The sequence below is a fragment of the Stenotrophomonas sp. YJH_SMC_37 genome (genome assembly GCF_059370035.1).
This window is the reverse complement of sequence record NZ_JCAFTG010000004.1, coordinates 55,072-112,742: the sequence shown is the minus strand read 5'-3', so window position 1 is coordinate 112,742 and position 57,671 is coordinate 55,072. Positions and strand designations below refer to the sequence as shown.

The window sequence follows — 57,671 nt, the reverse complement described above, 5'->3', positions numbered from 1 at the left end:
GCTAACTGCTAGCATCTCAGGACACAACATAGGACACATGTCCGGTTTGCGATCTGTTGCAGGGTCAAGGGGTTAGGTTCGAGTCGATCCGATCCCCCTCTCTCCGCCAGACAAACGCAAAAGGGCCGCCCACAGGGTGGCCCTTTTGCGTTTGTCTGGCGGATGGGATGGGTGGTGAGAAGCCCCACCGGGGTTCGACGGTTCTGCAGGAGCAGAACCGGACAGTCGCAGGCTGGTCCCGGGGCGCAACGCGCATCGGGATCGGGTGCAGGGATGCACCCGACAATCCCCCTCTCTCCGCCAGATAAATGAAGAAGCCGCCCAGTGGGCGGCCTTTTTTATTTTGGCTGGCGGCAATCGCCGCAGGCACTACCGGACTGAACAGGCGCTGCCGCCGTGGCCGGTCCAACGGCCCGCCCGCCGACGGCGCGCGATCGGCCGCGAGTCATCTGCGCCGGAGCAGTCCTCGCACGCAGGCGCCGACGAACGCCAGCCCCAGCAGCACCCACACGACCGTCATTCCCCACAACGCACCGAACGTATCCAGGACCGGCTCCAGCCGCAGTCGCGCCGGGTCGTACAGCACGCGTACCGGCTGCCCAGGCTCATAGCCGAAAATCATGCCGCCCTGCGGGTACGAGATGCGTTGGCCGGTCGCGGTGGTGAACGCGACCTGCGGATGCGATCCGCCGGCGTTCAGGCGCTCGACCTGGCCATCAACGGCCTGCGCGACCTCCAGGAACTCAAGACGATGCGTCACCTCGAGGGCGGCCCCGGCAAGGCTCAACAGGCCCACCGCGCCAAACAGCAGACCACGCATGAGCTGGACAGTCCGGGAAAGAGAAGGGTCGGGCGTCACTGGGCAGCTCCGTTGCAGGCAGGAAGACGAATGCGGCCGGCGGATCCTGCCGCGCGGTCAGTCCCATGTGTCGAAAGCATAGCCCGGAAGCCGCCGCGCCCCGCTGCACGCCATCGCGGCCGCATGCGCCTCGCCATTGCCCGCGAACGACGCACCCGCCTGGTACAGGCGCCTGCGTCCCGAGCACGGTCATTCGAGTGGGGAAAAGTCACCTGGAAAAGGATCGGCATCGCTCCATGTACCCTGGAACGCTTCGCCCCCTCCCAACGTCTGGACGGTTGAAATGCAGCCGGGCAACTCCATGGCATTTCCCATGAACCTCCGCCTCTACCGCCCCGCCGACGCCAGCGCCTGCCTGTCGATGTTCGACAGCAACGTGCCCACCTATTTCGCGCCCGAAGAGCGCAGCGACTTTGAACGCTTCCTGCGCGAGCAGGCCATGGACTGTGCATTCCAGGTGATCAAGCGCGATGGCAGCATCGTGGCCTGTGGCGGCCTGTCGCGACGCGGCGACGGCAGTGCCGGCTTCTGCTGGGGCATGGTGCAGCGCGCGCTGCACCGGCAGGGACTGGGCCGCGAACTGGCGCTGGCACGCCTGCGCCAGGCCGAAGCGGATCCGTCGATCAAGCGCATCACGCTCAGTACCAGCCAGCACACCCAGGGCTTCTATGCCGGGCTGGGCTTCCAGGTGACGCGGATCGTGTCCAATGGCCACGGCGCCGGGATCGACGCCGTGGAGATGGAGCGGGGGGTCTAGCCCTCCGCCCCGCCCCGGATCCACGCAAGCCTGGATCCAACATCGCCGCACTTCCCTCAGAAGCCCACGCGCAGGTTGATCTGCCCACCCACGTCGCGGCGGCCATCGCCATGCTGGCCCTGCACGAACATCGACAGCTGGCTGTTGCGGCCGAGGCCGACCGCCACGCCCAGCTGGCTGACCAGCGCATTGCGCGCCATCACCGCACTGTAGACATCGAAGGCATTGCCGCCCACCGCGAAGCGATTGCGGCTGGCCACATCGGTGTCACCCGAGGCGTGCTGCCAGCCGAGGCCGACCGTCAGCTGTGCCGGGAAGCGCTCGCCGCTGCCCACGTCCCAGCGCCCACGCACGCCCACGGTGCTGACATTGAGCGTGTCCTTGCCGCCTTCCAGCGCCAGCGCAGCAGTGCCGCCCTGCTCCACTGCGCGATCGCTGTCGACCCAGTGCTTGGTGAACTGCACGTACGGCTGCAGCTGGGTCCTGCCATGGGACCAGGTCCAGCTGCCCTCCACCTGCGCGATGGTCACATCCGAGTCCTGGCGGCTGTACAGGGTCTGGCCCAGCAGCGGCACCTCACGCGTGGTGCGCGTGCGGTAGTCGCCGCGCGATACGCTGCCACCGACCGCGAAACCGTTGTTCCACTGGCCCTGTGCATACAGGCCGAACGTGTGGCCACGCAGGCGGGCCCGCGAACTGCGATCGTACAGGCGCGTATCCAGCCGCTCGTTGCCTGCGGCCGCACCCAGCACCACGTGCTCGCCCAGCTGCCAGTCCACGCCCGCCATCAGCGCATTGCGGTTGGAGCGGATGTCATCGCCGTTGCCGTCACCGTCCTGGCGGAACACCTTGCCACTCCCGGCCAGCCAGGCCGAGGCTCGCTCACCACGCACGGTCGGCAGCTCACTGCCCAGGCGCTGGCGGATACCCTCCTCCAGGTAGTTGTCGTACAGCAGCACCGCGCGGCTGGCCGCATGCACTTCACCCGAAAGCTGGTCGAACGCCGCGCGCGCAGTGCCCGCGTCATACATCAGCAGGGTGTTGTACAGGCCCAGCGCCGGGCCGCTCTGCGGCAGGCTGTCCAGCGCTGCGGCAGTGTTGTACTGGTTGCGCGTCGTCGCTGCGGTGGTGAATGCTGCGGTCTGCGCCACGTCTATCTGCAGGTTGGCGGTGTTGGCGGTATAGACCGGCGTAATCGTCAGGAAGGCCGACGGCGAGGTTGCCGAAGCGAACTGCCCGCTCACGCCACCACCTGCATTGACCACCGTGTACTGCTGGCCCTGCTGGTAGCTGGTGCTCGGCGAAATGGTGTTCACCCGCACCGTGCTGCCACTCACGTTTGCACTACCGCCCACCTGCACCGTGTCGCTGCCGGTGGCACCCAGGTCGATGCCCAGCGTGCTGCCCGGCGACAGGGTCAGATTGCCGCCCACCGTAATGGTGCCGGCGCCATTGCCCGCACCGCCGCTGTTGCCTGGACCATTGCCCGGCGACAGCACGCCGCCGCTGGACACCGTCACGCCGCCACCCGTGCCACCGATGGTCCCGGTACCGGACAGCGTGGTACCGCTGCCGATGGTCCACTGGCCACCGATGTTGCCGGTGACATTCAGGCCACCGCCGGTGACCTGGCCGGTGCCGCTGAAGCCGCCGCTGTTGCCGCCCAGGTTCAGGCCGCCCGGGCCTGCCTGCACGATGCTGCCACCACCGCTGATGGTGCCGCCCAGCGTGGTGGTGCCGCCGGTGTTGATGACCAGGCCACCATTGTTGGTGATATTGCCGGTGATCGAGCCGCTGGCGCCGCCATTGCCGACCTGCACGGTGCCGCCGGCATTGATGGTGGTGCCGCCGGTGTAGGTGTTGTTGCCGGTCAGGACCACGGTGCCGGTGCCGGCCTGGGTCAGGCCACCGTTGCCGCTGATGGTGCCGCCCACCGTGGTGTTGCCGCCGACGTTGAACACCAGGCTGCCGTTGTTGGCAACGTTGCCGGTGATCGCACCGCTCGCGCCACCGTTGCCGACCTGCAGCGTGCCGCCGGTGTTGATGGTGGTCCCGCCGGTATAGGTGTTGTTACCGGTCAGGACCACGGTGCCGGTGCCGGCCTGGGTCAGGCCGCCGCTGCCGCTGATGGCACCGCCGACGGTGGTGTTGCCACCCACGTTGAACACCAGGCTGCCGTTGTTGACGACGCTGCCGCCGATGGCACCGGTCGCCCCGCCATTGCCGACCTGCAGGGTGCCACCGGCATTGATGGTGGTCTGGCCGGTATAGGTGTTGTTGCCGTTCAGGGTCAGCGTGCCGCTGCCGGCCTGGGTCAGGCCGCCACTGCCACTGATGGTGCCATTCAGCGTGGTATTGCCCGCCACATTGGAGAGCAGCGTGCCATTGTTGGTGACGTCGCCGACGATCGAGCCCGTCGCACCGCCGTTGCCCAGCTGCAGCGTACCGCCGGCGTTGATGGTGGTACCGCCGGTATAGGTGTTGGTACCGGTCAGCAGCAACGTCCCGCTGCCGGCCTGGGTCAGGCCGCCGCTGCCGCTGATGGTGCCACCCAGCGCGGTGTTGCCGCCCACGTTGGAGATCAACGCGCCATCGTTGGTGATGTCGCCAGCGATGGAGCCGGTTGCCCCGCCGTTGCCGACCTGCAGCGTGCCACCGGCATTGATGGTGGTGCCGCCGGTGTAGGTGTTGTTGCCAACCAGGGTCAACACGCCAGCGCCGGCCTGGATCAGCGTGCCACTGCCACTGATCGCGCCATCGACTGTGGTGTTGCCACCGACGTTGAACACCAGGCTGCCGTTGTTGGCAACGTTGCCGGTGATCGCGCCGGTCGCACCGCCATTGCCCACCTGCAGCGTGCCACCGGCATTGATGGTGGTGCCGCCGGTATAGGTGTTGTTGCCGGTCAGGGTCAGCGTGCCGCTGCCGGCCTGGGTCAGGCCACCGGCGCCGCTGATGGTGCCGCCCAGCGTGGTGTTGCCGGCCACGTTGGATACCAGCGCACCGTTGTTGGTGATGTCACCCACGATCGCGCCGGTTGCACCGCCGTTGCCCACCTGCAATGTGCCACCGGCATTGATGGTGGTACCGCCTGTGTAGGTGTTGTTGCCGGTCAGCACCAGCGTACCGCTGCCGGCCTGGGTCAGGCTGCCACTGCCGCTGACCACACCGCCCACGGTTGCCGTGGTGCCGAGGTTGTAGACCAGGCTGCCGTCGTTGGTGATGTCGCCCAGCACCGAGCCGGTGCTGCCACCGTTGCCGATCTGCAGCGTGCTGCCACCGTTGATGGTGGTGCCACCGGTGTAGGTGTTGTCACCGCTCAGGGTCAGCGTGCCGGTACCACTCTGCACCAGGCCACCGGTGCCGCCGATCACGCCGGCGAACGTGGTGCTGGCGTTGTTGCCGCCAGTGGTCAGCGTTGCACCGCCCAGCGCCACCGTACTGCCGGTAACACCGGCCAGGCCACCGATGCTCTGGTTGCCACCGGCACTGATGTCCAGCGTACCGGTGCCGGCCAGGTTCACCGTGCTGGCGTCGGACAGGCTGCCGCCCGCGCCCACCGCCAGCGTGCCGCTGTTGATGGTGGTGGTGCCGGTGTAGCTGCTGGCGCCGGCCAGGGTCAGCGTGGCCGCACCGTCCTTGGTCAGGCCGCCTGCACCGGAGACCGCACCGGCCAGCGTCAGGTCGTTGTTGCCCAGCACATCAAGCGTGGCACCGGCGCCGAGTGCAACGTTGTTGGCCAGGGTCACCGCCGCGTTGGCATCCAGCGAACCGTTCCCGGCCACGTTCAACGCACCCGTACCGAGCGCGGCATTGTTGCCGACCACCAGCCCGCCGGCATTGAGGGTGACGCCGCCGCTGAAGGTGTTCGCACCGCCCAGCGTCTGCACGCCAGCGCCGTCCTTGATCAGCGCTCCCGTGCCGCCGATGGTGCCGTCGAACGTGGTGTTGCCGACGCCGCCGAGAGTCAGCGTGTTGCCACCCAGCGCCACACTCGAACCCGCCACGCCCGCCAGCGAGCCGATGCTCTGGTTGCCGCCTGCCGAGATATCGAACGCGGTACCCGCATTGGCGAGGGTGACCGCACCGGTCGCCGCCAGGCTGCCACCGGCACCGATCGCCAGCGTGCCGGCATTGATGGTGGTGCCGCCGGTGAAGGTGTTGGTACCGGTCAGGGTTTCGGTGCCGGTGCCTTCCTTGATCAGGCCGCCGGTGCCGGCAATCGAACCACCGAACGTGCCGTTGCTGGCATCGCCGATGGTCAGCGTGTTCGCGCCCAGATTCACCGTACCGTTGCCGATCAGCGTGCCGAACACCTGCGTACCCGCACCGGCCGACAGATCCAAGGTCGCGCCGGTGGCCAGGTTGACGGTGCCACTGGCAAGCAGGCTCGCGCCCGCGCCCAGCGCCAGCGTACCGGCGTTGATGTTGGTGCCACCGGAATAGGTGTTGGTGCCGTTCAAGGTTAGTGTGGCCAGGCCCTCCTTGGTGAGGAACCCGGTGCCGCTGAGATTGCCGTTGAGTGTCAGATCGTTGCTGCCCAGCACGGTCAGGCCGGCATTGAGAACGAAGTTGTTGCCCAGCGTGATCGCGCTGTTGGAATCGAGCGAGGCATTGCCACCCACGGTCACCGTACCCGTGCCAAGCGCGGAATTGTTGCCGACCACCAGGCCACCGGCGTTGAGCGTGACGCCACCGCTGAAGGCATTGGCACCATTCAGCGTCTGCACGCCGGCGCCGTTCTTGATCAGGCCGCCACTGCCGCTGATCACGCCGTTGTAGGTGCTGTCGGCGACGCCGCCGAGGGTCAGCGTGTTGCCGCCCAGCGCCACTGTGCTGCCGGCCACGCCGGCCAGCGAACCAATGCTCTGGCTGCCACCGCCGGAGATGTCCAGCGTGCCGGCACCGGCCAGATTCACCGCGCCGGTGGACGCCAGGCTGCCTCCGGCACCGATGGCCAGCGTGCCGTTGTTGATGGTGGTGCCGCCGGAATAGGTGTTGGCACCGGTCAGGGTCACCGTGGCTGCGCCGTCCTTCACCAGACCACCGGCACCGCTGATGATGCCGTCCAGGGTCAGCCCATTGCTGCCGAGCAGGGTGAGGTTGTTGCCGGCAGAGAGGTTGATGGCGTTGCCGAGGGTGACTGCCAGGCTGCTGTCCAGCGTCGCGTCGGCCCCCACGTCCAGCGCCCCCGTACCCAGCGCGCTGTTGTTGCCGACCACCAGGCCTCCACCGTTCAAGGCCAGACCACCACTGAACAGGTTGGCGCCGCCCAGGGTGAGGATACCCACGCCGTTCTTGACCAGCGCACCGGTGCCGGAAATCGAACCGTCGAAGGTGCTGCTGTCGGCGCCGCCGAGGATCAGCGAGTTGGCGCCGAGGCTGACCAGGGAGCCGGTCACGCCAGACAGTGAACCAATCGTCTGGTTGGCACCGGAACCCGAAATGTCGAAGCCCGCGCCGGCGGCGGCGACGTTCACCGCTCCGGACGAGGACAGACTGCCGCCGAGACCGATCGCCAGCGTGCCGGCGTTGATGGTGGTGCCGCCGGTGTAGGTATTGGTGCCGGTCAGTGTCTCGATACCGCTACCGACCTTGGTCAGGCTACCGGTGCCGGCGATCGAACCGCTGAAGGTGCCGTTGGCGGCGCTGCCCACTTCGATGTTGTTGGCGCCCAGGTTGACCGTGCCGTTGCCAACCAGCGTGCCGAACACCTGCGTGCCGTTGCCGGCCGACAGGTCCAGCGTGGCGCCGGTGGCGAGATTGACGGTGCCGCTTGCGGCCAGGCTGGCCCCGGCGCCGAGTGCCAGCGTGCCGGCGTTGACGTTGGTACCGCCGGTGTAGGTGTTGGCGCCGTTCAAGGTCAGCATCGCAGTGCCGTTCTTGGTCAGGCTGCCGGCACCGGAGAGCACACCGTTGAGGGTAAGCGCGCTGGTGCCCAGCACCGTCAGCCCGGCGTTGAGCACCACGTTGTTGGCCAGCGTCGCCAGCGCGGTGGTATCCAGCGTGGTCGCCCCACCGACGGTGAGCACGCCGGTACCCAGCGCGGCATCATTGCCGAGCACCAGGCCGCCGGCATCGAGCGAGACGCCGCCGCCGAAGGTATTGGCACCGGACAGGGTCTGCACCCCGGCGCCGACCTTCACCAGCCCGCCACCACCACTGATCACGCCATCGAAGGCCCCGTTGGTCGCGGTGCCGAATGTCAGCGAATTGCCCCCCAGCGCCAGTGTGGTTCCGAGCACGCCGTTGAGCGCACCGATGGTCTGGTTGCCGGTCGCGCCGGAGATATCGAAGCCCGCGCCGGCATTACCGAGCGTGAGGTCGCCAGCGGCAGCCAGACTGCCCCCCACGCCCAGCGCCAGCGTGCCGGCGTTGATGGTGGTGCCACCGCTGTAAGTGTTGGCGCCGTCCAGTGTCAGCGTGGCGGTGCCGTTCTTGATCAGGCTGCCATTGCCGGACACGATGCCGCCCAGGGTCAGCGCATTGCTGCCCGCTACGGTCAGCGCCACGCCCGAGCCAAGGTTCACCGCGTTGCCCAGCGTCACCGCGGTGCCGGCATCCAGCGAAGCACTGTTGTTCACCGCCAGCGTGCCGGAACCCAGCGCCCCGTTGGCGCCCACCACCAGGCTGCCGCCGTTCAAGGTCAGGCCGCCATCGAACGTGTTGGTGTTGTTGAGCGTCAGCAGACCCGTACCGTTCTTGACCAGGCTGCCGTTGCCAGCCACCACGCCGCCGAGGGTGACATCATTGGTGCCGCCCAGCGTCAGTTGCGTACCGGCACCAAAGTTCACCGCGTTGGCCAGGTTCAGCGCCACGGTACTGTCCAGCGTGGTGGTGCCACCGATGCCCAGCGGACCCGTGCCGAGCGCACTGGCGTCGCCGAGAATCAGGCCGCCCGCGTTGAGCGCAAGGCCACCGCTGAACGTGTTGGCGCCGGACAGCGTCTGCACGCTCGTACCGGTCTTGATCAGGCCACCGGTACCGTCGATCACGCCGGCAAAACTGCCATCGGCGGCACCGCCGAAGGTGAGTGACTGCGCGCCAAGCAGCAGCTGGCTGCCTGCCACGCCGTTCAGTGCGCCGATGGTCTGCGCTGCACCCGCTGCGGAGATGTCCAGTGCCGCACCGGCGCCCGCAAGATCCACTGCACCGGTTGCGGCAAGACTGCCGCCCGCTCCCAGCGCCAGCGTGCCTGCGTTGATGGTCGTGCCACCGTTGTAGGTATTGGCGCCAGACAACGTCAGCCGCGCCGTACCGTCCTTGATCAGCCCGCCAACACCGAATACCGGGCCGGCGAGCGTCAGGTCATTGCTGCCCAGCACCGTGAGGTTGGCGCCGGCGGCGAGGCCTATGTTGTTGGTCACGGTGAGCGCCGATGCTGCATCCAGCGAAGCGTTGCCGCCCACGTCCAGCTGGCCGGTACCCAATGCCTGCGCATTGCCCAGCTGCAGCAGGCCCGCGTTGAGGCCAACACCCCCGCTGAAGGTGTTGGCTCCGTTCAACGCCAGTGTCGCCGCACCGTTCTTGACCAGGCCGCCAGTGCCGCTGATGACACCGCCCAGCGACACGTCCTGGCTGCCCAGCAGATCCAGCACCGCGCCTGCACCGAGGTTGACGTCGTTGGCGAGATTCAGGGCCACCGAACTGTCCAGCGTGGTATCGGCCCCCACCGACAATGCACCGGTGCCCAGCGCGCCGGCATTGCCCAGCAGCAGGCCGCCGCCGTTGACGGTCAGCCCCCCACCGAAGCTGTTGGCGCCATTGAGGGTCAAGGTGGTGGCACCGTTCTTCACCAGCCTGCCCGCACCGGACACCACCCCACCCAGCGTGATCGCCTGCGAACCCGGCAGCGACAACGCGGCGCCTGCACCCAGTGCCACGTTGTTGCTCAGGTTCAGCGGCGCACTGCCGTCGAGCGAGACGTTGCCACCGATGCCCAGTGTCCCCGTACCGAGCGCGCCGCTGTTGCCCAGCAGCAGGCTGCCCGCGTTTGCGTTCAGTCCACCGCTGAAGGTGTTGGTACCGTTCAAGGTCAGTGTCGAGGCGCCGTTCTTGACCAGGCTGCCGGTGCCCGTGATGTTGCCGGCCAGGGCCAGGTTCTGGCTACCCGGCAGGGTCAGGGCCGCGCCGAGGTTGATCGCACTGCCCAGGTTCAACGCTGCCGTGGCATCCAGCGACCCGTTGCCACTGACCGTCAGCGCGCCGCTTCCCAGCGCACCGGCGTTGCCCAGCACCAGCCCACCGGCCGCAAGATTCACCCCACCGCTGAAGGTATTGGCACCGGTCAGCGTCTGCACGCCGGTACCCTGCTTGATCAGCCCACCGGTGCCGCCGATCACGCCGGCGAAGGTCTGGTTGGTGGCATCACCGAAGGTGAGCGTGCTGCTGCCCAGCGTCACCGTGCTGCCGGCAATACCGGACAGCGCGCCGATGGTCTGGTTGCCGCCGAGCGAGATGTCCAGGTCCGCGCCAACGCCGGTCAGGCTGACCGCACCGCCGGCGGCCAGGCTTCCGCCGCTGCCCACCGCAACCTTGCCGGCATTGATCGCCAGGCCGCCGATGAAGGTATTTGCGCCACCCAGCGTAAGCGTGGCCGCACCGTTCTTGACCAGGCTGCCGGTGCCACCGATGGCGCCGCCCAGCGTCAATGCATTGCTGCCCAGTACATTCAGCAGGCCACCTGCGCCGAGGTTGATGCCGTTGCCCACGCTCAGCGCCGCGCTGGCATCGAGCGTTGTCGGACCGCCGACATTCAGCGCGCCGGTTCCGAGCGCGCCGGCATTGCCCAGGACCAAGCCACCGGCATTGAGCGCCAGCCCACCACCAAAGGTATTTGCACCGTTGAGCGTCAGCGTGGTCGCACCACTCTTGACCAGGCTGCCGGTGCCACCGATCACGCCGTTGAACGTCAACGCCTGGTTGCCGAGCAGATTGAGGCTGGCACCCGAACCGAGGTTGACCGCGTTGCCCAGTGCAAGCGCCCCCGTGGTTCCATCGAGCGTCACGTCGCCGCCGACACTGAGCGCACCGCTGCCCAGCGCAGCAGCATTGCCCAGCAGCAGGCCGCCGCCGTTGAGTGCCACGCCGCCACTGAGGTTGTTCACGCCCGACAAGGTCTGCACGCCGGTGCCCAGCTTGACCAGGCCACCCGTGCCTGCGGCGAACGTGCCGCTGTAGCTGGTATCGCCCAGCCCCGCGAGGGTGAGCGTGTGGCTGCCTAGGTTGACCGAACCGCCGAGGCCCGCCAGCGAACCGATGGTCTGGTTGGCGGCCGCCGAAAGATCCAGGCTGGTGCCGACGCCCAGCGTGATCGCGCCGGTGGGCGACAGGCTACCGCCCGCGCCCAAGGCCAACGCGCCCCCGGCCAGGTTGAAGCTGCCGCTCAGCGAATTGGCACCGTTCAGGGTCAGCGTGCCCGCACCGTTCTTGGTCACGTTGCCGGCACCGGAAATCGAGCCACTCAATGTCAGCGCATTGCTGCCCAGCAGGTTCAGCGAGCCCCCGCCATTGACCACCAGGTTGTTGCCCAGGTTGAAGCCCGCCGTCGTGTCCAGCGAGGCGCTGCCACCGACGGTCAGATTGCCGCTGCCGAGTGCACCGGCATTGCCCAGCAGCAGGCCGCCGGCATTGAGGTTGACGCCACCGGAGAACAGGTTTGCGCCGCCGAGAGTAACGATGCCGGTGTTGTTGACCGTCAGTCCGCCAGCACCTGAAAGCACGCCATTCAAGCCGAACGCATTGGTCCCGGCCAGGGATAGATTGCCGCCGAGGCTGAAAGCGTTGGCCAGATTCAGACCGGCCGTGGAGGATGCGATGGCACCGCCGTTGGCGGTGAACAGCCCTGTGCCGAAGGAACCGGCATTGTTGAAATTGACCAAGCCATCATTGAGCGTGGTCGCACCTGCACCCGCCCACGCACCCTGCAGGTTCCAGGTGCCGCTGTTGACGGTGAGCTTCTGGAAATTGAGGTACTGGTTCCAGCCCAGCGTGGTCACCGCTCCGCCGGTGCCGGCCCCCGGACCGCTGACGACGTTCTGCAACACCAGCGTGTTGTTGGCCGCACCACTGCCGGTGCCGGCGTCGACCGATCCCGCAGCCGCAACCTTCACCCCGGTGACACCGGTAATCACGCCTGCAAGAGCGCTGCCGCCGCCGCTCACAACGCTGGAACCCGACACTGCGGTGAAGGTGTTGCCGCCGGTTGAATCACCCAGGTGAACGCTGCCACTGACCGCCCCCGCATTGAGGAACGTATTACCGCCAGAAGCACCCAGACCGACACGCCCGTCGATGGTGCCGGTGTTGGTCACATTGGCTGCCGCACCACCGTACGTCACCACGGTAGTCGCGTCGGAAACGCTGCCTGCGCCGATCAACGACGTGCTGATCAGGCCGGCGTTGTTGATGGTGGTGGTGCCGTTGACATTCTGTGCCACCAGCGCCTGTCCACCGAAGCCCAGCAGCGTTGCGATGTTGACGACACCCTTGATCTGTCCGCTGGCATTGTTGTTGACGACGATCGCGCTGTTGTTGGCAGAAGCATTGCCGATGACCAGGCCGGGCGAGGCGAGGATGATCGAGCTCGGATCGATCGTGCCATTGTTGTTGACCGTCACGTTGTCGCCGGTCAGCGTTGCTGCGTTGCCGCCACCTACGATCGGCGGCGTACGCAGCAATGCACCCGCGTCGATGTTCAGCGTGAGGCCGTTGGTCGCGTTGGAGTAGTTGTTGATGTTGGTGCTGCTGTCGCAGTTTACGGTTGTGGTGCCCGTGCACGCTGCGAATGCCGGTCCGCTGGCCAGTGCGGCGGCCAAAGCCGCCGCCAGCTGGTGCGCCCGCAATCGCGGCACCCGCCCTGCGCTGACCGCGCTTCCGCCGGGATTGCCGGCGATCTCCGAAGCAACCTGCATTACCCCAAGGGCACGATTGAAAACCAGACGGTAAATGCGGTTCATCGGTAAATCTCCATGAAAAGACCGGATGGCACAGCTGGCAGGTTTTTTGGAGACAATGCGGCCCACCCCGGCTCCCGATGCGGGAACAAGGTTCGAGGGCATTAACTCCTGAAAATCTTCACATCTTCACGCGGTCGCACCCGGTGACAGGTACGACAGCGTGTCCCTCAAGGCGAAAACTCCCCGGTTTCGCCCGACGAATGGCGGCACTGTGCGACCGGCGGTGCCAGCGGCATGTGAATCACGCTCGTTATTTTCATGACGTACGTCAAATAAAACGGGCGGACAAAATGGTCTTGCCGAAAATGCATATACCTGCCGAAAGCGGAGATTCCCTTCCCCGCCTTAAGTAAATCATTCAGCTGCTGGAGAGTTTCATCAGCACCAGTCCGGAAACGATCAGCACCGCTGCACCGATCCGCATCGGGCTGACCTGCTCGCCCAGGAACACGATGCCGACCACGAATGCACCAACCGCGCCGATGCCGGTCCAGATTGTGTAGGCAGTGCCCAGCGGCAGGCTGCGCATGGCTACTGCGAGCAGCCAGAAGCTGGCGATCATGCCGATGATCGTGACCACGGTGGGGGTGAGCCTGGTGAAGCCTTCGGACTGCTTCATGGACACGGCCCAGACGATTTCCAGCAGGCCGGCGAACAACAGATAGATCCAGGCCATGACAGCCCTCCTCTTGGTAGGGCCAGGCCGTCCTGGTCAGTGGTTCCCGATGTGGGGGAGGCCGTTCCTCCTGGCCGGCATTGTAGCAACGCCGGTCGCGCCGGGCCCTTGCCAGCAGACGCGGGTTACAGCCGATTCAGTGCACGAAGCTGGCGTCGATGTACCTGCCTGCGCTATAGTTGCCGTCTGCCATCGGTCAGCCGATGTGCAGTCCGGCTGTGGTCTCCGGCGCGTCGCGCGCTGCTTCCCCTGATCGGTGAACACCGGCCGCCCCTTGGGCGGCCAACGTCTCTATGGTGGCCCCGTCGGCCCCTCGCGACGCTAGGTCGAAAATCCCGCCAGGGCCGGAAGGCAGCAACGGTATCGATCGACGCGGGCGCCGAGGTCAGCCGGCGGGGCCATCGCCTTTTCGGGCGCCCCACGGCCCTGGTAGCCGCCAATCTTGATTGGCGCCCCTCGCCGGGCATGGCCCACCGCTACCGGGCCTGCGGCGTTCCCTGATGGAACACCACGCGCCACCCCTGCGCATGCCGACGCCACAGCGAACTGCGCAGTACCCAGCGTTGCGCCTGGCCATCGACGTGATGGCGGCTGCGGTAGCGCACCTGGGCCAGGCCCCGGGCCAGCAACCACACGGCGTACTGTTCCGATTCAATCAGCACCTGCGCGCGCTCCAACGGGATCTCCAGCAACGCGGCATCACGACCGTAGCATTGTCCGGAACTGCCGATCTCGCTGAAATCCTCGTCCAGCAGGGCCGAAAGGGCCTGGCGGTCACCCCGCACCTGCGGCGCATGCAGCGCGCGTTCCAGCGCCTCCAGTTCGGCGGCCAACGCTGCGTCCGCAGGCTGGCCCACGTCGATCACGCCGGATCCTGCGCCAGTACGTGCGGCGCGGTCGGGCTGGCCAGGGGCACGCACTGCCCCGGCTGCGCAACACGGTGCCCCCGCGCCGCCAGCGCCTGGCCATCGGCCACGCTGGCATAGTGGTAAAGCATCATCCGCGCCCGCAGCTCGGCGCTGTACTCACGCTCCAGATCGTCCACGCCGGTGTGCGACGGATTGCCGTGCAGGCCGCAGTCGTGGGCGATCAGCTCGTTGTCATTGGCGAAGCGGGCCAGCATCTCCGGAATCGGCCGGGTATCGCCGCTCCAGGTCAGCGCGCCCTGCAGGCGCAGGCCATAGGCCGTCTCCGGCCAGTGGTGGCGCACTGGGAACACCTCCAGGCGCACTCCCTCGTGCCAGAACGCATCGCCCACCACGATCAGCTGGAAGGCATCCCAGAAGTTCGCACCGCCCTCGGCCAGCACGTTCGGATAGTCACCGATGCGCTGGTGCAGCAGCGGCACCACCGTGGCCGGCACATACAGGCGCAACTTGCCGCGCCGCTGCGCATTGAAGAAGGTGTCCACGAACAGCCGTTCGAAGCCTGCCACGTGGTCAAGGTGCACATGGGTCACGAACAACGCCTGCGGCATGTGGCCGTAGTGCGCCTTGAACGCGGTCAGCCCTTCACCACCACAATCAATGGTCAGCCACGGACGCCCATCCCGCTCGATCACCGACATCGGCGACCCCAGCTCGACCGCCGACGCATTGCCGACGCCGAGGAAACGCAACGACCAATCCATCAGGTGCCCCGGTTCCAGGCCATGTCATAGGCACGGCGCAGCCGCGCGTAGTCCTTCTGCACATCTTCCACGCTGCGCTCGCCGCGCAACTTGATCAGCGAGCGCAGCAGGCGCTTGAGGTTGCGTTCGCGCCAGGCAGTGGCCGGGATGCGGATCACGCCACGGTCGAAGTCGATCAGCCAGCCATGGCCGTTGCCATCGAACAGGATGTTGTGCGCGTTGAGGTCGGCATGGTCCAGGCCGGCACGATGGAAGCGGGCGATCAGCCGCCCCGTCTCCTCCCAGGGCGCGCCCCGGCCGGCGACCAGGGCGCGGTCGGCCAGCGAGCGCACGCCCTCGATCCGCTCCATCAGGATCGCGGCCCGGTAGCGCAGGCCCTCGCGCATGTAGAACGCGGCGATCGGCCGTGGCACCGGCAGCTTCTTCTCGCGCAGCGCGCGCATCAGCCGGAATTCGGCGAAGCTGCGGGTCCGGTCCGAACCGCGCCACAGGTACTGGTCGTGGCTGAGCTTCGCGGCCAGGCCGCCCCGCAGGTAGTGCCGCAGCACGCTGGCCCCGAACGGCGCATCGACGAACCAGGCGCTGCCGCGGCCGCCCTCGCCCACCGGCCGGGCCCTGCTGCCCCAGTGCTGGGGCGAGAACAGGCCGATGTCGGCTTGCCGCAGCCGCTCGCGGTCGAACAGAATGGCCCCGATGCCGCGACCCTCGCGGCATGGCGTCAGCGCTTCATTGGCGTCGAATGCGACCATTTCATTGAGTCTAACAACACATGGCATCAGCGTCCTCCTCCTTGTGCCTCCTGCGCCTGTCCGCACTCGGCGACGTCACCCACGTGGTGCCCCTGGTGCGCACCCTGCAGGCTGCGCGCCCGGACACGCCGATCCACTGGATCATCGACAAGGTTGGCCACAAGCTGCTTGACGGCCTGCCCGGTGTCACCTTCCATGCCTACGACAAGAAGAGCGGCATGGCTGGGGTCAAGGAACTGCGCAGGCAACTGCCACCGGGGCGCTTCGAGGCGCTTCTGCAGATGCAGGTCGCATTCCGCGCCAACCTGCTGTCAGCCTTCATTCCGGCCGAACGCCGCATCGGCTACGACCGCAGCCGCTCCAAGGACCTGCACGGGCTCTTCATCAACGAGCGCATTCCTGACCGCCCCGGCATCCATGTACTGGATGCCATCGGCAGCTTCTGCGAACCGCTGGGCCTGCGCCAGACCGAAGTCAGCTGGGATCTGGCCGTGCCGCCCTCCGCCTTCGAGTGGGCCGCCGCGCAGTGGCAGGACGATGGTCGCCCGGTGCTGATGATCTCGCCCTGCTCCAGCCACGTGCGGCGCAACTGGTATGCGGACCGCTATGCAGCGGTGGCCAACCACGCCGCACAGCGCGGTTGGCGGGTGGTGCTGTGCGGTGGCCGCAGCGAACTGGAGCGCCACATGGCCGATGCGATCCAGGCGCAGCTGCAGACGCCGGCACTGGACCTGGTCGGCAAGGACACGTTGAAGCAGCTGCCTGCCCTGCTGGCCCGCGCCAATCTGGTGATGACCCCGGACTCGGGCCCGATGCACATCGCCAACGCGATGGGCGCCAAAGTGCTGGGCCTGCATGCAGCCAGCAATCCGGACCGCAGTGGCCCGTACTCGGACCGCCGCTACTGCGTGGACCGCTACGATGATGCCGCGCGCAAGTACCTGGCCAAGCAGGCGGCGGACCTGAAGTGGGGCACCAAGATCGAATTCGACGATGTGATGGAACTGATCACCGTGGAAGACGGTATCGCTGCGTTCGAACGCTACGTCGCCGACCACCTGGGGTGATCGGCAGCCTGCCCGGGTTTACGTGCGCTGCGCGTAATCCTGGTAGGACTTCTCTTCCACGTACGCCGAGCCCAGCGCCAGGTTGATCGCCTTCTTGATGCGCGCGCGCTCGTCGTTGCGCAGGTAGACACTGCGCGCCAGGTCGATGAAGCCCTGGTCGAACGCCTGCACCTTCTCCTTCAGGCGGATGTCGTCCTCGATGTCCCACAGCTGCTCGTTGACCGCCTTCAGCTCGGCACGCAGCTTGGCGATGTCCTTCACCGCGGCCGGGTGTGCCATCCAGGTCTGCTCCAGCGCCGACAGCTCCTTGCGCACATTGGCCAGCTTGCCCTCGTCGCTGATGCGCTCGGACTTGATCTGCAGGATCGAGATCTTGTCCAGCAGCTCGCCGAAGGAAACGGGGACGAGGATTTCAGCGGTCATCGGGAAAAGCTCCAGCAGGTGATGCGTACATGTTAACCCGCAGCGTCCGCACGGATATCCCGGGTAGATCCACGCCATGCGTGGATGAGCCTGCCAGCAGGAACAGCATCCACGCACCGCGCGGATCTCCCGTGATCCATCTGGAGGAACAAGCCCCTCTGTTGAGGGGCTGCCCCGACAGGGGCGGGGAGAGCCCGGCAAAGGGAGGGGCCCACGCGTTGCGCAGCAACGTGTGGGGCGACGCGCAGAGCGCGTCGCGTCCCGCGCCAGATCAGTACAGGGTCACTACGGCGGGATGCCCGCCGCGCATCCACGCACCGCGCGGATCTCCCGTGATGCATCTGGAGGACCAAGCCCCTCTGTTGAGGGGCTGCCCCGACAGGGGCAGGGAGAGGCCGGCAAAGGGAGGGGCCCAAACGTTGCGCAGCAACGTTTGGGGCGACGCGCAGAGCGCGTCGCGTCCCGCGCCAGATCAGTACAGGGTCACTACGGCGGGATGCCCGCCGCGCATCCAGGCACCGCGCGGATCTCCCGTGATGCATCTGGAGGAACAAGCCCCTCTGTTGAGGGGCTGCCCCGACAGGGGCGGGGAGAGGCCGGCAAAGGGAGGGGCCCACGCGTTGCGCAGCAACGTGTGGGGCGACGCGCAGAGCGCGTCGCGTCCCGCGCCAGATAAAGAAAAAGGGCTGCCTTTCGGCAGCCCTTTTTCTTTATCTGGCGGAGAGGGGGGGATTCGAACCCCCGAGGCGCTATAAACGCCTGCCTGATTTCGAGTCAGGTACATTCAACCACTCTGCCACCTCTCCGGGTGGTCCCCGGCGGACCGGGGACGCGCATCATACGAGGAAGTGAGGCCGACGACAAGTCATTCCGGCCCATGAAGTGAAAATTTCCTGGGCGCATGCCTTGCCGGATGCGTGCGGCCACCCGATGATGCCTGTCTCCCCAGCAACACCCTGCCCCAGCCCCCATGATCGAATTCGGACACCTCACCCACCCCGGCATGCGCCGCGAGCTCAACGAGGACACCTACTACGGTGACAGCGAGCTGGCCCTGTGGCTGGTGGCCGATGGCATGGGCGGGCACGCCTGCGGTGAAGTGGCCAGCGCGCTGGCACGCGAAACCATCGTGCGCGAGATACGCCGTGGCGCGCCATTGGCCCAGGCCATCCGCACCGCCGACGAAGAGATCATCCGCACCTCACGCCGTCGCAATGACAGCCTGCCGATGGGCACCACCGTGGTCGCCGCGCGCGTGCAGGGCAACCGCTATGAAGTGGCCTGGGTCGGCGACAGCCGCGCCTACCTGTGGCGCGATGGACAGCTGGCACAGCTCAGCCAGGACCACAGCGTGGTGCAGGAACTGGTCGCGCAGGGAAACCTGACCGCCGAACAGGCGCGTGCGCATCCGCATCGCAACGTGGTTACCCAGGCGCTGGGCGTGACCGATCCGGCACACCTGAACGTGGCCACCACCAGCGGTGAACTGCGCCCGGGAATGCAGCTGCTGCTGTGCAGTGACGGCCTGACCGAGGAGGTGGACGACCGCAGTATCGCCCGCACCCTCGCCTACGAAGATGCCAGCGCGCAGGAATGCGTGGACACGCTGGTCGCAGCCGCACTCGACGGCGGTGGCCGCGACAACATCAGCGTGATCCTGGTGCGCTGCCATTGACCGGTAGATCCACGCCACGCGTGGATGCGGTAATGCCGGCCGCTGGCCGGCTCACCGGGAAACCCCGTATCACGTAGATGCCGGCCAGCGGCCGGCACTACCTCGATGTATTACGCGCTGACGGGTTCTTCCACCTTCGGGCCATCCCACAGCGCGTGGCCGGCCTTCTTGCGCAACCGCTCCAGCCGCGCGGCATGCGCTTCCAGCTCCGACGGCGTGGCCACTACGCGCGGGCGCGGCAGCAGCTTGCTGGTATCGAAGGCCTGCAGCGCCGCACCGGCGCCACCGCCATCGTCATCCCCCAGGCCGAATCCGATCTCTTCCTGCCCCGAGGTCAGCGCGATGTAGACGTCACCCAGGATCTGCGCATCGAGCAGGCCGCCATGCAGTGCACGGTGCGAGTTGTCCACGCCCAGCCGCTTGCACAGCGCATCCAGCGAATTGCGCTGGCCCGGGAAGCGCTCGCGCGCCATCACCAGGGTATCGATCACCGTGCAGCGATCGGTGATCTTCCCGTACTGCGGGCCCAGCAACGACAGTTCGTTGTCGAGGAAGCCCAAGTCGAACGCCGCGTTGTGGATGATCAGCTCGGCGCCATCGATGAAGGCAAGGAATTCATCGGCGATCTGCGCGAAGTCCGGCTTGTCAGCCAGAAACTCCAGGGTCAGGCCGGTGACTTCCTGCGCGCCCTGTTCGAACTCGCAGTCCGGCTTGATGTACTGGTGGTAGTTGTTGCCGGTCGGGCGGCGCTTGAACAGCTCCACGCAGCCGATTTCGACGATGCGGTTGCCCTTCTTCCACTCCAGGCCGGTGGTTTCGGTATCGAGGATGATCTGACGCATGGGCTCAGTTTACCGGGCTGGCGTCGCGGATCTGGATGGCCGCGTTGCGGGCCAGGGTATCCACCCGCTCATTGTCCGGATCGCCGGAGTGGCCCTTCACCCAGCGCCAGTCGATCTGGTGCCGCAGCGTGGCCGCATGCAGGCGCTCCCACAGCTCGCGGTTCTTCACCGGCTCACCGCCGGCGGTCTTCCAGTTCTTGCGGATCCAGCCCGGCATCCACTGGGTCAGCCCCTGCCGCACGTACTGCGAATCGGTGTAGAGCACGATGTTGCACGGCTCGGTCAGCGTCTCCAACCCGGAAATGGCGGCCATCAGCTCCATCCGGTTGTTGGTGGTGTGCGCTTCGCCGCCGCTCAGTTCACGCTCATGGCCCTTGTAGCGCAGCAGTGCAGCCCAGCCGCCGGGGCCGGGATTGCCAAGGCAGGAACCGTCGGTGTGGATTTCGATGGTTTTCAATACAACTCCAGAATCAGGTGGCTACGGTGCCGTGCCAGCGCACCGGCAGCGGTGTCGGCCCGGGCAGGGCCAGCGTGCGCTTTTCAGCATGGAACAGGCAGGCCGCGCGCAGTGGCGCCCACCCGCCCGGGCGACGGCTGCCGGCACCGCGCCAGAGGGGGCCGATGTAACGCATATCGTCGCACTCCAGCCCGTGGCGGCCGAGCAGCAGGCGAATCCGCTGCGGCGTGCGCACCACCAGTCCGTGCTGGCGCCAATGTGTACGGTAGGGGCTGAACGGATTGAGGCTGCTCAGCCACAGGTGGCCGCCCGGCATCAGCACGCGCTCGCACTCATCCAGCAGCTGGTCGGCATCGCCGGTGGTCACATGCTGCAGCACGATCGCGTTGACACTCTCGTTGGCCAGCGGCAGCGGCAGTGCGCAGCGGGTATCGCCGGCATAGCCCTGCCCCTGCCGGAACAGGCGCAGGCCACGCCCGCCGAGCTGCGCATCATCAAGCCAGCACGCGCTTGGCGCGATCCACAACCAGGGTTGTGCCGGCAGCACTGACAGCTGCGGCAGCAGTAATTGCCGCTCCAGCACGCGCAGGGATTCCGCCGGTTCACTGTCGAACCACGGGGTCTGGCTCGCTTGACGGGTGCTCTGCAGCGCGGGCATGGTCCAATTCTATGCGACTGACTGCCCTGCCCGCATTTGCGGACAACTACATCTGGACGTTGATCGACGACGATGGCGCCGCCGTGGTCATCGATCCCGGCGATGCCGCGCCGGTGCTTGCGGTGGCCGATCAGGGCCTGCGCGTGGACACGATCCTGCTCACCCATCATCACGATGACCACATCGGTGGCGTGCCCGCGCTGCAGGCGCGTTTTCCCGGCGTCCGGGTGATCGCGCCGGTCGAGGAGCGCATTCCCACTGCGACCCACCGCGTCGGTGAAGGTGAACGCGTTCAGGCACTGGGCCGGACGTTCCACGTACTATCCGTGCCCGGGCATACCCGCAGCCACATCGCGTTTCACACTGCTGAACATCTTTTCAGCGGAGATTCGTTGTTCAGCCTGGGCTGTGGACGCCTGTTCGAAGGTACGCCGTCCCAGCTGCTGGCGTCGATGCGCAAGCTGGGTGCCCTGCCCGCGCAACTGCTGCTTTGTTGCGCTCATGAGTACACCGTGTCAAATGCCGTCTTCGCGCGGCATGTCGACCCCGCCAACGCTGCCCTGTGGCAGCGCCAAGAGGAGGCTTTGGCCATGCGCCGCGATGACCGTTCCACCCTGCCGGTAACCCTGGCCAGCGAATTCGACTGCAATCCCTTCCTGCGTGTGCACGCGGCGCCGATCCGTGCGTCGGTGGCGGCGCACCTGGGCCGTGACGTCGTGGACGACGTCGACGTGATGGCCGGTCTCCGGCACTGGAAAGACGGCTTCCGCGCATGATGCGCCGAAGTCTGCCGCTGGCCCTGGGCCTTGCGCTGGGGCTGGCAGGAACCGCGGGCGCACAGTCGCTGGGCGCAGGCATCAGCCAGAACCTGACCGCTGCCGCTGCGCTGCCGCTGGATCCATCGGCGCTGCCGGCCGCTTCGGTACGCAACGGCCAGGAGATCTTCACAAGCTTCCGCGACGGCCTGGCCGAGCCCAGCTGCGATGCCGAGGCCACCAGCCCGCGCTGGCAGAAGCAGTTCGCCCATGCTCCCTCACGCCTGGCCAACCAGGATGACGATGCGCTGGTGCTGTTCGGCTACGTGGTCGAAGAGCTGCGCAAGGCCAACCTGCCCACCGAATTCGCACTGATTCCGTTCGTGGAAAGTGGCTATCGGCCCAATGCACGCAATGGCAGCGGTCCGACGGGCCTGTGGCAGTTCATCGCCACCACCGCGCGCAACCATCGGGTGCCCATGTCCAACGGCTACGACGGCCGCCTGTCGGCGGTCGATTCCACCCAGGCCGCGGTACGTTACCTGAAGACCCTGCACGGCATGTTCGGCGGCGACTGGCGCCTGGCCACCATGGCCTACAACGCCGGCGAGTACCGGGTCCTGCAGTCCATGCGCAAGGCCGGCATGAACGCGCAGAACGCCAAGCCATCGGCGCTGCCCGGCCTGTCACCGGTCACCCATGCCTATGTCGAGAAGCTGCATGCCCTGGCCTGCGTGCTGGAGGACGTGGAAGACCAGCCCGGCGTGATGGCCTCGCTGGACCGCACCGTGCCGGTGCTGAAGGACCACACCCTGCCGGCCGGCACCAGCATCCAGCAGTGGGCCGCACAACGCGCCCTGGACCCTGCCAGGATCGCCCGCCTCAACCCGGCCCTGGCCGCCGGCAACCGTGCCTCGGGAACCACCCGGGTGCTGGCCCCGGTCTCGGCCGCCAATGCGACGGTGACGGAAACCGCGACCACGCTGGTGGCCAGCACCGCACCGGCTGCCACGACCACACCGACGCCGCAGGCGGCCAAGACCGTCGCCGCGATTGCCGATCGCCCGCGCAGCCGCCGCCACACCGTGCGCGATGGCGAGTCGGCATGGACCATCGCCCGTCGCTATGGCATGCCGGTGAAGGCGCTGCTGTCACTGAACGGCCTGAGTGGCAGCAGCGTGCTGAAGCCGGGCGCGGTGCTGCGCGTCGAGGACTGACGCGCCAGCCAGGCCCTCCTGTAGAGCCGAGCCCATGCTCGGCTTTTTCATGCCTGCGCGCAGCAGATGCAGTCGAGCACGGCTCGACTCTACAAAAGGCGGTCGAGCAAGCTCGACCACTGCCAAGGCGCAAGCGCGACACAAACGACGCGAAGACAAAAAAGGCCCGGCAATGCCGGGCCTTCTTCGATCTGCTCGCCGCGAGGCTTACAGGTTCGCTTCGGTGGTCTGGATCATGAACTTCTTGCGCATCGCATCCACGTAGGCCTTGGCTGCGGCCATGCCATCGATCTGGCTCAGCTGCTCCTTGAGCTGCTTCTGCTGCTCGGCGGTCACTTCCTTGATGTCGCCCGGGTTGACCTTGTTCACTGCAAACAGCAGCGCGTGACCGTTGACGTCGACCTTGCCGTAGCTCGGCTTGCCTTCGGCCGGCACAGGCGCGCTGAAGATGGCGCGGTTGATTTCCGGGGTCGGCACCGGCTGGCTGCGCGGCAGGCCCGGCATCGGGCTCAGCTGCAGCTTCTCGCTTGCGGCCAGCGACTGCAGGGTGGCGCCCGCCTTCAGCTTGGCCAGCACGGCGTCGGCGGCCTTGTCGCTGGCCTGGCGCTGGCGGTCAGCGCGGATCGCGGCGATCACCTGCTCGCGGGCCTTGTCCAGCGGCAGGGCCTGTTCCGGGGTATGGGCGGCCACACGGATGACCACACTGTGGTTGGTCGCGCCGCCCAGCGCAATCGGGTCGCTGGCAGTGCCGTCCTGCACCAGCACTTCAGAGAAGGCGGCACGCAGCACGGCCGGGTCAGCGGCGATGCCACTGGCGGTTGCGCGGGTGATCGGCCCCAGGGTCTGCAGCGGCAGGTTGACTTCCTTGGCCGCAGCGGCCAGATCGCTCGGGCTCTTGTTGATGGCATCCACCAGACGACCGGCCAGCTCGTTGAAGCCGCGTTCGCCGTCGGCCTTCAGCTGCTCGGCGGCCAGCGTGTCACGTACTTCCTCGAACGACTTGCCTTCGCCGCCACGCACCGCGGCGACCTTGATGATGTGGTAGCCGAAGTCGGTCTTGACCGGGCCGATCACGTCACCGGCCTTGGCAGCGAACAGTGCGTCTTCGAACGGCTTGACCATCGCACCGCGCTCGACCCAGCCCAGGTCACCGCCCTGGTCCTTGGAGCCCGGATCTTCCGAATTGGCCTTGGCCAGCGCAGCGAAGTCGGCACCGGCCGCCTTGGCTTCGGCAGCGATCTTGTTCGCCTTGGCTTCGGCGCCGTCACCGGTGATCAGGATGTGCGAGGCCTGGCGCTGCTCCGGCGAGGTGAACTTCGCCTTTTCTTCTTCATAGCGCTTGCGCAGGGTCGCTTCATCGGCCGGAGTCGGTGCCGGCAGGTTCGCACCGTTGATCTCGACGTATTCCAGCGAGACGCTCTCGGCCTGGCGGAAATCCTTGCCGTGGCTGTCGTACCACTGCTTGATCTGCGCGTCAGTCACCGGCGCGGTGTCAGCCGGTACTTCCGGCAACGCGGCCAGTTCGACGTCGCGGGTTTCACCCAGCAGCTTCAGCAGGCGCTCGGTTTCGGCCTGGGTGACAAAGCCCGAATTCTGCAGGCCCGACGGGATCACCGACTGCTGCAGGCTCTCGCGCACCAGTTCCTGGAACTGGGTCGGGGTACGCGGCGGATTGCCACCGGCCAGGGCCAGGCGATAGTTGTTTTCGTTGAACTTGCCGTTCGAATCGAGGAAGGCCGGGATGGTGGCGATGTACTCGCGCACCGCACCATCGCCAATGACAACGCCGGCTTGTTCACCGACCAGGCGCACGACCTGCTCATCGATCAGCTGGTCGAGCACGGCCAGCTTGTTTTCGGTGCTCTCGAAAGCGCGCGGGTCGAAGTTCTCGCCCTGCTGCTGGCGCTCACGCATGCGCTCCTGCTCGAAACGGGTGCGGAAATCCTGCGCGCTGATCTCATGGTGCTGCCACAGCATGCGCACCGGCCACCACGACGGTGCCGAACGCCACCAGGTCGGCGGGGCGGAAACCTTGGCCACGTTCTGAGCGCCAACGCCACCGAGGTAACTGTTGTCGATCACGAACAGGAACGGAATCATCAGCAGCCCCAGGATCACGGTGACGATCCAGCCTGAGGTCTTGTCGCGGAGTTTCTGCAGCATGGTGAGGAATCACAAGGCCTGATTGGCGAGCCCGGCAGTGTAACCCGCTTCGCCGCAGGGACCAAAAGCAGCGGCGGCGCGGCCTGCGCATCACTTTGCGACGGGCTAAAGAAAAAACCCTCGGCTTGCGCCGAGGGCTTTTAGAGTTGGCGGAGCGGACGGGACTCGAACCCGCGACCTCCGGCGTGACAGGCCAGCATTCTAACCAGCTGAACTACCGCTCCGCGCTGAAACTTTGCAGGCGCCCAGTATATCCGAAGACTCCCTGGAAACCCAGCCCGATGAACACTTTTTTCAAAGTTTTTTCACAGGGATTTAAGACTCTGCAATGGCGGAGCGGACGGGACTCGAACCCGCGACCTCCGGCGTGACAGGCCAGCATTCTAACCAGCTGAACTACCGCTCCGTTCTTGCAAGAACCTATTCGCCTTCTTCCCGAACCTTCCGGGGAGAAGACAAGGCCCCCAGCTTTAGGCCGGGGGCCTTGATGTAGTGGCGGAGCGGACGGGACTCGAACCCGCGACCTCCGGCGTGACAGGCCAGCATTCTAACCAGCTGAACTACCGCTCCGCATTGTTGCTTTTTTGTTTTCCCATCGGCCTGGACCTGGGAGAAAACAAAGCCTCCAGCTTTTGGCCGGAGGCCTCGTTGAATGGCGGAGCGGACGGGACTCGAACCCGCGACCTCCGGCGTGACAGGCCAGCATTCTAACCAGCTGAACTACCGCTCCACACTCAAACGTTACCGCGGTGCTGTGGTGGGTGCTGAGGGTTTCGAACCCCCGACCCTCTCCGTGTAAAGGAGACGCTCTACCGCTGAGCTAAGCACCCCAGCGAGCCGCTTAGTTTACAGCATCCTTCAGAGCCTTGCCAGCCTTGAACGACGGATTCTTCGAAGCAGCGATCTTGATGGTGTCGCCGGTCTTCGGGTTGCGGCCGGTGCGGGCAGCACGGTCGCGGACCTGGAAGGTACCGAAGCCAACCAGGGTGACCGCATCGCCGTCCTTCAGCGCCTTGGTGATGGCAGCAACGACGGCATCGACAGCGCGGCTGGACTCGGCCTTGGTCAGGTCCGCAGCTTCAGCAACGGCATCGATCAATTCGGTCTTGTTCATTCTCTACAACTCCTTTGGCGGTGGGTTCCGCTTATTCGACAGGGAAGCAACCGCACGCCTTCTGCATGCGGCCGCCATGTGGAAACGGTTCGCCGATTCAGTCATCGCTGACAGCGATCACTCATTCGCGAGTGCTGCTTTTATACCAGTGGCCCTACCCCCACGCAAGCTGGAAAGCCAGCAACGACGCGGGTTTCGGGCCATTGGACGGTGCGCGTCAATGCTTGACGCGCGCACTTCCACTCGGTTTGGCCTTGCTGCGCACCGTGACACGCTGCGCACTCTTGCGTGCCTTCTTCGGTGCCAACGGGCGCTCCAACGCCAGGTCCAGCACTTCCTCGATGTACTTCACCGGCACGATCTGCAGATCGCGGGTAACGTTTGCCGGAATGTCTGCAAGGTCCTTGCGGTTCTCTTCCGGAATGATGACCGTGCGGATGCCGCCCCGCAATGCGGCCAGCAGCTTTTCCTTCAAGCCGCCGATGGCGGTGACACGGCCACGCAGGGTGATCTCACCGGTCATCGCCACGTCGGCACGCACCGGCACCTTGGTCAGCATCGATACCAGCGAGGTGACCATCGCCGCGCCGGCACTCGGGCCGTCCTTCGGCGTAGCGCCATCGGGCACGTGCAGGTGCACGTCGTGCTTCTGCAGGAAGTCGCTGTCGATGCCGAAGCCCACGGCGCGCGAACGCACCACCGACAGCGCGGCCGACGCCGATTCCTTCATCACGTTGCCGAGCTGGCCGGTCAGGATCAGCTGGCCCTTGCCCGGCACCAGTGTCGATTCGATCTGCAGCAGATCGCCACCGACCTCGGTCCAGGCCAGGCCGGTGACCAGGCCGATCTCGTTCTCTTCCTCGGCACGGCCGAAGTCGAAGCGACGCACGCCCAGGTACTTGTCCAGGTTCTTGCTGGACACATTGACCAGCGCCCTGGGCTTCTTCGCGCCCTTCTTCGCCTTCACCGGCTGCGGGCCGGCCAGCGCGATCTCCTTCACCACCTTGCGGCAGATCTTGGCGATCTCGCGTTCCAGGTTGCGCACGCCCGATTCGCGCGTGTAGTAGCGCACGATGTCCTGGATGGCGTCACTGCCGATCTCCAGTTCTTCCGGCTGCAGGCCGTTGGCCTTGACCTGCTTGGGCACCAGGTAACGGGTGGCGATGTTGAGCTTCTCGTCCTCGGTGTAGCCGGGGATGCGGATCACTTCCATGCGGTCCAGCAGCGGGCCGGGAATGTTGAGCGAGTTCGAGGTGGCCACGAACATCACTTCGGACAGGTCCAGGTCCACTTCCAGGTAGTGGTCGTTGAACGCGTTGTTCTGCTCCGGGTCGAGCACCTCCAGCAGCGCCGACGACGGATCGCCACGGAAGTCCATCGACATCTTGTCGATCTCGTCCAGCACGAACAGCGGGTTCTTGCTGCCAACCTTGTTGAGGTTCTGCACGATGCGGCCAGGCATCGAACCGACGTAGGTACGGCGGTGGCCACGGATCTCGGCCTCGTCACGCACGCCGCCCAGCGACATGCGCACGAACTTGCGGTTGGTGGCCTTGGCGATGGACTGGCCCAGCGAGGTCTTGCCCACGCCCGGCGGCCCGACCAGGCACAGGATGGGGCCCTTCATCTGCTTCACGCGCGACTGCACCGCCAGGTATTCAAGGATGCGCTCCTTGACCTTCTCCAGGCCGTAGTGATCGGCATCGAGGGTGTCCTGCGCCACCTTCAGGTCCTTGCGCACCTTGCTGCGCTTCTTCCACGGCACGCCCAGCAGCCACTCCAGGTAGTTGCGCACGACGGCGGCTTCAGCCGACATCGGCGACATCTGCTTGAGCTTGTTCAGTTCATTGCGTGCCTTGGCTTCAACCGCCTTCGGCATGCCGGCCTCGGCAATCTTGCGGGCCAGTTCTTCCAGCTCGCCCGGCGCGTCGTCCAGGTCACCCAGTTCCTTCTGGATGGCCTTCATCTGTTCGTTGAGGTAGTACTCGCGCTGGCTCTTCTCCATCTGCGACTTCACGCGGCCGCGGATGCGCTTCTCCATCTGCTGCACGTCGATCTCGCCGTCGACCAGGCCGACCAGCATCTCCAGGCGGTCACCGACGGCCAGCGTTTCCAGCAGGCGCTGCTTGTCGGCCAGGCGCACGCTGATGTGCGCAGCGATGGTGTCGGCCAGGCGCGCCGGCTCATCGATGCCCGACAGCGTCTGCAGCAGCTCCGGCGGCAGCTTGCGGTTGGTCTTCACGTACTGCTCGAACAGCGACATCAGCGAGCGGGCGATGGCCTCGACCTCGCGCGCTTCGCGCTCGTCAGTGGCCTCGATCTCCACCGCCTGGCCGTGCAGCGAGCCGTTGCGCTCGTCGACGTGGGTGACCTGCACGCGCGACAGGCCTTCGACCAGCACCTTGATGGTGCCGTCGGGCAGCTTCAGCAGTTGCAGCACCTGCGCCAGCGTGCCGACTTGGTAGAGGTCGGCCGCATGCGGGTCGTCGGTTTCGGCCGACTTCTGCGCCAGCAGCAGGATGCGCTTGTCCGCCTCCATTGCCTGTTCGAGCGCGTGCATGGACTTGTCACGGCCGACGAACAGCGGGATGACCATGTGCGGGAACACCACTACGTCGCGCAGCGGCAGGACCGGCAGGTCGAGGGTTTCACTTGGGGAACGGGCCATGGGGGCTCCAGGGAAGGGGGAAAACCGCCTCCGGGAGGGCATCTTCCGGAGACAAAAAAAGCCGATGGCCCCGTTATGGGGCCATCGGCTTTCAGATGCAAGGCATTCCTTTAAAATCCTTTCCAATCAACAACCTGGAAGGATCACTCGGCGCCTGCGGCCTTCTGTTCAGGGGCCGCCGGGGTCTGGTAGATCAGGTACGGCTCGGACTTGTGCTCGATCACCGATTCGTCCACGACCACCTTGCTGACGTTCTCCTGCGACGGCAGGTCATACATGGTGTCCAGCAGGACCGATTCGACGATCGTGCGCAGGCCGCGGGCGCCGGTCTTGCGCTTGAGCGCCTTCCTGGCGATGGCCGACAACGCGTCCGGACGGAACTCCAGCTCCACGTTCTCCATCTCGAACAGCTTCTTGAACTGCTTGGTGATGGCGTTCTTCGGCTCGGTCAGGATCTTGATCAGGGCCGGCTCGTCCAGCTCCTCCAGGGTCGCGACCACCGGCAGGCGGCCGACGAACTCGGGAATCAGGCCGAACTTGATCAGGTCTTCCGGCTCGACCTCAGCCAGCACCTTGCCCACTTCCTGCTTGCGCTCGCTGCTCTTCACCTTGGCACCGAAGCCGATGCTGCCGATGTCGGTGGAACGGGCCTGGATGACCTTGTCCAGCCCGGCGAACGCGCCGCCGCAGATGAACAGGATGTTCTTGGTGTCCACCTGCAGGAATTCCTGCTGCGGATGCTTGCGGCCGCCCTGCGGCGGGACGCTGGCCACGGTGCCTTCGATCAGCTTCAGCAGGGCCTGCTGCACGCCTTCGCCGGATACATCGCGGGTGATCGACGGGTTCTCGCTCTTGCGCGAGATCTTGTCGATTTCATCGATGTAGACGATGCCCTGCTGCGCCTTCTCGACATCGTAGTCGCACTTCTGCAGCAGCTTCTGGATGATGTTCTCCACATCCTCGCCCACGTAACCGGCTTCGGTCAGCGTGGTGGCGTCGGCCATGGTGAACGGCACGTTGAGCAGGCGGGCCAGGGTTTCGGCCAGCAGCGTCTTGCCCGAACCGGTCGGGCCGACCAGCAGGATGTTCGACTTCGCCAGTTCGACGTCGTCGTTCTTCTGCCGGCTCTCGATGCGCTTGTAGTGGTTGTAGACGGCCACGGCCAGGGTGCGCTTGGCGCGGTTCTGGCCGATCACGTACTGGTCGAGGACCTCGAGGATCTCGCGCGGCTTGGGCAGCGAACTGCGTGCCGACTGCGCCTTCTCCTCAAGCTCCTCACGGATGATGTCGTTGCACAGCTCCACGCACTCATCGCAGATGAATACGCTCGGACCCGCAATCAGCTTGCGCACTTCATGCTGGCTCTTGCCGCAGAAAGAGCAGTAGAGGATCTTGCCGGTGTCCGTGGAACGACCTTGGCGGTCTTCGCTCATGCTTCGCTTACCCAGTTACCCCACCCGCTGAACGGGGGTTCGATTCGAGAATAGCACAGGGCCGAGGGGACACCAGTCCCGCCCGACCCTGCAGGAACGGGGCCTCCATGGCCCCGTGAAGGCCGGTCAACCGGCCTGGATCGACTCATCCGGACGACGCTCCAGGACCTGGTCGACCAGACCGTAGGCCTGCGCCTCGAAGGCGCTCTTGAAGTTGTCGCGCTCGGTGTCGCGGGCGATCGTCTCCAGCGACTGGCCGGTGTGCTTGGCCAAGATCTCGTTCAGGCGCGAACGCAGGGTCAGGATCTCTCGCGCATGGATGTCGATGTCGGTGGCCTGCCCCTGGTAGCCACCCAGCGGCTGGTGGATCATCACGCGCGAGTTCGGCAGCGCGTAGCGCTTGCCGGCTTCGCCCGCGGCCAGCAGCAGGGCGCCCATGGAGGCGGCCTGGCCGATGCAGGTGGTGCTCACATTCGGCTTGATGTACTGCATGGTGTCGTAGATCGCCATGCCGGCGGTGACCACGCCACCCGGCGAGTTGATGTAGATGTTGATGTCCTTTTCCGGGTTTTCCGATTCCAGGAACAGCAACTGCGCCACCACCACGTTGGCCATGTGATCGTCGATCGGGCCCACGAGGAAGATCAGACGCTCCTTCAACAGGCGCGAATAGATGTCGTAGGCACGCTCGCCGCGGCTGGTCTGCTCGACCACCATCGGAACCAGGTTCAGGGCTTTGGTTCGGTTGTCCATTACGTGAGGTACCTATCTTGGGGGGCAACAACCCCGCGCCGGCAAAGGCGCGGGGCATCCGGTGATCCGCCGGCTTACTGGCGGATCGCGTCCTGGAACGAGAGCTTCTCTTCGGTGTGCTGGGCACGCTCGGCGATCCAGTCGATCACCTGCTCTTCCATCACACGGTTCTGCAGGCCAGACATCAGCTGGGGGTCGTTGCGGTACATCTCAATGACCTGCTCCGGCTCTTCGTAGGTCGAAGCGATCAGACGCATCGTTTCGTTCAGGCGCTTGGCTTCCAGGCGCAGGTCGTTGATGCGGGCCACTTCACCGACCAGCAGGCCGACCAGCACGCGCTTGGCGGCAGCGTCCTTGAAGCCTTCGTGGGCATCGGCCGGGATCTCGCCGACGTTCTGGCCGTTGCGGCGCAGCTGCTCGACCTGCTGGGCCAGCATGGCGCGGGCTTCGTTCTCGACCAGGCGCGGCGGCATTTCGACCGACGAGTAGGCCGCGATCAGCTGCTCGCCGACTTCACGGCGCAGGCGGTTCATCAGCGCGCCCTTCAGCTCACGCTCCAGGTTGGCGCGGATGTCGCTGCGGAACTGCGCGACGTCGCCACCCTTCACGCCGAAGCTCTTGATGAAGGCTTCGTCGACCGCCGGCACGACCGGCTCGGACACTTCGGCAACCTTGACGGTGACCTGCACGGTCTTGCCGGCCAGCACCGGCACGCGCCAATCAGCCGGGAACTCGACGTCCAGGGTCTTCTCTTCGCCCTTGGCCAGGCCGACCAGGCCCTTTTCGATGGTGTCGAACATCATGCCCTGGCCGAGAACGATCGAGCCCTTCTCGGTGCCCTCGGCCGGCAGGCGCTCTTCGCCGGCCTGCGACCAGGTTTCCACCGCGACCAGGTCGCCTTCCTGTGCACCACGGCTGACCGGAGCCCAGGTACGACGCTGGTTCTGCAGGTTCTCGATCATCTGGTCGATGTCGGCTTCGGTGATCTCGGCGGTGTGACGCACGACGGTCAGCTTGCTGACGTCGATGTCGCCGAAGTCCGGCACCACTTCCACGGTGGCCACGAAGGAGAATTCACCCTCGTCGCCCTTGTCGATGCGCGGGCTGCCGACGACGCGCAGGTCGTGCTCGCGCACGGCCGCGTCGAAGGTTTCGCGCAGCAGGCCGTCCAGCGCCTCGCCACGGACCTGCGCGCCGAAGCGCTGCTCGATCACCTTGGCCGGCACCTTGCCCGGACGGAACCCCTTGATGCGGGTGGTACGGGCGATTTCGCCCAAGCGGCCGGCGATGTGGCTCTGCAGACGCTCTTCCGGCAGCGAGAAGCTCAGGCGGCGTTCCAGGTTGCCGGTGGATTCGATCGAAGCTTGCATGTTGACTCCTGCCACCGGTGGCCCACGCCCCCGGCTCGATGATTGGGATGAAACGGTTGTAAGGACGCGACGTCTGGGACGCGCCTGCTTGCCGCAGCCCTTTAGTTTCGCCCAATTCGGCCTGCACTGCCAGCGCGTGCCGGTCAAGGGGCGCAGATGGCCCGATCAGGGCGGGGACAGGCCGGCACTGGTGCGAAAGGGGGGACTCGAACCCCCACGCCTTGCGGCACTGGAACCTAAATCCAGGGCGTCTACCAATTCCGCCACTTTCGCGTGGCCGGCTCAGGCGTTCATTGTCGCAGGCGATGGCAGGAATCGGAAGGCCTGCACAAAACTGAACATGGCGATCGCGCGGCGCGCGCGTTGGACCACCCCGGGGAGCGCAAGCTGATCCGGGGTGGCAGGGTTCACTGCTGCGGCCTGGCCTTGGCCGGCGCCGTATCGGACCCCGACTCGGCCGGAGGATCCACCTTGCGGATCTCCACGCCCCCGTCTTCGGTGCGCCGCAGTGCCGCCGACTCCGGCGTGGCCTTGCGCACGTCCACCGAACCATCCGCATTGCGCTGCACGTCCACCGCGTCGGGCAGGGCCTCCCCTTCCGCGGGCTGAGCCGGCTGCATCTGCATGGCCTCACCCACCGGGCGCGCCGGAGCGCTCTCGGTGCCAGCATCGCGTTCGACGGTCTGCGCGGGATCGTTGGCCGGCGTGCAGGCCGCCAGTGCCAGCAACGCAAAGGGAACCCACAGCGTGCGGTGCAATCGATTGATATCAGCCATCAACATCTTCCTTCGTGCATGCGCCACTGGCGCGGAAGATCCATTGGGTGCGATACAGGACGCGACGCGGTGAGAAGCAGCGCACAGCATTGAAAACACTGATGACGCGTATGCCCCTGATTTCAGCATCGCTTCAGTAGATCCACGCCATTCATGGATGACGTGCGACCGGGCGTGCAGGCATCCGCACGCTCAACCCGGCGCGCAGACAAGAAAAAAGCCACTTGGCGAACCAAGTGGCTTTCGTCTGGTGGGCTGTCAAGGATTCGAACCTTGGACCTATTGATTAAGAGTCAACTGCTCTACCAACTGAGCTAACAGCCCGAAATCGGGGCGCGAATTATGACCCGATCCGCTCGGTGGGTGCAAGCACTTTTTTCAACGCCGTTGAAACCAGCACTGCGATCCCGCTGCCGTTGCAGATCCGCGCCGAGCGGGGCCTGCAACGCGTGATCCATCCAAATGAAGGAGTCACACTTATAAGAAAAAAGCCACCTGGCGTACCAGGTGGCTTCTGTCTTGGTGGGCCGTCAAGGATTCGAACCTTGGACCTATTGATTAAGAGTCAACTGCTCTACCAACTGAGCTAACGGCCCGTGAAACTCAGACGCACATTGTAGCGTGCATTCTTCTTATTGCAATACCGTTTCGGCTGCGCCGGCACGGTTGAAACAGTGGGGTGGCTGAGGGGATTCGAACCCCCGACCACCGGAATCACAATCCGGTACTCTAACCAACTGAGCTACAGCCACCACTGAAACGCTTGTTCCTGCCGATGCGGCTGGCGACGGAACTGAAACCTTTGCCTGGAGACTGTCACCGAAGTTCCGGTCCGCCGAAGCGAGTCCGATATTCTGGTGGAGTCTTTAAGCTTTTGCAAGCACTTCTTCACATCGGCCGATGCGATCCCGTTACTCGCCGATGGCGCGCCCGACAGGAATCGAACCTGTAACCGCCGGCTTAGAAGGCCGGTGCTCTATCCAGTTGAGCTACGGGCGCCCGAACCGGAACGGTGTCCAATCCGACGTGACGTGGGATTGGTCGGGGTAGAGGGATTCGAACCCCCGACATCCTGCTCCCAAAGCAGGCGCGCTACCAGACTGCGCTATACCCCGGTCTTGCAATCCCCTCGGGCCAGGCCCGGGGAGTCGTTCATTGTGGCCAAGCACATCGTGAGCTGTCAACGCAGGCGAGACCAGCCATGAAACCGCCACGGCGCCATGCGTGGTCATCGGCTATGCTCGCAGACATCGGCCGGACGGCCGTCCCGACCTTTCATTCGCACGGAGAACACGCATGCGCAGCGGCAATCCGGCTCTTTCCGAGTCGACCTTCCTCGACCTCGCCAGCGGCTCGGTGGTGACCAGCCCCGACCAGGCAATGACCCTCAACGGCACCGTCAACAAGACCGGCTTCCTGTTGCTGTTGACCGTGCTGACGGCCGCTTTCGCCTGGAACCAGACCATCGATGACTACGGCCAGGTCATGGCCGGAGCCAAGCTGTATGCCATGGGCGGCGCCATCGGCGGCCTCGTGCTGGCGCTGATCACCGTCTTCAAGAAGGAATGGTCGCCGGTCACCGCGCCGATGTACGCGCTGGTGGAAGGCCTGTTCCTCGGCGCCATCTCGGCCGTGTTCAACGCCAAGTTCCCCGGCATCGTGTTCCAGGCCGTGCTGCTGACCTTCGGCACCCTGTTCGCGCTGCTGTTCGCGTACCGCAGCGGCCTGATCAAGGCCACCGAGAACTTCAAGCTGGGCGTGATCGCGGCCACTGGCGGCATCGCCCTGCTCTACCTGGCCTCGTTCGTGCTGGGCTTCTTCAACATCAACGTGCCGGTGATCCATGACTCCGGCTGGCTGGGCATCGCCTTCAGCCTGTTCGTGGTGGTCGTGGCCGCGCTGAATCTGGTGCTGGACTTCGACTTCATCGAGACCGGTGTCGCCCAGCGCGCGCCGAAGTACATGGAGTGGTATGGCGCATTCGGCCTGATGGTGACCCTGGTCTGGCTATATGTGGAGTTCCTGCGCCTGCTGTCGAAGATCCAGCAGCGCTGAACCGGATAGAGCCATAAACGACAAAGGGCGCCTTCTGGGCGCCCTTTTCTCTTTGTTACGCATCGCTGCATTTCCCGGCTAGCCAGTCGCGCCCACCTGTGCAGCGTAGTGCGCCGCAAGGTGCTCGACCAGCGCGCGCACTTTCGGCGCCAGCGCCCGCGCATGCGGATACAGCGCGAAGTAGCGCCGCTGCCCGGCGTGCCAGGCGGGCAGCACACGGATCAAACGACCGGCGCGCAGGTCTTCCTGCACGGTCAGTGCGGTGAACAGGCTGATGCCCATGCCCGCCAGCGCGGCGGCATACAGCGCCGGCGTTGCATCCACCCGCAGGCGTTGCCCGGCCTCGATGCTCGCGCTGGCGCCGCGCGGCCCCTGCAGCTGCCAGGGCGACGTCGCCGCTGCAGGACTGAACCCCAGCAGCGCGTGCTGCGCAAGGTCCGACGGCTGACGCGGCAGGCCATGACGCGCCAGGTAGGCCGGTGCGGCGACCAGGATGCGCGGGCAGCTGGCCAGCTCGCGCGCGACCAGCTGGCTGTCCGGTAGCGAGGCTGCAATACGCAGCGCCAGATCGAAGCCACCACCGACGACATCGACGAGCTGATCATCGGCCGACAGATCCAGCGCGACCTGCGGGTAGCGCTGCAGGAAGGACGGCAACCAATGCGGCAGCTCCTGGCTGGCCACCACCTGCGGCACGCTGATCCGCACCCTGCCACGGGGTTGCGCCTGCCCGGCGCGGGCACGATCGTCCGCCTCCTGCAGGCGGTCCAGCAGCGTTGCCGCCTCGCGATAGTAGTCGCGCCCGGCCTCGGTCAATGACAGCCGGCGGCTGTTGCGATCGAGCAAGCGAACCTGCAGATGTTCTTCCAGCTGGCGCAACTGCCGTGACATCGCCGAGTGGGTGGTTCCCAGGCGTTCAGCGGCCGCGGTGAAACTGCCCGCGTCAACGATGGCGCGCAGCGCACGCAGGGCGGCGAAGTGATCCATCGGCTAGTGGCTCCACGTTGCGGTGCCCACGGCATGCGGGCCCCGCCAGCTTATCAAGCGCCGTCGCCAGCCTTGCGCACCGGCAACGCCAGGATCGCGTCGGTACTCATGACATCCCCGAACGCGTCTTCGATCTGCGCCAGCGAGGCGTCATGCAGCGCGCGATGGCCGATGCGCTGGCCACCGGCCAGGTCCAGGTCGCGGCTGGCGCTGGCGTCGGACGAGACGATCACCCGGTAGCCACGTGGTGCGGCCGCTGCGTCGCGCGCAGCACCGGCGACGCAGGCATGGGTCTGCAGGCCGGTGACGATAAGGGTGTCGATACCGGCATGCTTAAGCACCGTGTCGAGCACCGCGGCCGAGCTGCCAGCGAACACGCTGACGTTGTCCTTCTGCACCACGGTCTCGCCCTTGCGCGGCTGCAGGTCGCGATGGAAGTCGGCATTGACGCTGCCCAGCGCGAACAGCGGTGCGCCGGCCGGCAACACATGCTGCACGTGGATCACGCGGATGCCGTGGGCATCGGCGAACGCGACCACCCGCCTGGCCTGGCGCAGTGCGGCCACGCCATCGGGAATGACCATGCGGCCACCGGCGAAGCCCGGCGCGGCGCTGGCGTCGAAGTACTCGTTCTGGAAGTCGATCACCAACACCGCGGTCTTCGCCGCATCCAGCGAGGCCGCGACCGGCGCGCCCGCAATATGGCGGATGGTGGGATGGGCCGGCTCGGCGGCGACGACCGGAGTGGTGGCGGCCATGCCGATCAGGCTGGCCAGGCCGAAGGCGGTGAGGTTCATGGGAGGGTTCCTGTGTGGTGGGTGTGGGGCACAGGATGCGGAGCGATTGGCGCACGAACCAGCCGTGCGGGGGCACATGACCTGTGCGAAAACCGCACAACCGATCATTCCGTCATCCACGCATGGCGTGGATCTACCGGAAAACGCAACGGGGCGCCCGAAGGCGCCCCGCTGGGATCCAACCGAGGCCGACCGGCCGCTTACAGGCGGCTGGCGATGGCCTTGGCGAAGCTCATGGTGGTGCCGGTGCCGCCCAGGTCGCCGGTCAGCGAATCCTTGGCTTCCATGGTCGCCACGATGGCCTTGCGCAGGCGTTCGGCGTTTTCCGGCTGGCCAATGTGGTCCAGCATCTGCGCGGCTGCCAGCAGCAGCGCGCACGGATTGGCCTTGCCCTGGCCGGCGATGTCCGGCGCGGTGCCGTGCACGGCTTCGAAGATCGCCGCGTCCTTGCCGATGTTGGCACCCGGGGCCAGGCCCAGGCCGCCGACCAGGCCGGCGCACAGGTCGGAGATGATGTCGCCGAACAGGTTGGTGGTGACGATCACGTCGAACTGTTCCGGACGCATCACCAGCTGCATGCAGCAGTTGTCGACGATCATTTCCTGGAATTCGATGTCCGGGTACTGCGCGGCCACTTCACGGGCGACGTTCAGGAACAGGCCCGAGGTCGACTTGATGATGTTGGCCTTGTGCACGGCGGTGACCTTCTTGCGGCCGGTGCTCTTGGCCAGCTCGAAGGCGTAGCGCACGATGCGCTCGGAGCCCTTGCGGGTGATGCGGGTGCCGGAGAACGCGGTCTCGCCGTCGGCAGACACTTCCTGGCCTTCGGCCAGGTAGGCACCTTCGGTGTTCTCACGAACGGTGATCAGGTCGACGTTGTCGAAACGCGACTTGGTGTTCGGGAAGGTGTGGGCCGGACGCACGTTGGCGTACAGATCGAAATGGCGGCGCAGGCTGACGTTGATCGAGGTGAAGCCACCACCGACCGGGGTGGTCAGCGGGCTCTTCAGCGCGACCTTGTTGCGCGCGATCGATTCCAGGGTCACCGCCGGCATCAGGTCGCCGTGCTTTTCCAGGGCCACCAGGCCGGCGTCGGCGTCTTCGTACTCCAGGCCAGTCTTGAGCTGGTCGAGCACGAACAGGGTGGCGTCCATGATTTCCGGGCCAATGCCGTCGCCGCGGATGACCGTAATTTTCTGCGTCATTGATCGATGTTCCGAACAGGGGGAAAAACGCCGTCCGGACGTGCCCGGAAACGCCGGCGCAAAGGAAGTTTCACCGGCAATTATGCCTGAGCCGGGGCCGAGGTCCCAAATAGACCATGGTCCCAGTCCCCGGCTCAGGCAGAATTGCCCGCGCATCCCGCCTTAACCCTGCGCCTGTCGGCGCGCCCCCTTGAACAACAAGGGGGCTCCTGGGCTGTTGGATTGCGGGGAAGGCCCCCTTGCAGGTCCGGTAGTGCCGGCCGCTGGCCGGTAACCCCGGCCATGCCGGATTCAGGCGATGCCGGCCCGCGGCCAGCACGCCCCTCAGTGCTCGTGCGCGGCTGGCGCGGCGGCGCCGCCTTCGAGCTGGTCGAGGAAGTCGACCGCGCGGCGCAGGTGCGGGATCACGATGGAACCGCCGACCACCAGGCCGACCGAGAAGGTCTCGAAGAACTCTTCGCGGGTCACCCCGGCGTCCTTGCACTGGGCCACGTGATAGCTGATGCAGTCGTCGCAGCGCAGCACCATCGAAGCCACCAGGCCCAGCAGTTCCTTGGTCTTCACGTCCAGCGCGCCGGCCTGGTAGGTCTGCGTGTCCAGCGCGAAGAAGCGCCGCACCACCTGGTTCGGTTCGCCCAGGATGCGTTCGTTCATGCGCTTGCGGAAGTCGGTGAACTCGGCGATGCGGTCCTTGCTGCCGTCGTCGGCCGCGCTCATGCCTGACCCTGCCCGGCCAGCAGCGGCTCGAGCTTGCCTTCACGGTGCAGGGCCATCATGTCGTCGTAGCCGCCGACATGGACGTCGCCGACGAAGATCTGCGGCACGCTGGTACGGCGGGTCTTGGCCACCATCTTCTCCCGCTCGGCCGGGTCCAGGTCGATGCGGACCTCGGTCCACTGCTGGCCCTTGCTCTTCAGGAAGTTCTTGGCGGCCACGCAGTACGGGCAGACGGCGGTGGAATAGATGGTGATGGCGGGGGCACCGCCGGCGGTCTGGGCTGTCACGGGAAACTCCACGATGGATCGACGGTTTACATATGGTACCGGTGCGCTGGAATTTCCACGCCACGGCCGCAACACTGTGGATTAACGAATGGTTGCCCCCTGCCCTGCCACGCTTGGCGCGCCCCGCCCGAGGACCCCCTGCTTGCGAGCCCTGCTGCTGACTACCGCCGTCACCCTGGCCCTGGCCGTGCCGCTGGCCCAGGCCCAGGCCCAGGAGAAGCTGCCCGACATCGGCTCCTCGGCCGGTGAGCTGCTGACCCCGGCCCGCCAGGCCGAGTACGGCGCGATGATGCTGCGCGAGCTGCGCAACTATGGCTACCTGCTGGACGACCCGCTGGTGAACGACTGGCTGCAGACCATGGGTACCCGGCTCGGCTCCAACAGTGACCAGCCACGGCAGCCCTATACCTTCTTCGTGATGAACGACCGGCAGATCAACGCCTTCGCCACCCTCGGCGGCTACATCGGGGTCAATGCCGGCCTGGTGCTGACCGCCGAGCGCGAGGACGAGGTGGCCGCGGTGCTGTCCCACGAAATCGCCCACGTTACCCAGCAGCACGTGCTGCGCGGGGTAGAGCGCGCCCAGCGCGACCAGATCCCGATCCTGCTGGGCATGCTGGCGGCGGTGGTGGCCGCGCAGGCCAGCAACAGCACGTCCTCCGGCAACGCGACCATGGCCGCGATCAGTTCCGGCATGGGCCTGATGCAGCAGCGGCAGATCAACTACACCCGTTCCAACGAGTCCGAGGCCGACCGCCTCGGCATCCGCACGCTGTCGCGCAGCGGCTACGACGTGGATGCCATGGCCGGCTTCTTCGAACGGATGGCATCGGCGATGCGCGGCAACGAAGGCGGCTACAGCGTGCCCGAGTTCCTGCGCACCCACCCGGTCAACATCACCCGCATCAGCGAGGCCAAGGCCCGCGCCGAGCAGATGAAGAAGGACACGGTGCTGCTGACCACCACCACCCCCGGCGGCGAGCGCAGGGAGCGCGTGGACCCGGCCGACCCCAGCCTGGCCGAGCCCCTGCTGCGCGGAAACAACCCGCTGCTGCCCAGCAACGTGCTGCGCATCCCGATGGGCCAGCTCAGCCGCGGCGCCAGTGGCGACTTCGACTGGGCGCGCGAGCGCCTGCGCGTGCTCAGCGCGGACTCCGCGCCCGAGCTGGAACGCGAGTATGCCGACCTGGCCAAGCGCCAGGAGGACGGCCTCAACGATGCCCAGCGCTATGGCCAGGCGCTGGCTGTGATGCGCGGCGGTCGCGCCGGCGCCACCCAGGCCCGGCAGACCCTGGCCGGCCTGCTGCAGGCCCGGCCGGACAACCTGTGGCTGGCGCTGGCGCTGGGGGAAGCGGAGTCACGGGCCGGCCAGGCCGCCCAGGCCAACAGCCGCTTCGAGCAGTTGCTGCGCCAGCACCCCAACAGCCGCCCGGTGGCACTGACCTATGCCGAGATCCTGAACGAACAGGGTACCCGCGAGGCCGGCCAGCGCGCGCAGGCCATGCTGCGGCCCCTGCTGTCGCAAAGCGGTAACGATCCGGTCTTCCAGCAGCGATATGCCCGCGCCAGCGAGCTGGCCGGCGACAGCGTGCGTGCCAGCGAGGCCTATGCCGAGGCGGCCTTCCTCAGCGGACGGCCGGAGCAGGCGCTGCTGCAGTTGCAGGCGCTCAAGCGCAACCCGGCACTGGATTACATCGGCCGTGCGCGGGTTGACGCGCGCATCGAATCGATCACCCCGACCGTGCTGGAGCTGCGCCGCCAGGGTGTGCAGGACCCGGACCTGGACCGGCGCTGAGCGCTGCATGACCGGCCGATGGCAGTCCCAGCCGGTTCCAGGCCGGGTAGTCACAAACATGTCATCAAACCGTAGTCTACTGGCACCACTCCAGTAACCGAGCCCTACGGTGTCCTCGTGCAGAAACGCATCCTGATCGTCGATGACGAGCCCGCGATCCGTGAAATGGTCGCCTTCGCCCTTCGCAAGGGCGATTACGAACCGGTCCACGCCGGCGATGCCCGGGAGGCCCAGACTGCGATCGCCGACCGCGTCCCCGACCTGATCCTGCTGGACTGGATGCTGCCCGGTACGAGTGGCCTGGACCTGGCCCGTCGCTGGCGCAAGGAAACGCTGACCCGCGAAGTGCCGATCATCATGCTGACCGCGCGCGGTGAAGAGAACGACCGCGTTGGCGGCCTTGAAGCCGGCGTCGACGACTATGTGGTCAAGCCGTTCTCGGCGCGCGAACTGCTGGCCCGCATCCGCGCGGTGATGCGCCGCGCCCGCGAGGACGACGAGGACGGCAGCGTGGCGGTCGGCCCGATCCGCATCGATGGCGCGGCGCATCGCGTATTCGCCAATGACCAGCCGGTGCCGATCGGCCCGACCGAATACCGCCTGCTGCACTTCTTCATGACCCACCCGGAGCGCGTCTATACCCGCGCCCAGCTGCTGGACCATGTGTGGGGCGGCAGCGTGTACGTGGAGGAGCGCACCATCGACGTGCACATCCGCCGCCTGCGCAAGACGCTGGAACCGTTCAACGCCGAGAACATGGTGCAGACCGTGCGCGGCGCCGGCTACCGTTTCTCCACTGCCACCTGAGTCTCGTCGTGCCGGGGCCAAGCACCTGCGGGTGCCGGCGCCGGCAACTCTGCTATAACCCTCGGTTCACCCCATTGAACCGCCGCACCTCAACGACGAGATCGCAATGCCCCGCCACATCCGCTCTGCCTGGTTGAAGACCCTGGCCACCGTTGCCGCGGTGCTGCTGTTCGCCGGACTGGTGGGGTGGCTCTCGGGGCATCTGTGGCTGTGCATCGCACTGGGCGCGCTGGCCACCCTGGCCTGGCACTACTGGCGGCTGCGCAGCGTGCTGCGGCGGCTGACCGCGCGCCAGCGCTGGGACACCGCCGAGGAAGGCAGCGGCGTCTGGAACGAGCTGGACCGCCTGCTGTACCGCAACCAGGTGGAAATGCGCGTACGCAAGCGCCGCCTGCTGGACATGCTGCGCAGCTACCGCGCCGCTGCCGCCGCGCTTCCCGATGCGGTGGTGGTGCTGGACCGCAACAGCCAGCGCGTGCAGTGGTTCAACGAAGCGGCTACTGCCCTGCTCGGCCTGCACCATCCCGGCGACCTTGGCGAGGCCCTGGTCGAACGCCTGCAGCCAATGCCGCTGGCGCACTGGCTGGCCGGTGGCCGCAACGCCGAGCCGATCCTGGACGTGCCCTCGCCGGTCGACCCGGCGATCCGCCTGAATCTGCGCCTGATTCCCTATTCGTCGGATTACTGGCTGCTGATCGCGCGTGACGTCAGCAAGCTGCTTCGCCTGGAACAGGTGCGCCGCGACTTCGTGGCCAATGTTTCACACGAACTGCGCACGCCGCTCACCGTGGTCCACGGCTACCTGGACATGATGGACCCGGAGGATTTCCCGGGAACCGGACCGATGCTGGAGGAAATGCGCAAGCAGAGCCAGCGCATGGCCCAGCTGGTGGAAGACCTGCTGACGCTGTCGCGCCTGGAATCGCAGGAACACAGCGAGGAAGAGACCGTGGCCATGCAGCCGATGCTGGCAACCCTGCGCCGCGAGGCCGAAGCGCATAGCCAGGGCCGCCACCAGATCAGCATCGACGATCTGGCCGGCGTCGACCTGCAGGGCTCGACCAAGGAGCTTCACAGCGCCTTCTCCAACCTGGTCACCAACGCGGTGCGCTACACCCCGGCCGGTGGCCGCATCGCGGTGGAGTTCCGCCGCGAGGGCGACGGCGCCGTGCTGGCCGTGCGCGATTCCGGCTACGGCATTCCCGCCACGCACCTGCCGCGCCTGACCGAACGCTTCTACCGGGTTTCCAGCAGCCGCTCACGCGAGAGTGGCGGTACCGGACTGGGCCTGTCGATCGTCAAGCACATCCTCGGCCTGCACCACGCACGGCTGGAGATCGAAAGCGAAGTCGGCAAGGGCTCGGTGTTCTCCTGCCATTTCGATGCCGACCACGTGCGCCCGCGCGAGTCCGCCCCCCTGACCTCCATCGAAGAATGACGCCATGAGCAGCCTCGGATCCCTCCCCCTCCCCGTGAGCCCGGACAACGATCCGTTGCGCGACCCGGCGCTGTACATCAACCGTGAGCTGTCGCAGCTGGATTTCAACTTCCGCGTGCTGGCCCAGGCGATGGACCCGCAGGTGCCGCTGCTGGAGCGCCTGCGCTTCATGTGCATCTCCTGCACCAACCTCGACGAGTTCTTCGAGATCCGCGCCGCCGCCGTGCGCCACGCGCAGGAATTCGGCCTGCCGCCGGCACCGGACGGGATGAGCCCGCAGGCCATCCTCAGCGCCATTCATGACCGCGCCGCCGAACTGGTGGACCAGCAGTACCGCTGCTGGAACGAGACGCTCCGCCCGGCGCTGATGGACGCCGGCATCGGCGTGCTCGGCCGCCATTCCTGGACCGATCGACAGAGGCGCTGGCTGCGCGCCTATTTCCGCAACGAGATCATGCCGGTGCTGTCGCCGCTGGGCCTGGACCCGGTGCATCCGTTCCCGAAGATCCTCAACAAGTCGCTGAATATCGTGGTGGTGCTCAAAGGCACCGACGCGTTCGGCCGCGCCGGCCACCTGGCCATCGTGCGTGCGCCGCGCTCACTGCCGCGCATCATCCAGCTGCCGGAAAAGCTGGGCGGATCACAGAATTTCGTGTTCCTGTCGTCGGTGCTGTCCACCTTCGTCGATGAGCTGTTCCCGGGCATGGAAGTCCAGGGCGCCTACCAGTTCCGCGTTACCCGCAACTCCGAGCTGGTGGTGGATGAGGAGGAAGTGGAAAACCTGGCGCTGGCGCTGCGCGACGAGCTGGTGGACCGCGGCTACCGGCCGGCGGTGCGCCTGGAGATCGCCCACGACATGCCGCGTGAGATCGTGCGCACCCTGCTGCAGAATTTCGGCCTGACCGAGAACGCGGTCTACCGCATTGATGGCCCGGTCAACCTCAACCGCATCATCCAACTGTACGACCTGATCGCGCAGCCGGACCTGAAGTACCCGCCGATGACCCCGCGCACCCTGCGCGACAGCGACGGCATCTTCGAGACAGTGACACGCCAGGACCTGCTGCTGCACCATCCGTTCGATGCCTTCACCGCGGTGCTGGACCTGATCCGGCAGGCGGCGATCGATCCGAACGTGCTGGCGATCAAGCAGACCCTGTACCGCACCGGCAAGGATTCGCTGATCGTCGATGCACTGATCCAGGCCGCGCGCAACGGCAAGGACGTGACCGTGGTGGTTGAACTGCGCGCGCGCTTCGACGAGGAAGCCAACCTGGGCCTGGCCGATCGCCTGCAGGAGGCCGGCGTGCAGGTGGTGTACGGCGTGGTCGGCTACAAGACCCACGCCAAGATGCTGCTGATCGTGCGCCGCGAAGGCCGCAAACTGCGCCGCTATGTACACCTGGGCACCGGCAACTACCACAGCGGAACCGCCCGCGCGTACACCGACATCAGCCTGATCACGGCTGACCCGGACATCGGCAACGACGTGCACCTGCTGTTCCAGCAGCTGTCCGGCCTCGCCTCGAAGATGAAGCTCAAGCGCCTGCTGCAGTCGCCCTTCACTCTGCATACCGGCATCCTCGGCCGCATCGAGCGCGAGACGCGCATCGCCGCCGCCGGCCGCCCGGCGCGGATCATCGCCAAGATGAACGCGTTGAACGAACCGCAGGTGGTGCGCGCCCTGTACGCGGCCTCGCAGGCCGGCGTGCAGATCGACCTGATCATCCGCGGCGCCTGCACCCTGCGCCCGGGTGTGCCGGGCATCTCGGACAACATCCGCGTGCGCTCGATCGTCGGCCGCTTCCTGGAACACAGCCGCGTCTACTGGTTCGGCAACGACGGCGCTCCGGAAATGTACTGCGCCAGCGCCGACTGGCTGGAGCGCAACCTGCTGCGCCGGGTCGAGACCTGCTTCCCGATCCTCGACCCGGAGCTGGCCAAGCGGGTCTATCGCGAAGTGCTGCAGAACTACCTGGACGACAATCTCAACGCCTGGGAACTGGATGCCGACGGCATCTACCACAAGCGCGCGCCGGCGCACGACGAAGCGCCGCATTCCGCGCAGATGGCATTGATGCAGGGGCTGTAGTCCTGCCCCGGTGGATCCCGACCGCTGGTCGGGATTCGATCAGTGCCGACCAACGGTCGGCACCCACCCACAGCGGGATCTGACCCCTTGCCATCGTGCTGCACGCCTCCTTCCAAAATGTGAAGGCCGCGCGGTGACGAGCACACCGCCCCTTCGGCTAACATTCGTCCATGCCGCATACCACCACGACTCCGCCCGCATTGCAGGATGGCGACCTGCTGGCCGCCATCGACCTTGGCTCCAACAGTTTCCACATGGTCATCGCGCGCTACACGCTCGGTCAGCTGCGGGTGATCGACCGCCTGCGCGAGACGGTGCGCATGGCCGATGGCCTGGATGGCAAGGGTGGTCTCTCTTCCGCTGCACGCCAACGTGCCCTGGAATGCCTGGCCCGCTTCGGCCAGCGCATCCGCAATGTGCCGCCGCACCGGGTGCGTGCGCTGGCCACCAACACCGTGCGCCAGCTGCGCTCGCCGCAGTCGTTCCTGGTTCCCGCCGAAACCGCGCTCGGGCATGCCATCGAAGTGGTCAGCGGTCGCGAAGAAGCGCGCCTGATCTACCTGGGCGTGGCCCATGCGCAACCACCCAAGCCCGGCCAGCGCCGGCTGGTGATCGATATCGGCGGCGGCTCCACGGAATTCATCATCGGCATGGGCATGCAGACCCTGGAGCGCGAAAGCCTGCAGGCCGGCTGCATCGCCAGCACACGGCGTTTCTTCCCTGGCGGCAAGCTGAGCAAGAAGCGCTGGAAGGATGCGCTGGCCGAGATCGGCCGTGAGTTCCAGCCCTTCGCCAGCAAGTACCGTGCGCTGGGCTGGCAGGAAGCCCTGGGTTCTTCAGGCACGCACAAGGCGATCAGCGAGATCTGCGCGACGATGAAGCTGAGCAAGGGCGCGATCACCGCCGAGGCCCTGCCGCAGCTGCGCGATGAACTGCTGAAGGCGAAGAAGATCGACGACATCCAGCTGCCCGGGTTGTCCAGCGACCGCCGCCCGATCATCGCCGGCGGGATCCTGGTACTGGAAGCCGCGTTCCAGGCGCTGGGCCTGCAGAAGCTGCTGGTGAGCAAGGCCGCGATGCGCGAAGGCATCCTGTATGACATCGTCGGCCGCGCCGGCGAGAACGACCTGCGTGATGAATCGGTGGCCGCACTCAGCCAGCGCTACGGCATCGATACCGTGCAGGCCGAGCGGGTGCAGGAGACCGCGCTGTCGCTGCTGGAACAGGTGCAGGATCGCTGGAGGCTCGATGCCGACGATGCGCGCATGCTCGGCTGGGCCGCGCGCCTGCACGAGCTGGGCCTGATGATCGCGCACAGCGGCTACCACGTGCACGGCAGCTATGTGCTGGAGCACTCGGATATCGCCGGCTTCTCGCGCCAGGAGCAGCAGATGCTGGCCGCGCTGGTGCGCAGCCACCGCCGCAGCGTGACCAAGACCGCCTTCGACGCCCTGCCCGAGCGCCTGCTGCTGACCGCACGCCGGCTGGCCGCCCTGCTGCGCCTGGCGGTGCTGCTCAACCGTGCCCATGAGGACGATCCGCTGCCGGCACTGGAACTGACCGCCGACGACAACCGCCTGTCGCTGATCGTGCCGCAGGCCTTCATCGATGCCCGGCCGCTGCTGCGCGCGGACCTGATCGGCGAGACCGATGGCATCGCCGGGCTGGGCATCCAGTTCCGGCCGTTCGTGGCCTGAGCGCCGCGCCCCCACGAGGGGAGTAGGTCACACACCGTTACAGTTCGCGCACGTGCCCCGCATAGATCTGCTGCGATGCAGCAGATCATGTCGAGCAAGCGCATTCAGCGTGACCGCTAAGCGACTGCTTTTGTTGAGCTTTCGTGAAATATGATGAAGAAGGCTGGTACAAACCGACATATCCTCTTTACAGAGACTTAACCAACGAGACTACTATCGGGTCATCGGTCCGCTTTTCGGCGGCCGATTTCTTCGACGCCCTTTTTGGCGTCCCTGCACGACCTTAGAGAGAGAGAGCTCGTCATGACTTCACGTACTACCCCCCTGGGGCAGGCCATCCGCTACGCCCTGGCAACCACGGCGGCGCTGTCCGCCCTGCCTGCGTTCGCCCAGAGTGGCGGCACCGCCGCGCCGACCACCCTGGATCGCATCGAGATCACTGGCTCGCGCATCCGCCAGGTGGACGTGGAGACCGCTCAGCCGGTCCTGGCACTGAGCCGGCTGGACATCGAGCGCCAGGGCTTCAGCTCGGTGGCCGACATCCTGCAGAACGTCACCGCGATGGGCAGCCCGGCGATCAGCCGTGCCAACGCACTGAGCTCGGGCGAAAACACCGGCGGCACCTACATCGACATGCGCAACCTGGGCGCGCAGCGCACCCTGGTGCTGGTCAATGGCAAGCGTCTGGGCATCAGCACCTCCGGCTACCAGGACGTGTCCTCGCTGCCGGTGTCTGCGGTGGAGCGCATTGAAGTGCTGAAGGACGGCGCCTCGGCCATCTACGGTTCCGACGCGATGGCGGGCGTGATCAACATCATCACCCGCTCCAACGTCAACGGCGTGACCGCCAATGTCTACCACGGCCAGTACAGCGAAGGCGACGGTGCCCGTGACCGCTTCGATGTGGTCGGCGGCTGGAGCAACGATCGCGTGTCGCTGACCCTGGCACTGGAGCACTCCGAAGAAAAGAGCGTCTGGGCAAAGGACCGCTGGTTCAGCAAGTACGGCGTGAGCGACCGCCACCCGAACGACGCCTCCAACTGGACCACGCTGAGCCAGTGGGGCCAGGTTACCGGCCTGAAGGGCGGCCCGGGCTGCACCAACGCCACCCAGGGGTGTGGCTACTCGCTCAACCGCGGCGCTGACCCGACCAACCCGGCCAACTACCACCTGACCGACGCAACCCCGTTCACCGGCGACGTCAGCAACGCCAACGAACAGATGCACGTCATGTATCCGCTCAAGCGTGATTCGGTGTACTTCGACGGTCGCTTCAAGATCACCGACCAGGTCAACCTGCGCACCGAATTCGGCTACAACAAGCGTTCGGCCGAGCGCCAGATTGCAGGCTACCCGCTGCAGTCCAGCTCGGTGTCCATCTCCGGTGACCCGACCGCCACCGGCCTGATGTCCAAGGACAGCTACTTCAACCCGTTCGGCACCCAGCACGGCTATGCCAGGCCAACCGACGTGGCCTGGAACCGCCGCACCTGGGAAATCCCGCGCGTGAGCACCAGCGAACTGAAGACCTACCGTGCGGTAGTGTCGCTGGATGGCAGCTTCGAGATCGGCCAGCGCTACTTCGACTGGGACGTGGGCTACCAGTACAACCGCAACGAGCTGACCGCCACCGCCACCGGCAACCTGCACAAGAAGCGCGTGCGTGACGCCGTGGGCCCGTCGTTCCTGGATCCGGCCACCGGCAAGGTGATGTGTGGCCGTCCGGGCGCGGTGATCAGCGGCTGCACGCCGTGGAACCCGCTGGTGCCCTACGGCAGAAACGATCCGAACGGACTGACCGGCAATGAAGAGCTGATGGCCTGGCTGTTCCCGGCGGAGCACACCACCGGCCGGACCACCACCAAGAACGCGTTCGCCAATCTGTCCGGCAGCATCCTGACCCTGCCGGCCGGCGACCTGGGCTTCGCCTTCGGTGTGGAAAGCCGAAAGGAAGATGGCCGCTACACCCCCGACGCTCTCGCCCAGACCGGTGCCACCACCAACCTGGCCGCTGGCCCGACCGGTGGCAGCTACAACGTGAAGGAAGCCTACCTGGAACTCAACGTGCCGGTGCTGGCCGACCTGCCCGGCGCACGCGAGCTGAGCTTCAATGCCGCTACCCGCTATTCCAAGTACAACACCTTCGGCAACACGCTCAACAGCAAGTTCGGCTTCAAGTGGAAGCCGATCGACCAGCTGCTGGTCCGTGGTACCTGGGCCGAGGGCTTCCGCGCACCGACCATCAACGATCTGTACGGTGGTGGTTCGGAAACCTTCGCGCAGTTCAGCGACCCGTGCGACACCGTGTTCGGCTCGGCCAAAGGCAGTGCCGAAGTCCGCGCACGGTGCGCACGTGACATCGCCGATGCAGCCAACTTCCGCCAGCTGAAGCAGGGCAACACGCCGGTAACCACGGCGCAGGATGCCACCCCGACGCCGTTCGTGTCCGGCTCCAACCCGCTGCTGGTTCCGGAGACCTCGACCAGCAAAACGCTGGGCCTGGTGTGGAGCCCGACCTTCCTCAGCAACTTCAACGTGGCGCTGGACTGGTGGAAGATCCGCATCGACAACACCATCGTCGGTGACAGCCCGAACCAGATCCTGAAGGACTGCTATGAGCAGGGCATCGAATCGCGCTGCAGCCGCTTCACCCGCGACCCGTCCAACGGCATCGTCACCGGCCTGAAGTTCGGCAACCGCAACGCCGGCTTCGCCGAGACCGAAGGTTACGACCTGGATGTCAGCTACCGCGTCGACACCGGCTACGGCAAGCTGAGCGCAGGCTGGACCAGCACCTATGTGAGCAAGAACGTCTACCGCTCCACCAATGATGTCCGTGATGCGATCACGCCGATCAACGGCGTGGCCAACACCATCGGCACCGCCACCAGCCTTGCGTTCCGCGTGCGCTCGAACCTGGTGCTGGGCTGGGATGTGGGTGACTTCGGCGTCAGCTGGACGGCACGCTACTACTCCGGTGTGAAGGAGCGCTGCCTCAACGCCTCGCGGTATGCGGACGAATGCTCCGATCCGACCTTCCTGGCTCCGTGGCTGAAGTCGCCGACCGCTTACAACGAGCGCGGCGCGGTGACCTTCCACGACGTGCAGTTCCGCTACAACCTGCCGTGGGATGCAACCGTGTCGGTGGGCGCGAACAATGTGTTCGGCAAGGAAGCTCCGGTGATGTACAGCAAGCCGAACTCGTCGTTCTCCTACTACGGTGGCTACGACATCGGTCGTTTCATGTACATGAAGTACCAGCAGCGCTTCTGATCCACCCGCGTTGCTGACGCTTGTCGACCACGGCCCTTCGGGGCCGTGGTTCTTTCTGATTCTGCGCAGACTGTCGCTTTCCACATTGCCCGTGCTGCGTTCCATCAGGGACCCGGTCCGCTGCCTCGCCTCCGCCGTAACGCCGCAGGCCGGAGCAATCGATTGATCTGCTTCCGCTTTGTGCAGAAACGTCACACCTGTCTGCACGACTTTCGTCGCTTGCCCATACGTCTCCACGCCCGTCTTCACTAGGTTCGAACGTCCACCACCGCGGTGGCATTGACGCAGCCCCGCTTGGCTGTGTTCCGAAGACTTCGAAGACCGAGAGAGAGACCCATGACCATCCGTATTCCCGAACTGGGGTTGGCGATCCGTCGTGCACTGACGATGACGGCCACCACCGCACTGGCCGCCCCCGCATTCGCCCAGCATGCACCGGAAGCCACCACGCTGGACCGTATCGAGATCACCGGTTCGCGCATCCGCCAGGTCGACCTGGAAACCGCACAGCCGGTGCTGACCATCAGCCGCGCCGACATCGAGCGGCAGGGCTTCAATTCCGTCGCGGACATCCTGCAGAACCTGACCGCGACCGGCAGCCCCGCGCTCAGCCGCGCCAGCCCGCTCAGCAGTGGCGAAGCCTCCGGCGGCAGCTACGTGGACATGCGCGGGCTGGGGGCGCAGCGCACGCTGGTGCTGGTCAACGGCAAGCGCCTGGGCATGACCACTTCGGGTTACCAGGACATTTCCAGCATTCCCGCCGCTGCCGTGGAGCGCATGGAAGTGCTGAAGGACGGCGCTTCGGCCATCTACGGTTCCGACGCGATGGCCGGCGTGGTCAACATCATCACCCGGCGCAACGTCCAGGGCGTGGCGGCCAACGTCTACCACGGGCAGTTCAGCGAAGGTGACGGTGCGCGCACCCAGTACGACGTGGTTGCCGGCTGGTCGAACGACCGCGCCTCGATCAGCGTCGCCGCCGAGCATGTCGAAGAGAAGGGCGTATGGGCCAAGGACCGCGGCTTCAGCGCCTACAGCTACACCGATCGTCATCCGGACGATGGCTGGACCACGGTCGGCCAGTGGGGGCGCATCGTCGGCTTCAAGGGCCCGGGCTGCAGCAGCAGCCGTGGCTGCAGCTATTCCCTCGACCGCGGCAGCCAGCCGGGCGGGCCGGACAGTTTCCACCTCAGTGACAACACACCGTTCACCGGTGATGTCAGCAACAGCAACGAGCAGATGCACGTGCAGACACCGATCAAGCGCGATTCGCTCTTTGTCGACGCACGCATGGATATGAACGACCAGGTCCGCTTCAATACGCAGCTGGCCTACAACCGGCGTACCACCACGCGCCAGGTCGCCGGCTATCCGTTCCAGTCCGCTGCGGCCGGCATCACGCCGATGTCCGCCGACAGCTGGTTCAACCCGTTCGGCAGCCACCACGGCTATGAACACCCAAGCGACGTGCACTGGAACCGCCGCACCTGGGAGATTCCGCGGGTCAGCATCAGCGAACTGACCACCTGGCAGGGTGTGGCCGCGTTTGAAGGCAGCTTCCAGTTCGTCGGTCGCGAGTTCGATTGGGAAGCCGGCTACCAGTACAACCGCAGCGAACTGGAGCAGCGTGCCACCGGCAACCTGCACAAGCAGCGCGTCGCCGATTCCACCGGCCCTTCGTTCTACAACCCGGCCACCGGCAAGGTGGAATGCGGTACACCGGAGGCACCGATTGCCGGCTGCAAGCCCTGGAATCCGCTGGTGCCGTATGGCCAGGATGACCCTTACGGCCTGACCGGCAACAGCGAACTGCAGGACTGGCTGTTCCCCGAGGAAATCACCCGTGGCAGAAACACCACCCGCAACCTGTTCGCCAGCCTCAGTGGAGGCCTTGCCACGCTGCCTGCGGGGGAACTGGGCTTCGCCCTGGGCGTGGAGAGCCGCCGCGAGGAGGGGCGCTTCATTCCCGACGCGCTGGCCCAGACCGGTGCCACCACCAACCTGGCGGCGGGCCCCACTGGAGGGGGTTACCGCGTCGACGAGGCCTACCTGGAGCTGAGCGTGCCGTTGCTGCACGACCTCCCCGGTGCACGCCAGCTGACCCTCGACGCGGCAACGCGCTACTCGGACTACACCACCTTCGGCGGAACCCTCAACAGCAAGTTCGGCGTGTCGTGGAAGCCGATCGACCAGCTGCTGGTCCGCGGCACCTGGGCGCAGGGCTTCCGTGCACCGACCATCGCGAATCTGTACGGTGGGGGTTCGCAGACCTTCACCACCGGCTTCCGTGACCCCTGCGATACGGTGTATGGCGCGGCCGCCAGCAGCCCGGAGGTGCGTGCACGCTGCGCCGCCGACATCGCCAATGCAGACAGCTACCGCCAGCTCGGCCAGGGCAATGAGCCGATCACCGGCAGCAGCGGGCAGACACCGCTGCCCTTCACCAACGGTTCCAATCCCGACCTGAAGCCGGAAACCTCTACCAGCCGCACCCTGGGCCTGGTGTGGAGCCCGACGTTTGCCGAAGGGCTGAACATCGCGCTGGACTGGTGGAAGATCCGCATCGACAACACCATTGTCGCCGACCACCCCAACGACATCCTCCGCGACTGCTACGAACTGGGCATCGCCGAGCGCTGCGGCAGCTTTACCCGCGACCCGGAGCTGGGCATCGTCAACACGCTCAGCTATGGCAGCCGCAACAGCGGTTTCCGCCAGGCCGAAGGCTATGACCTGGAGATCGGCCACAAGATCGAAACCTCCTGGGGCACGTTGAGCGCCGACTGGAAGACCACCTATGTGGTCGCTGCGGAGCAACGGACCACCAACGAGGCGGATGTACCGCCGATTCCCAGCAATGGCATCGCCACCGACGGTGGCATCGGCTTCCGCGTGCGCTCCAACGCATCGCTGGGCTGGGAACGCGGCAACCTCGGCCTGACCTGGGGCCTGCGCTACTTCTCTGCGGTCAAGGAGCGCTGCCTGGGCGTTGATGAGTATCCGAACGAGTGTTCGCACCCCGACCAGCGCGCACCATGGTTCAGCGGCAGCCGTGACTACAACCGTCGCGGATCGGTCACCTTCCACGACGTGCAGGCACGCTACAACCTGCCATGGGATGCGACCGTCTCGATCGGTGCCAACAATGTGTTCGGCCGCCAGGGTCCGGTCATGTACAGCCAGCCGAGCGCCAATTTCTCCTACTACGGTGGCTTCGACATTGGTCGTTTCATCTACATGAAATACCAGCAGCGCTTCTGATCCACCGCGCCTGCTGCAGCACCGCCACGGCCCTTCGGGGCCGTGGCTCCACGGCAACCGGACGGCCGTCATCCCGTGGTCGCAAAGCGGTCATATCCGCTACATCGCCAGGCCCGAGCATGCCGGAAACCCGGAGGCCCGCCATGCGCTATGCCATCGTCACCGAGACCTACCCGCCGGAAGTGAACGGCGTTGCCCTCACCGTGCAGGGCCTGGAGCAGGGACTGCGCAATTCCGGCCATGAAATCGACCTGATCCGGCCACGCCAGGCCAGCGAAGCACCGGACTCGGCGCTAGGTGCGCTGCTGGTTCCGGGCGCCGCACTGCCGCGCTACCCCGGCCTGCGCTTCGGCCTGCCTGCGCCGATCCGGCTCAACCGCCACTGGCAGCAGCAGCGTCCCGATGCGGTCTACATTGCCACGGAGGGCCCGCTGGGCTGGTCGGCGCTGCGCACCGCACGCCGCCTTGGCATTCCGGTCGCCAGTGGTTTCCACACCCGCTTCGACGAGTACCTGCCCGACTACGGCGTGGCCTGGCTGCAGGCCGCGGCGATGCGCTGGATGCGCCGGTTCCACAATCAGGCCGATGCAACCCTGGTGCCCACCCGCGAACTGCAGCAGTTCCTTGTTGAACAGGGCTTCGACCGCGTGCGCCTGCTGGCGCGCGCGGTCGACAGCCAGCAGTTCGATCCCGGCCGGCGCGACCCGGCGCTGCGCGAGGAATGGGGCGTGGACGGCAATGGCCTGGTCGCGATCTACGTCGGCCGCATCGCCGCGGAAAAGAACCTTGGCCTGGCGGTGAGAGCCTTCCGACGCCTGCAGCAGATCCGGCCCAAAGCCCGCTTCGTATGGGTGGGCGATGGCCCAGCCCGCGAAAAACTGGCACATGAAAACCCGGATTTCATCTTCTGCGGCATCCAGCGCGGCGATGCGCTGGCCCGGCATTTCGCCAGCGGCGATCTGTTCCTGTTCCCCAGCCGCAGCGAGACCTTTGGCAACGTGACCCTGGAAAGCATGGCCAGCGGCCTGGCCACCGTCGCTTTCGACTATGGCGCGGCTCGCGAATACCTGCGTGACGGCGAGAACGGCGCGGCCGTGGAAAACGATGAGCAGTTCATCGAGGCAGCCGTGCAGCTGGCCGCCGATGATGCACGGCGCCGCGAGTTGGGCAGCAGCGCCGCGCGTGCGATGAAGCGCCTGCATCCACAACAGGTGGTTGCCGAATTCGATGCGCTGCTGGCCGAGCTGGCCCAGTCGCGGAGGAGCGGCCATGCGCACTACGCCGCTTGAGCTGCTGGCCGGCCGCGAAGCACGGCTGTGCCGCCGGGCCAACCACTACTGCCGGCGTCGCCGTGTGCGCCGGCTGTTCTCGGTCATCAGCCGGCTCGGCGATGGCGTGTTCTGGTACGTGCTGATGGGCGCACTGGTGCTGCTGGACGGCTTCGACGGACTGCGTGCATCGGTGCACATGGCCGCCACCGGGCTGGCCGCACTGCTGCTCTACAAGGGCCTCAAGCGCTGGACCCGACGCCCTCGCCCGTATGCGGCCGATCTGCGCATCCGCGCCTGGGTGGCGCCGCTGGACGAGTTCAGCTTCCCTTCCGGGCACACCCTGCACGCGGTGTCGTTCACCATCGTCGCGCTGGCCTACTACCCGTGGCTGGCACCGCTGCTGGTTCCCTTCACCTTCGGCGTCGCGCTGTCGCGGGTGGTACTGGGCCTGCACTACCCGTCCGATGTACTGGCCGCCACCGGCATCGCCATCCTGTTGGCCTCGGCCAGCCTGGCCTGGCTGCCGCTGCCGGTGTGATGGCCGCTGCACCGGCCGCGCGTGGCCCGGCGCTACCGTCATCGTTGATGGCCTAGAATGCAGGCATGACCACGCTGTTCATTTCCGACCTGCATCTGGACCCCAGCCGTCCGGAGATCACCGACCTGTTCCTGCGCTTCCTGCGCGACCAGGCGCCCGGCGCCGATGCGCTGTACATCCTGGGCGACCTGTTCGAGGCCTGGATCGGCGACGACACGCCCTCACCCGCCGCCGATGCGGTGGCCGACGCACTGAAGGCACTCTTCGACAGCGGCGTGCCGGTGTACTTCATCCGCGGCAACCGCGATTTCCTGCTCGGCGAGGACTATGCCCGCCGCGCCGGCCTGCGCATCCTGCCCGACCCCTGCGTGATCGAACTGTACGGCCGCCCGGTGCTGCTGCAGCACGGCGACCTGTTGTGCACCGACGACATTCCCTACCAGCAGTTCCGCGCGCAGACGCGCGACCCGGCATTCCAGGCGCAGTTCCTGTCGCAGCCGCTGGCCGCGCGCATCGCCTTCGCGCAGAAGGCGCGTGATGCCAGCCAGGCACGCCAGGCGGAAATGAAGCAGGGTGACCGCGCACAGTTCGAGACCGTCACCGACGTGGCCCCGGCCGAAGTCGATGCCACCTTCGTGCGCCACGGCGTGGATACGATGATCCATGGCCACACCCATCGCCCGGCGGTGCACACGCTGCAGGCCGGTGGACGCACCTGCACCCGCATCGTACTGGGCGACTGGTACGAACAGGGATCGGTGCTGCGCGTGGATGCCGGCGGCTGGTCGCTGGATACGCTCGCGCGCGAATGATGGATCGCAGGGTGCCAACCAGGGTTGGCATCTACCCGGGCAGGTGCACGCACCCGGGCAGACACCGCCCCTGGCCGGCGCCTGGCCTCAGCGGAAGCCCGCGATGGTGGCCTTGGTATTAACCAGCACGCGCTGGTTGTCGGCGGTACTGGCGTTGCCCATCGGGATGCCGTTGTAGCTGATGTTCGGGTTGGACCAGTAGTTCAGGCGCGGGCAGCTGCGGGTGCAGTTGTAGGCCATGATCGTGCGCCAGCCGGTGCCGCTGGACGGCTCATAGCGATAACCATGGCCATAGGCGTACGGCGAGGTGCTCGGGTCGGTGGCGATATCATGCCGTGCACTCTGCAGGTGGCCGATCTCGTGCGCGAACGAGTAATAGCCTGTCGCGCAATCCCAGTACACCGCCGCGAAGGCGGTGGAAGCCGTCGAGCCTATGCCCGAGGCCAGGCCACAGTACGCACTGTTGTTGATCAGCAGCACGCCCACGTCCGCCGTGTAGGTGTTCCGGCTGGTGTGGATGCTGTCCATGTAGCCGTCGCTGGTGCCACGGAAGCGGGCCAGATCAGTATCGAAGCTGCCCGATTCGGTGTAGTTGGTGGTCTCGTAGCGGGCCAGCTGCATGGTGATGCCCACGTTGCTGTTGACATACCCCTGGTTGGACTCGGCCACGGCCAGCTGCACCAGCGACTGCATGTTGCCGCCATAGGCCGCCACGGCCGCATTGGTCGCCACCACCAGCACGCGGATGGTGGCCGGGGTGCCGGACGACGCCTGTGCGGTACCGATGCGATCGTTGGCGCCCATCGGGATTTTCGGCAGCTGGTTGTAGTCGGCCGGATGGTCGGCCGGCATCCGCGATTCGTCCACTTCCACCAGCACGTGGCGGTTGCCCAGCGGGCGCAGGCGATAGAGCTTGCCGTCCTTGCGGATCGACCCAGTGATGGTGTCGCCCGAGCGCACCAGGATCAGCGAATTGCCCGGATCGTCCTGGCCATTGGACGTGGCAGCGGTCAGCTTGTCCGAAGGGGAGCGGAACTGGCCGTACCAGATGCTGCCGCCATCGGGCAGCGCCTCCACCTTGCTGCGCACCGCCTGCACGCGCCGGCCGAGCAGTTCGAACTCGAGCTGCGGCTGCGCGGTGGCAGCTGCATCGACACGCACTTCCTGTACCGTCGCGGTGGACGGGGTGGCCAGCAGCTTGCCCAGCGCGGGCTCACTGTTTGCCGATGCACGGCTGATGACCGTCACTGGCTCGAACAACGGTGCCGCCTGCGCGGCCGCTGCCACCGACAAACCCAACACCAGGCCACCTGCCGCTTTGCCAATCGATCTGGACAACATTGCGTCGCTCCTTGAATGATGTGAACAGCGTTGATGCAGCACGCCCGGGTTTGCCGGGTCTGGCCATATGGCCTGCGTGGGCCGTGTGAATTCAATAGAAGACGGAGATGAAAATCAGGAACTGTGATCCACCGCATCTACGTTAATTAAGGTCAAAAGCGTCACTACACTTCGCCAATACACCGCTTTCGCGCTACCGTGACGTAGCCACGACGGGACATGCACATGGCTCCATCGCAGGACACGGACGAAGATGTCGGCTTGCTGCGGATAGGCCTGTTCTTCGATGGCACCCGCA

40 protein-coding genes, 12 tRNA genes and 1 other RNA gene (1 of these 53 running past the window's edge) are annotated in these 57,671 nt (G+C 66.2%); 18 read left to right on the top strand and 35 right to left on the bottom strand.

The window, feature by feature from the left end:
* Positions 1-445: 445 nt before the first annotated feature.
* Positions 446-820 carry a DUF3592 domain-containing protein gene (locus AC5P8J_RS07420; RefSeq protein ID WP_346714635.1) on the bottom strand — a complete coding sequence of 125 codons (375 nt, stop codon included), beginning with the start codon at positions 818-820 and terminating at the stop codon, positions 446-448.
* A gap of 352 nt (positions 821-1,172) precedes the next feature.
* Here AC5P8J_RS07420 and AC5P8J_RS07415 point away from each other — a divergent pair, with 352 nt between their 5' ends.
* Positions 1,173-1,616 carry a GNAT family N-acetyltransferase gene (locus AC5P8J_RS07415; protein ID WP_495216740.1) on the top strand — a complete coding sequence of 148 codons (444 nt, stop codon included), beginning with the start codon at positions 1,173-1,175 and terminating at the stop codon, positions 1,614-1,616.
* A 56-nt stretch (positions 1,617-1,672) separates the two neighbouring features.
* On the opposite strand, the gene AC5P8J_RS07410 is transcribed toward AC5P8J_RS07415, so the two are convergent.
* Positions 1,673-12,574 carry an autotransporter-associated beta strand repeat-containing protein gene (locus AC5P8J_RS07410; RefSeq protein ID WP_495216739.1) on the bottom strand — a complete coding sequence of 3,634 codons (10,902 nt, stop codon included), beginning with the start codon at positions 12,572-12,574 and terminating at the stop codon, positions 1,673-1,675.
* Positions 12,575-12,932: 358 nt separating this feature from the next.
* Positions 12,933-13,250, bottom strand: a complete 318-nt coding sequence (locus AC5P8J_RS07405; RefSeq protein WP_005415486.1) for a DMT family transporter — start codon at positions 13,248-13,250, stop codon at positions 12,933-12,935.
* Between the two features lie 302 nt (positions 13,251-13,552).
* Between AC5P8J_RS07405 and ffs the strand changes: the two genes are divergently transcribed.
* Positions 13,553-13,649, top strand: an RNA gene (gene ffs, locus AC5P8J_RS07400) — signal recognition particle sRNA small type.
* A gap of 77 nt (positions 13,650-13,726) precedes the next feature.
* On the opposite strand, the gene AC5P8J_RS07395 is transcribed toward ffs, so the two are convergent.
* The 3 genes from AC5P8J_RS07395 to AC5P8J_RS07385 are packed head-to-tail and all read right to left on the bottom strand — an operon-like array spanning position 13,727 to position 15,629.
* Positions 13,727-14,116 (bottom strand): nuclear transport factor 2 family protein, encoded by a 390-nt coding sequence (locus AC5P8J_RS07395; protein WP_111097838.1) that lies wholly within the window; start codon positions 14,114-14,116, stop codon positions 13,727-13,729.
* Positions 14,113-14,880 carry an MBL fold metallo-hydrolase gene (locus tag AC5P8J_RS07390; RefSeq protein ID WP_495216738.1) on the bottom strand — a complete coding sequence of 256 codons (768 nt, stop codon included), beginning with the start codon at positions 14,878-14,880 and terminating at the stop codon, positions 14,113-14,115. Before AC5P8J_RS07390 ends, AC5P8J_RS07395 begins: the two co-directional genes overlap by 4 nt.
* Positions 14,880-15,629 carry a 3-deoxy-D-manno-octulosonic acid kinase gene (locus tag AC5P8J_RS07385; RefSeq protein WP_021204519.1) on the bottom strand — a complete coding sequence of 250 codons (750 nt, stop codon included), beginning with the start codon at positions 15,627-15,629 and terminating at the stop codon, positions 14,880-14,882. Before AC5P8J_RS07385 ends, AC5P8J_RS07390 begins: the two co-directional genes overlap by 1 nt.
* A gap of 20 nt (positions 15,630-15,649) precedes the next feature.
* On the opposite strand from AC5P8J_RS07385, the gene AC5P8J_RS07380 reads away from it, so the two are divergent.
* Positions 15,650-16,696 (top strand): glycosyltransferase family 9 protein, encoded by a 1,047-nt coding sequence (locus AC5P8J_RS07380; RefSeq protein WP_058980312.1) that lies wholly within the window; start codon positions 15,650-15,652, stop codon positions 16,694-16,696.
* 18 nt (positions 16,697-16,714) lie between these two features.
* On the opposite strand, the gene AC5P8J_RS07375 is transcribed toward AC5P8J_RS07380, so the two are convergent.
* Positions 16,715-17,119, bottom strand: coding sequence for a DUF6165 family protein (locus AC5P8J_RS07375; protein WP_019659518.1), 405 nt, complete (start codon positions 17,117-17,119; stop codon positions 16,715-16,717).
* A 715-nt stretch (positions 17,120-17,834) separates the two neighbouring features.
* A tRNA-Ser gene (locus AC5P8J_RS07370) sits at positions 17,835-17,925 on the bottom strand.
* Between the two features lie 164 nt (positions 17,926-18,089).
* On the opposite strand from AC5P8J_RS07370, the gene AC5P8J_RS07365 reads away from it, so the two are divergent.
* Positions 18,090-18,794, top strand: coding sequence for a PP2C family protein-serine/threonine phosphatase (locus AC5P8J_RS07365; RefSeq protein ID WP_019659519.1), 705 nt, complete (start codon positions 18,090-18,092; stop codon positions 18,792-18,794).
* A 110-nt stretch (positions 18,795-18,904) separates the two neighbouring features.
* Here AC5P8J_RS07365 and dnaQ read toward each other — a convergent pair whose 3' ends face one another.
* From dnaQ to AC5P8J_RS07350, 3 genes are read right to left on the bottom strand one after another with little or no spacing between them, the layout of a single operon-like run.
* Positions 18,905-19,636, bottom strand: coding sequence for a DNA polymerase III subunit epsilon (gene dnaQ, locus AC5P8J_RS07360; protein ID WP_019659520.1), 732 nt, complete (start codon positions 19,634-19,636; stop codon positions 18,905-18,907).
* Between the two features lie 4 nt (positions 19,637-19,640).
* Positions 19,641-20,093, bottom strand: a complete 453-nt coding sequence (gene rnhA / locus AC5P8J_RS07355) for a ribonuclease HI (protein WP_019659521.1) — start codon at positions 20,091-20,093, stop codon at positions 19,641-19,643.
* 13 nt (positions 20,094-20,106) lie between these two features.
* The gene (locus AC5P8J_RS07350) at positions 20,107-20,751 is read right to left on the bottom strand and encodes a class I SAM-dependent methyltransferase (RefSeq protein WP_019659522.1); all 645 of its coding nucleotides are present in this window, start codon (positions 20,749-20,751) and stop codon (positions 20,107-20,109) included.
* An 11-nt stretch (positions 20,752-20,762) separates the two neighbouring features.
* Between AC5P8J_RS07350 and gloB the strand changes: the two genes are divergently transcribed.
* Together gloB and AC5P8J_RS07340 are read left to right on the top strand one after the other, a co-directional pair.
* Positions 20,763-21,527 carry a hydroxyacylglutathione hydrolase gene (gloB, locus tag AC5P8J_RS07345; RefSeq protein WP_021204521.1) on the top strand — a complete coding sequence of 255 codons (765 nt, stop codon included), beginning with the start codon at positions 20,763-20,765 and terminating at the stop codon, positions 21,525-21,527.
* On the top strand, positions 21,524-22,723 hold the full coding sequence (locus AC5P8J_RS07340; protein ID WP_019659524.1) for a lytic transglycosylase domain-containing protein: 1,200 nt from the start codon (positions 21,524-21,526) through the stop codon (positions 22,721-22,723). The genes gloB and AC5P8J_RS07340 overlap by 4 nt, the downstream gene beginning before the upstream one ends.
* 207 nt (positions 22,724-22,930) lie before the next feature.
* Here AC5P8J_RS07340 and AC5P8J_RS07335 read toward each other — a convergent pair whose 3' ends face one another.
* The 18 genes from AC5P8J_RS07335 to AC5P8J_RS07250 form a co-directional block, all read right to left on the bottom strand.
* Complete coding sequence (locus tag AC5P8J_RS07335; protein ID WP_021204523.1) at positions 22,931-24,886, bottom strand: peptidyl-prolyl cis-trans isomerase; 1,956 nt, start codon at positions 24,884-24,886, stop codon at positions 22,931-22,933.
* 147 nt (positions 24,887-25,033) lie between these two features.
* Positions 25,034-25,110: transfer RNA gene (locus AC5P8J_RS07330), tRNA-Asp, on the bottom strand.
* 105 nt (positions 25,111-25,215) lie between these two features.
* Positions 25,216-25,292: transfer RNA gene (locus AC5P8J_RS07325), tRNA-Asp, on the bottom strand.
* 87 nt (positions 25,293-25,379) lie between these two features.
* Positions 25,380-25,456: transfer RNA gene (locus AC5P8J_RS07320), tRNA-Asp, on the bottom strand.
* An 83-nt stretch (positions 25,457-25,539) separates the two neighbouring features.
* Positions 25,540-25,616 (bottom strand) — tRNA-Asp (locus AC5P8J_RS07315).
* 25 nt (positions 25,617-25,641) lie between these two features.
* A tRNA-Val gene (locus tag AC5P8J_RS07310) sits at positions 25,642-25,716 on the bottom strand.
* Positions 25,717-25,727: 11 nt separating this feature from the next.
* Positions 25,728-26,000 (bottom strand): HU family DNA-binding protein, encoded by a 273-nt coding sequence (locus AC5P8J_RS07305; protein WP_005408270.1) that lies wholly within the window; start codon positions 25,998-26,000, stop codon positions 25,728-25,730.
* A 217-nt stretch (positions 26,001-26,217) separates the two neighbouring features.
* A complete protein-coding gene (gene lon, locus AC5P8J_RS07300; protein ID WP_164144120.1) occupies positions 26,218-28,668 on the bottom strand; it encodes an endopeptidase La in 2,451 nt (816 codons plus the stop codon).
* A 143-nt stretch (positions 28,669-28,811) separates the two neighbouring features.
* Positions 28,812-30,101, bottom strand: coding sequence for an ATP-dependent Clp protease ATP-binding subunit ClpX (gene clpX, locus AC5P8J_RS07295; RefSeq protein WP_049466059.1), 1,290 nt, complete (start codon positions 30,099-30,101; stop codon positions 28,812-28,814).
* Positions 30,102-30,227: 126 nt separating this feature from the next.
* Positions 30,228-30,854, bottom strand: a complete 627-nt coding sequence (gene clpP, locus AC5P8J_RS07290; protein WP_019659528.1) for an ATP-dependent Clp endopeptidase proteolytic subunit ClpP — start codon at positions 30,852-30,854, stop codon at positions 30,228-30,230.
* Between the two features lie 74 nt (positions 30,855-30,928).
* On the bottom strand, positions 30,929-32,224 hold the full coding sequence (gene tig / locus AC5P8J_RS07285; protein WP_019659529.1) for a trigger factor: 1,296 nt from the start codon (positions 32,222-32,224) through the stop codon (positions 30,929-30,931).
* Positions 32,225-32,412: 188 nt separating this feature from the next.
* Positions 32,413-32,497: transfer RNA gene (locus tag AC5P8J_RS07280), tRNA-Leu, on the bottom strand.
* A 134-nt stretch (positions 32,498-32,631) separates the two neighbouring features.
* Entirely contained in the window at positions 32,632-33,000 is a 369-nt protein-coding gene (locus AC5P8J_RS07275; RefSeq protein WP_021202275.1) for a hypothetical protein, read from the bottom strand.
* Positions 33,001-33,248: 248 nt separating this feature from the next.
* Positions 33,249-33,324: transfer RNA gene (locus tag AC5P8J_RS07270), tRNA-Lys, on the bottom strand.
* A gap of 196 nt (positions 33,325-33,520) precedes the next feature.
* Positions 33,521-33,596, bottom strand: a tRNA-Lys gene (locus AC5P8J_RS07265).
* Between the two features lie 79 nt (positions 33,597-33,675).
* Positions 33,676-33,752 (bottom strand) — tRNA-His (locus AC5P8J_RS07260).
* Between the two features lie 170 nt (positions 33,753-33,922).
* Positions 33,923-33,999: transfer RNA gene (locus tag AC5P8J_RS07255), tRNA-Arg, on the bottom strand.
* Between the two features lie 39 nt (positions 34,000-34,038).
* Positions 34,039-34,115 (bottom strand) — tRNA-Pro (locus AC5P8J_RS07250).
* Positions 34,116-34,296: 181 nt separating this feature from the next.
* Between AC5P8J_RS07250 and AC5P8J_RS07245 the strand changes: the two genes are divergently transcribed.
* Complete coding sequence (locus AC5P8J_RS07245; protein WP_021202979.1) at positions 34,297-35,055, top strand: Bax inhibitor-1/YccA family protein; 759 nt, start codon at positions 34,297-34,299, stop codon at positions 35,053-35,055.
* Positions 35,056-35,133: 78 nt separating this feature from the next.
* Here the strand turns inward: AC5P8J_RS07245 and AC5P8J_RS07240 are convergent, their stop codons facing one another.
* From AC5P8J_RS07240 to grxC, 5 genes are all read right to left on the bottom strand, one after another.
* Positions 35,134-36,042, bottom strand: a complete 909-nt coding sequence (locus AC5P8J_RS07240; protein WP_171952405.1) for a LysR substrate-binding domain-containing protein — start codon at positions 36,040-36,042, stop codon at positions 35,134-35,136.
* 53 nt (positions 36,043-36,095) lie between these two features.
* On the bottom strand, positions 36,096-36,839 hold the full coding sequence (locus AC5P8J_RS07235; RefSeq protein WP_308305501.1) for a cysteine hydrolase family protein: 744 nt from the start codon (positions 36,837-36,839) through the stop codon (positions 36,096-36,098).
* Between the two features lie 200 nt (positions 36,840-37,039).
* Positions 37,040-38,044, bottom strand: coding sequence for an isocitrate dehydrogenase (locus AC5P8J_RS07230; protein WP_012479261.1), 1,005 nt, complete (start codon positions 38,042-38,044; stop codon positions 37,040-37,042).
* A 324-nt stretch (positions 38,045-38,368) separates the two neighbouring features.
* A complete protein-coding gene (locus AC5P8J_RS07225) occupies positions 38,369-38,761 on the bottom strand; it encodes a carboxymuconolactone decarboxylase family protein (RefSeq protein WP_005408260.1) in 393 nt (130 codons plus the stop codon).
* Positions 38,758-39,048: a glutaredoxin 3 gene (gene grxC, locus AC5P8J_RS07220; protein WP_019659535.1), complete on the bottom strand. Its 291-nt coding sequence runs from the start codon at positions 39,046-39,048 to the stop codon at positions 38,758-38,760. The genes AC5P8J_RS07225 and grxC overlap by 4 nt, the downstream gene beginning before the upstream one ends.
* Before the next feature lie 142 nt (positions 39,049-39,190).
* Between grxC and AC5P8J_RS07215 the strand changes: the two genes are divergently transcribed.
* The 10 genes from AC5P8J_RS07215 (at position 39,191) to lpxH (ending at position 56,032) form a co-directional block, all read left to right on the top strand.
* Positions 39,191-40,843 carry a M48 family metalloprotease gene (locus tag AC5P8J_RS07215; protein ID WP_495216737.1) on the top strand — a complete coding sequence of 551 codons (1,653 nt, stop codon included), beginning with the start codon at positions 39,191-39,193 and terminating at the stop codon, positions 40,841-40,843.
* 117 nt (positions 40,844-40,960) lie between these two features.
* Positions 40,961-41,650, top strand: coding sequence for a phosphate regulon transcriptional regulator PhoB (gene phoB, locus AC5P8J_RS07210; RefSeq protein ID WP_005408258.1), 690 nt, complete (start codon positions 40,961-40,963; stop codon positions 41,648-41,650).
* 106 nt (positions 41,651-41,756) lie between these two features.
* Entirely contained in the window at positions 41,757-43,088 is a 1,332-nt protein-coding gene (phoR, locus tag AC5P8J_RS07205; protein WP_019659537.1) for a phosphate regulon sensor histidine kinase PhoR, read from the top strand.
* Between the two features lie 4 nt (positions 43,089-43,092).
* The gene (ppk1, locus tag AC5P8J_RS07200) at positions 43,093-45,180 is read left to right on the top strand and encodes a polyphosphate kinase 1 (protein WP_019659538.1); all 2,088 of its coding nucleotides are present in this window, start codon (positions 43,093-43,095) and stop codon (positions 45,178-45,180) included.
* 170 nt (positions 45,181-45,350) lie between these two features.
* Positions 45,351-46,877, top strand: coding sequence for an exopolyphosphatase (gene ppx, locus AC5P8J_RS07195; RefSeq protein WP_019659539.1), 1,527 nt, complete (start codon positions 45,351-45,353; stop codon positions 46,875-46,877).
* A 303-nt stretch (positions 46,878-47,180) separates the two neighbouring features.
* A complete protein-coding gene (locus tag AC5P8J_RS07190; RefSeq protein ID WP_495216735.1) occupies positions 47,181-50,150 on the top strand; it encodes a TonB-dependent receptor domain-containing protein in 2,970 nt (989 codons plus the stop codon).
* Positions 50,151-50,486: 336 nt separating this feature from the next.
* Positions 50,487-53,411 carry a TonB-dependent receptor domain-containing protein gene (locus AC5P8J_RS07185; RefSeq protein ID WP_134730185.1) on the top strand — a complete coding sequence of 975 codons (2,925 nt, stop codon included), beginning with the start codon at positions 50,487-50,489 and terminating at the stop codon, positions 53,409-53,411.
* Between the two features lie 143 nt (positions 53,412-53,554).
* Positions 53,555-54,700 (top strand): glycosyltransferase family 4 protein, encoded by a 1,146-nt coding sequence (locus AC5P8J_RS07180; protein WP_171952411.1) that lies wholly within the window; start codon positions 53,555-53,557, stop codon positions 54,698-54,700.
* Positions 54,681-55,220 (top strand): phosphatase PAP2 family protein, encoded by a 540-nt coding sequence (locus AC5P8J_RS07175; RefSeq protein ID WP_010483928.1) that lies wholly within the window; start codon positions 54,681-54,683, stop codon positions 55,218-55,220. Before AC5P8J_RS07180 ends, AC5P8J_RS07175 begins: the two co-directional genes overlap by 20 nt.
* A gap of 65 nt (positions 55,221-55,285) precedes the next feature.
* A complete protein-coding gene (gene lpxH, locus AC5P8J_RS07170; protein WP_019659544.1) occupies positions 55,286-56,032 on the top strand; it encodes a UDP-2,3-diacylglucosamine diphosphatase in 747 nt (248 codons plus the stop codon).
* Positions 56,033-56,119: 87 nt separating this feature from the next.
* On the opposite strand, the gene AC5P8J_RS07165 is transcribed toward lpxH, so the two are convergent.
* Positions 56,120-57,373 (bottom strand): M12 family metallo-peptidase, encoded by a 1,254-nt coding sequence (locus tag AC5P8J_RS07165; protein WP_019659545.1) that lies wholly within the window; start codon positions 57,371-57,373, stop codon positions 56,120-56,122.
* Positions 57,374-57,598: 225 nt separating this feature from the next.
* Here AC5P8J_RS07165 and AC5P8J_RS07160 point away from each other — a divergent pair, with 225 nt between their 5' ends.
* Positions 57,599-57,671 carry the beginning of a T6SS phospholipase effector Tle1-like catalytic domain-containing protein gene (locus AC5P8J_RS07160; RefSeq protein ID WP_021202989.1) on the top strand. The gene runs 1,385 nt beyond the window's last position, so 73 of the gene's 1,458 nt are visible here — the first part of the coding sequence; it begins with the start codon at positions 57,599-57,601; its stop codon lies beyond the right edge, outside the window.

Coding starts and splice junctions, on each gene's coding strand:
- AC5P8J_RS07420 (WP_346714635.1), bottom strand. CDS start 820: ATGCGTGGTCTGCTGTTTGGCGCGGTGGGCCTGTTGAGCCTTGCCGGG.
- AC5P8J_RS07415 (WP_495216740.1), top strand. CDS start 1,173: ATGAACCTCCGCCTCTACCGCCCCGCCGACGCCAGCGCCTGCCTGTCG.
- AC5P8J_RS07410 (WP_495216739.1), bottom strand. CDS start 12,574: ATGAACCGCATTTACCGTCTGGTTTTCAATCGTGCCCTTGGGGTAATG.
- AC5P8J_RS07405 (WP_005415486.1), bottom strand. CDS start 13,250: ATGGCCTGGATCTATCTGTTGTTCGCCGGCCTGCTGGAAATCGTCTGG.
- AC5P8J_RS07390 (WP_495216738.1), bottom strand. CDS start 14,880: ATGGATTGGTCGTTGCGTTTCCTCGGCGTCGGCAATGCGTCGGCGGTC.
- AC5P8J_RS07385 (WP_021204519.1), bottom strand. CDS start 15,629: ATGGTCGCATTCGACGCCAATGAAGCGCTGACGCCATGCCGCGAGGGT.
- AC5P8J_RS07380 (WP_058980312.1), top strand. CDS start 15,650: ATGGCATCAGCGTCCTCCTCCTTGTGCCTCCTGCGCCTGTCCGCACTC.
- AC5P8J_RS07375 (WP_019659518.1), bottom strand. CDS start 17,119: ATGACCGCTGAAATCCTCGTCCCCGTTTCCTTCGGCGAGCTGCTGGAC.
- AC5P8J_RS07365 (WP_019659519.1), top strand. CDS start 18,090: ATGATCGAATTCGGACACCTCACCCACCCCGGCATGCGCCGCGAGCTC.
- dnaQ (WP_019659520.1), bottom strand. CDS start 19,636: ATGCGTCAGATCATCCTCGATACCGAAACCACCGGCCTGGAGTGGAAG.
- AC5P8J_RS07350 (WP_019659522.1), bottom strand. CDS start 20,751: ATGCCCGCGCTGCAGAGCACCCGTCAAGCGAGCCAGACCCCGTGGTTC.
- gloB (WP_021204521.1), top strand. CDS start 20,763: ATGCGACTGACTGCCCTGCCCGCATTTGCGGACAACTACATCTGGACG.
- AC5P8J_RS07340 (WP_019659524.1), top strand. CDS start 21,524: ATGATGCGCCGAAGTCTGCCGCTGGCCCTGGGCCTTGCGCTGGGGCTG.
- AC5P8J_RS07335 (WP_021204523.1), bottom strand. CDS start 24,886: ATGCTGCAGAAACTCCGCGACAAGACCTCAGGCTGGATCGTCACCGTG.
- AC5P8J_RS07305 (WP_005408270.1), bottom strand. CDS start 26,000: ATGAACAAGACCGAATTGATCGATGCCGTTGCTGAAGCTGCGGACCTG.
- lon (WP_164144120.1), bottom strand. CDS start 28,668: ATGGCCCGTTCCCCAAGTGAAACCCTCGACCTGCCGGTCCTGCCGCTG.
- clpX (WP_049466059.1), bottom strand. CDS start 30,101: ATGAGCGAAGACCGCCAAGGTCGTTCCACGGACACCGGCAAGATCCTC.
- clpP (WP_019659528.1), bottom strand. CDS start 30,854: ATGGACAACCGAACCAAAGCCCTGAACCTGGTTCCGATGGTGGTCGAG.
- tig (WP_019659529.1), bottom strand. CDS start 32,224: ATGCAAGCTTCGATCGAATCCACCGGCAACCTGGAACGCCGCCTGAGC.
- AC5P8J_RS07275 (WP_021202275.1), bottom strand. CDS start 33,000: ATGGCTGATATCAATCGATTGCACCGCACGCTGTGGGTTCCCTTTGCG.
- AC5P8J_RS07245 (WP_021202979.1), top strand. CDS start 34,297: ATGCGCAGCGGCAATCCGGCTCTTTCCGAGTCGACCTTCCTCGACCTC.
- AC5P8J_RS07240 (WP_171952405.1), bottom strand. CDS start 36,042: ATGGATCACTTCGCCGCCCTGCGTGCGCTGCGCGCCATCGTTGACGCG.
- AC5P8J_RS07235 (WP_308305501.1), bottom strand. CDS start 36,839: ATGAACCTCACCGCCTTCGGCCTGGCCAGCCTGATCGGCATGGCCGCC.
- AC5P8J_RS07230 (WP_012479261.1), bottom strand. CDS start 38,044: ATGACGCAGAAAATTACGGTCATCCGCGGCGACGGCATTGGCCCGGAA.
- AC5P8J_RS07225 (WP_005408260.1), bottom strand. CDS start 38,761: ATGAGCGCGGCCGACGACGGCAGCAAGGACCGCATCGCCGAGTTCACC.
- phoR (WP_019659537.1), top strand. CDS start 41,757: ATGCCCCGCCACATCCGCTCTGCCTGGTTGAAGACCCTGGCCACCGTT.
- ppk1 (WP_019659538.1), top strand. CDS start 43,093: ATGAGCAGCCTCGGATCCCTCCCCCTCCCCGTGAGCCCGGACAACGAT.
- ppx (WP_019659539.1), top strand. CDS start 45,351: ATGCCGCATACCACCACGACTCCGCCCGCATTGCAGGATGGCGACCTG.
- AC5P8J_RS07190 (WP_495216735.1), top strand. CDS start 47,181: ATGACTTCACGTACTACCCCCCTGGGGCAGGCCATCCGCTACGCCCTG.
- AC5P8J_RS07185 (WP_134730185.1), top strand. CDS start 50,487: ATGACCATCCGTATTCCCGAACTGGGGTTGGCGATCCGTCGTGCACTG.
- AC5P8J_RS07180 (WP_171952411.1), top strand. CDS start 53,555: ATGCGCTATGCCATCGTCACCGAGACCTACCCGCCGGAAGTGAACGGC.
- AC5P8J_RS07175 (WP_010483928.1), top strand. CDS start 54,681: ATGCGCACTACGCCGCTTGAGCTGCTGGCCGGCCGCGAAGCACGGCTG.
- lpxH (WP_019659544.1), top strand. CDS start 55,286: ATGACCACGCTGTTCATTTCCGACCTGCATCTGGACCCCAGCCGTCCG.
- AC5P8J_RS07165 (WP_019659545.1), bottom strand. CDS start 57,373: ATGTTGTCCAGATCGATTGGCAAAGCGGCAGGTGGCCTGGTGTTGGGT.